Annotated in this window: 50 protein-coding genes and 1 tRNA gene (1 of these 51 cut by a window edge); 22 read left to right on the forward strand and 29 right to left on the reverse strand. The window is 39.4% G+C overall.

The genetic code is table 11. The features are described from left to right. Window positions 1-29: 29 nt before the first annotated feature. Window positions 30-971 (reverse strand): putative porin, encoded by a 942-nt coding sequence (locus ASU03_RS14545; RefSeq protein ID WP_057832518.1) that lies wholly within the window; start codon window positions 969-971, stop codon window positions 30-32. A 269-nt stretch (window positions 972-1,240) separates the two neighbouring features. On the opposite strand from ASU03_RS14545, the gene ASU03_RS14550 reads away from it, so the two are divergent. Then, the gene (locus ASU03_RS14550) at window positions 1,241-1,498 is read left to right on the forward strand and encodes a DUF2164 domain-containing protein (RefSeq protein ID WP_057832519.1); all 258 of its coding nucleotides are present in this window, start codon (window positions 1,241-1,243) and stop codon (window positions 1,496-1,498) included. Window positions 1,499-1,657: 159 nt separating this feature from the next. Here the strand turns inward: ASU03_RS14550 and ASU03_RS14555 are convergent, their stop codons facing one another. Beyond that, window positions 1,658-3,847 carry a M3 family metallopeptidase gene (locus tag ASU03_RS14555; protein WP_057832520.1) on the reverse strand — a complete coding sequence of 730 codons (2,190 nt, stop codon included), beginning with the start codon at window positions 3,845-3,847 and terminating at the stop codon, window positions 1,658-1,660. 360 nt (window positions 3,848-4,207) lie between these two features. After that, on the reverse strand, window positions 4,208-4,882 hold the full coding sequence (locus tag ASU03_RS14560) for an alpha/beta hydrolase (RefSeq protein WP_057832521.1): 675 nt from the start codon (window positions 4,880-4,882) through the stop codon (window positions 4,208-4,210). Window positions 4,883-5,422: 540 nt separating this feature from the next. Here ASU03_RS14560 and ASU03_RS14565 point away from each other — a divergent pair. The 3 genes from ASU03_RS14565 (at window position 5,423) to ASU03_RS14575 (ending at window position 8,402) form a co-directional block, all read left to right on the forward strand. Then, window positions 5,423-6,625, forward strand: a complete 1,203-nt coding sequence (locus tag ASU03_RS14565) for an NnrS family protein (RefSeq protein ID WP_057832522.1) — start codon at window positions 5,423-5,425, stop codon at window positions 6,623-6,625. A 99-nt stretch (window positions 6,626-6,724) separates the two neighbouring features. Beyond that, window positions 6,725-7,678 (forward strand): D-2-hydroxyacid dehydrogenase, encoded by a 954-nt coding sequence (locus ASU03_RS14570; protein ID WP_057832523.1) that lies wholly within the window; start codon window positions 6,725-6,727, stop codon window positions 7,676-7,678. 133 nt (window positions 7,679-7,811) lie between these two features. Continuing rightward, the gene (locus ASU03_RS14575) at window positions 7,812-8,402 is read left to right on the forward strand and encodes a GNAT family N-acetyltransferase (protein WP_082627298.1); all 591 of its coding nucleotides are present in this window, start codon (window positions 7,812-7,814) and stop codon (window positions 8,400-8,402) included. 68 nt (window positions 8,403-8,470) lie between these two features. Here the strand turns inward: ASU03_RS14575 and ASU03_RS14580 are convergent, their stop codons facing one another. The 10 genes from ASU03_RS14580 to ASU03_RS14625 all read right to left on the reverse strand — a co-directional run bounded on the left by ASU03_RS14580 (window position 8,471) and on the right by ASU03_RS14625 (window position 18,982). Continuing rightward, window positions 8,471-8,773 carry a hypothetical protein gene (locus ASU03_RS14580; RefSeq protein ID WP_057832524.1) on the reverse strand — a complete coding sequence of 101 codons (303 nt, stop codon included), beginning with the start codon at window positions 8,771-8,773 and terminating at the stop codon, window positions 8,471-8,473. Between the two features lie 119 nt (window positions 8,774-8,892). Continuing rightward, on the reverse strand, window positions 8,893-9,588 hold the full coding sequence (gene ung, locus ASU03_RS14585) for a uracil-DNA glycosylase (RefSeq protein WP_057832525.1): 696 nt from the start codon (window positions 9,586-9,588) through the stop codon (window positions 8,893-8,895). Window positions 9,589-9,741: 153 nt separating this feature from the next. Next, on the reverse strand, window positions 9,742-11,067 hold the full coding sequence (gene thrC / locus ASU03_RS14590; protein WP_157465922.1) for a threonine synthase: 1,326 nt from the start codon (window positions 11,065-11,067) through the stop codon (window positions 9,742-9,744). A gap of 84 nt (window positions 11,068-11,151) precedes the next feature. Then, the gene (gene thrB / locus ASU03_RS14595) at window positions 11,152-12,123 is read right to left on the reverse strand and encodes a homoserine kinase (protein ID WP_057832527.1); all 972 of its coding nucleotides are present in this window, start codon (window positions 12,121-12,123) and stop codon (window positions 11,152-11,154) included. After that, window positions 12,123-14,600 (reverse strand): bifunctional aspartate kinase/homoserine dehydrogenase I, encoded by a 2,478-nt coding sequence (gene thrA / locus ASU03_RS14600; RefSeq protein ID WP_057832528.1) that lies wholly within the window; start codon window positions 14,598-14,600, stop codon window positions 12,123-12,125. Before thrA ends, thrB begins: the two co-directional genes overlap by 1 nt. A 400-nt stretch (window positions 14,601-15,000) precedes the next feature. Then, a complete protein-coding gene (locus ASU03_RS14605; protein WP_057832529.1) occupies window positions 15,001-15,975 on the reverse strand; it encodes a GGDEF domain-containing protein in 975 nt (324 codons plus the stop codon). A gap of 48 nt (window positions 15,976-16,023) precedes the next feature. Then, window positions 16,024-16,632: a hypothetical protein gene (locus ASU03_RS14610; protein WP_057832530.1), complete on the reverse strand. Its 609-nt coding sequence runs from the start codon at window positions 16,630-16,632 to the stop codon at window positions 16,024-16,026. Next, window positions 16,629-16,994, reverse strand: a complete 366-nt coding sequence (locus ASU03_RS14615; protein WP_057832531.1) for a response regulator — start codon at window positions 16,992-16,994, stop codon at window positions 16,629-16,631. Before ASU03_RS14615 ends, ASU03_RS14610 begins: the two co-directional genes overlap by 4 nt. 824 nt (window positions 16,995-17,818) lie before the next feature. After that, window positions 17,819-18,574, reverse strand: a complete 756-nt coding sequence (locus ASU03_RS14620; RefSeq protein WP_057832532.1) for a M48 family metallopeptidase — start codon at window positions 18,572-18,574, stop codon at window positions 17,819-17,821. A gap of 45 nt (window positions 18,575-18,619) precedes the next feature. Then, a complete protein-coding gene (locus ASU03_RS14625; protein WP_057832533.1) occupies window positions 18,620-18,982 on the reverse strand; it encodes a YebG family protein in 363 nt (120 codons plus the stop codon). Between the two features lie 466 nt (window positions 18,983-19,448). Here ASU03_RS14625 and ASU03_RS14630 point away from each other — a divergent pair, with 466 nt between their 5' ends. After that, complete coding sequence (locus ASU03_RS14630) at window positions 19,449-19,793, forward strand: DUF3718 domain-containing protein (RefSeq protein WP_057832534.1); 345 nt, start codon at window positions 19,449-19,451, stop codon at window positions 19,791-19,793. Window positions 19,794-19,861: 68 nt separating this feature from the next. On the opposite strand, the gene mrcB is transcribed toward ASU03_RS14630, so the two are convergent. Together mrcB and hrpB are read right to left on the reverse strand one after the other, a co-directional pair. Continuing rightward, window positions 19,862-22,171, reverse strand: a complete 2,310-nt coding sequence (mrcB, locus tag ASU03_RS14635; protein WP_057832535.1) for a penicillin-binding protein 1B — start codon at window positions 22,169-22,171, stop codon at window positions 19,862-19,864. 44 nt (window positions 22,172-22,215) lie between these two features. Further along, window positions 22,216-24,744: an ATP-dependent helicase HrpB gene (gene hrpB / locus ASU03_RS14640; RefSeq protein ID WP_057832536.1), complete on the reverse strand. Its 2,529-nt coding sequence runs from the start codon at window positions 24,742-24,744 to the stop codon at window positions 22,216-22,218. A 527-nt stretch (window positions 24,745-25,271) separates the two neighbouring features. Between hrpB and ASU03_RS14645 the strand changes: the two genes are divergently transcribed. The 9 genes from ASU03_RS14645 to panC all read left to right on the forward strand — a co-directional run bounded on the left by ASU03_RS14645 (window position 25,272) and on the right by panC (window position 32,983). After that, complete coding sequence (locus ASU03_RS14645; protein WP_057832537.1) at window positions 25,272-25,715, forward strand: hypothetical protein; 444 nt, start codon at window positions 25,272-25,274, stop codon at window positions 25,713-25,715. Window positions 25,716-25,778: 63 nt separating this feature from the next. Further along, the gene (gene sfsA / locus ASU03_RS14650; protein ID WP_057832538.1) at window positions 25,779-26,492 is read left to right on the forward strand and encodes a DNA/RNA nuclease SfsA; all 714 of its coding nucleotides are present in this window, start codon (window positions 25,779-25,781) and stop codon (window positions 26,490-26,492) included. A 274-nt stretch (window positions 26,493-26,766) separates the two neighbouring features. Beyond that, window positions 26,767-27,213: an RNA polymerase-binding protein DksA gene (gene dksA / locus ASU03_RS14655; RefSeq protein WP_057832539.1), complete on the forward strand. Its 447-nt coding sequence runs from the start codon at window positions 26,767-26,769 to the stop codon at window positions 27,211-27,213. Between the two features lie 31 nt (window positions 27,214-27,244). Further along, window positions 27,245-28,192 carry a tRNA glutamyl-Q(34) synthetase GluQRS gene (gene gluQRS, locus ASU03_RS14660; protein WP_082627299.1) on the forward strand — a complete coding sequence of 316 codons (948 nt, stop codon included), beginning with the start codon at window positions 27,245-27,247 and terminating at the stop codon, window positions 28,190-28,192. Window positions 28,193-28,253: 61 nt separating this feature from the next. Next, on the forward strand, window positions 28,254-28,946 hold the full coding sequence (locus ASU03_RS14665) for an SDR family oxidoreductase (RefSeq protein ID WP_057832540.1): 693 nt from the start codon (window positions 28,254-28,256) through the stop codon (window positions 28,944-28,946). A gap of 208 nt (window positions 28,947-29,154) precedes the next feature. Then, the gene (gene pcnB, locus ASU03_RS14670; protein WP_082627300.1) at window positions 29,155-30,576 is read left to right on the forward strand and encodes a polynucleotide adenylyltransferase PcnB; all 1,422 of its coding nucleotides are present in this window, start codon (window positions 29,155-29,157) and stop codon (window positions 30,574-30,576) included. Window positions 30,577-30,589: 13 nt separating this feature from the next. Beyond that, on the forward strand, window positions 30,590-31,078 hold the full coding sequence (folK, locus tag ASU03_RS14675) for a 2-amino-4-hydroxy-6-hydroxymethyldihydropteridine diphosphokinase (RefSeq protein ID WP_057832959.1): 489 nt from the start codon (window positions 30,590-30,592) through the stop codon (window positions 31,076-31,078). 122 nt (window positions 31,079-31,200) lie between these two features. After that, the gene (gene panB, locus ASU03_RS14680; RefSeq protein WP_057832541.1) at window positions 31,201-31,995 is read left to right on the forward strand and encodes a 3-methyl-2-oxobutanoate hydroxymethyltransferase; all 795 of its coding nucleotides are present in this window, start codon (window positions 31,201-31,203) and stop codon (window positions 31,993-31,995) included. A gap of 121 nt (window positions 31,996-32,116) precedes the next feature. After that, entirely contained in the window at window positions 32,117-32,983 is an 867-nt protein-coding gene (panC, locus tag ASU03_RS14685; RefSeq protein ID WP_057832542.1) for a pantoate--beta-alanine ligase, read from the forward strand. Between the two features lie 148 nt (window positions 32,984-33,131). On the opposite strand, the gene ASU03_RS14690 is transcribed toward panC, so the two are convergent. From ASU03_RS14690 to rpsU, 9 genes are all read right to left on the reverse strand, one after another. Beyond that, window positions 33,132-34,061: an urea transporter gene (locus ASU03_RS14690; RefSeq protein ID WP_197411259.1), complete on the reverse strand. Its 930-nt coding sequence runs from the start codon at window positions 34,059-34,061 to the stop codon at window positions 33,132-33,134. 136 nt (window positions 34,062-34,197) lie between these two features. Then, window positions 34,198-34,638 (reverse strand): YtoQ family protein, encoded by a 441-nt coding sequence (locus tag ASU03_RS14695; RefSeq protein ID WP_057832544.1) that lies wholly within the window; start codon window positions 34,636-34,638, stop codon window positions 34,198-34,200. Window positions 34,639-34,899: 261 nt separating this feature from the next. Then, window positions 34,900-37,236: a methyl-accepting chemotaxis protein gene (locus tag ASU03_RS14700; protein ID WP_057832545.1), complete on the reverse strand. Its 2,337-nt coding sequence runs from the start codon at window positions 37,234-37,236 to the stop codon at window positions 34,900-34,902. A gap of 1,396 nt (window positions 37,237-38,632) precedes the next feature. Then, window positions 38,633-38,709: transfer RNA gene (locus ASU03_RS14710), tRNA-Ile, on the reverse strand. A 172-nt stretch (window positions 38,710-38,881) separates the two neighbouring features. Then, window positions 38,882-39,499 carry an outer membrane protein gene (locus ASU03_RS14715; protein ID WP_057832547.1) on the reverse strand — a complete coding sequence of 206 codons (618 nt, stop codon included), beginning with the start codon at window positions 39,497-39,499 and terminating at the stop codon, window positions 38,882-38,884. 109 nt (window positions 39,500-39,608) lie between these two features. After that, the gene (rpoD, locus tag ASU03_RS14720; protein ID WP_057832548.1) at window positions 39,609-41,450 is read right to left on the reverse strand and encodes an RNA polymerase sigma factor RpoD; all 1,842 of its coding nucleotides are present in this window, start codon (window positions 41,448-41,450) and stop codon (window positions 39,609-39,611) included. 206 nt (window positions 41,451-41,656) lie between these two features. After that, window positions 41,657-43,414 carry a DNA primase gene (gene dnaG, locus ASU03_RS14725; RefSeq protein WP_057832549.1) on the reverse strand — a complete coding sequence of 586 codons (1,758 nt, stop codon included), beginning with the start codon at window positions 43,412-43,414 and terminating at the stop codon, window positions 41,657-41,659. Between the two features lie 167 nt (window positions 43,415-43,581). Further along, window positions 43,582-44,031 (reverse strand): GatB/YqeY domain-containing protein, encoded by a 450-nt coding sequence (locus ASU03_RS14730; protein WP_057832550.1) that lies wholly within the window; start codon window positions 44,029-44,031, stop codon window positions 43,582-43,584. 57 nt (window positions 44,032-44,088) lie between these two features. After that, complete coding sequence (gene rpsU / locus ASU03_RS14735) at window positions 44,089-44,304, reverse strand: 30S ribosomal protein S21 (protein WP_057182314.1); 216 nt, start codon at window positions 44,302-44,304, stop codon at window positions 44,089-44,091. 281 nt (window positions 44,305-44,585) lie between these two features. Here rpsU and tsaD point away from each other — a divergent pair, with 281 nt between their 5' ends. Beyond that, window positions 44,586-45,647 (forward strand): tRNA (adenosine(37)-N6)-threonylcarbamoyltransferase complex transferase subunit TsaD, encoded by a 1,062-nt coding sequence (tsaD, locus tag ASU03_RS14740; protein ID WP_057832551.1) that lies wholly within the window; start codon window positions 44,586-44,588, stop codon window positions 45,645-45,647. A gap of 186 nt (window positions 45,648-45,833) precedes the next feature. Here tsaD and plsY read toward each other — a convergent pair whose 3' ends face one another. After that, a complete protein-coding gene (plsY, locus tag ASU03_RS14745; RefSeq protein ID WP_057832960.1) occupies window positions 45,834-46,424 on the reverse strand; it encodes a glycerol-3-phosphate 1-O-acyltransferase PlsY in 591 nt (196 codons plus the stop codon). Between the two features lie 158 nt (window positions 46,425-46,582). Between plsY and folB the strand changes: the two genes are divergently transcribed. From folB to ASU03_RS14765, 4 genes are all read left to right on the forward strand, one after another. Next, window positions 46,583-46,954, forward strand: coding sequence for a dihydroneopterin aldolase (gene folB, locus ASU03_RS14750; protein WP_057832552.1), 372 nt, complete (start codon window positions 46,583-46,585; stop codon window positions 46,952-46,954). Beyond that, window positions 46,954-47,451, forward strand: a complete 498-nt coding sequence (gene folK, locus ASU03_RS14755) for a 2-amino-4-hydroxy-6-hydroxymethyldihydropteridine diphosphokinase (RefSeq protein WP_057832553.1) — start codon at window positions 46,954-46,956, stop codon at window positions 47,449-47,451. The genes folB and folK (ASU03_RS14755) overlap by 1 nt, the downstream gene beginning before the upstream one ends. 47 nt (window positions 47,452-47,498) lie before the next feature. Further along, entirely contained in the window at window positions 47,499-48,320 is an 822-nt protein-coding gene (locus ASU03_RS14760) for an undecaprenyl-diphosphate phosphatase (protein WP_057832554.1), read from the forward strand. Between the two features lie 151 nt (window positions 48,321-48,471). Next, entirely contained in the window at window positions 48,472-49,314 is an 843-nt protein-coding gene (locus ASU03_RS14765) for a tetratricopeptide repeat protein (RefSeq protein ID WP_057832555.1), read from the forward strand. 458 nt (window positions 49,315-49,772) lie between these two features. Here ASU03_RS14765 and zapE read toward each other — a convergent pair whose 3' ends face one another. Beyond that, complete coding sequence (gene zapE / locus ASU03_RS14770) at window positions 49,773-50,888, reverse strand: cell division protein ZapE (protein WP_057832556.1); 1,116 nt, start codon at window positions 50,886-50,888, stop codon at window positions 49,773-49,775. A 183-nt stretch (window positions 50,889-51,071) separates the two neighbouring features. On the opposite strand from zapE, the gene ASU03_RS14775 reads away from it, so the two are divergent. From ASU03_RS14775 to ASU03_RS14785, 3 genes are all read left to right on the forward strand, one after another. Then, complete coding sequence (locus ASU03_RS14775; RefSeq protein WP_057832557.1) at window positions 51,072-51,527, forward strand: YhcB family protein; 456 nt, start codon at window positions 51,072-51,074, stop codon at window positions 51,525-51,527. A gap of 127 nt (window positions 51,528-51,654) precedes the next feature. After that, complete coding sequence (locus ASU03_RS14780; protein WP_057832558.1) at window positions 51,655-53,028, forward strand: Do family serine endopeptidase; 1,374 nt, start codon at window positions 51,655-51,657, stop codon at window positions 53,026-53,028. 398 nt (window positions 53,029-53,426) lie between these two features. Then, complete coding sequence (locus ASU03_RS14785; protein WP_057832559.1) at window positions 53,427-54,497, forward strand: trypsin-like peptidase domain-containing protein; 1,071 nt, start codon at window positions 53,427-53,429, stop codon at window positions 54,495-54,497. Window positions 54,498-54,591: 94 nt separating this feature from the next. Here the strand turns inward: ASU03_RS14785 and ASU03_RS14790 are convergent, their stop codons facing one another. The 3 genes in view from ASU03_RS14790 to ccoG are tightly spaced (at most 44 nt apart) and all read right to left on the reverse strand, a layout consistent with a single transcriptional unit that may run on beyond the window. Next, a complete protein-coding gene (locus ASU03_RS14790) occupies window positions 54,592-55,236 on the reverse strand; it encodes a thiol:disulfide interchange protein DsbA/DsbL (RefSeq protein ID WP_057832560.1) in 645 nt (214 codons plus the stop codon). A gap of 44 nt (window positions 55,237-55,280) precedes the next feature. Continuing rightward, on the reverse strand, window positions 55,281-56,267 hold the full coding sequence (locus ASU03_RS14795) for a serine/threonine protein kinase (protein WP_057832561.1): 987 nt from the start codon (window positions 56,265-56,267) through the stop codon (window positions 55,281-55,283). Then, window positions 56,267-57,671 carry the 3' portion of a cytochrome c oxidase accessory protein CcoG gene (ccoG, locus tag ASU03_RS14800; RefSeq protein ID WP_157465923.1) on the reverse strand. The gene runs 59 nt beyond the window's last position, so the window shows 1,405 of its 1,464 coding nt (coding positions 60-1,464); its start codon lies off the right edge, out of view; its stop codon occupies window positions 56,267-56,269. The genes ASU03_RS14795 and ccoG overlap by 1 nt, the downstream gene beginning before the upstream one ends.

Here is a 57,671-nt window from a genome sequence, read left to right on the forward strand (position 1 = left end):
TTTTACTTTTACTTTTACTTTTTAGTTGATTAAAATTGCGCTCCAAAGCTCAGGTAGTAGCCATCCAATTTAAAATCATCTTTGCTATCAACTACTGAATTATAACCCGCTTGTACTGAGTAGTTTGAGTTAATGAAATAACTCGCACTTACGCCATAATAATCACCCTCGCCAAAAGAATATTCATCTGAGTACACTACTGATATTGATGTTTTAGCGTCATAATAATAACTGGCATTAACACTCCAGTAATCATCAACGAATACAACATCTCTATTATCAAGGGTATATGCACCACCGAGCACTAAGTAGCTTTCCTCTCCTACCCCAAAGAAATAGCGAGATGACAGCTGATGAATATCAAAATTTTCATCAACATTATAGCTAAAGCCAATATAGTCGCTACCCGCTAATTGCCAGTTATAACTGGCGCTATAATTAAAAAAATCATCGCCATCACCACCATCGTTATAATGGGCGCTAATAACTAAATCGTCTGAAATTAAGTAGCCTAACTCGGTCGAATAATAACTAAGGCTGTTATCATAGGTATGACTTCCAACTGTATTCTCAGACTTGATGTAGGTATAACCTGCACCAATGATAAAGTTATTGGTTATCCACTGGCCGCCAATATCTACAGTATTATTACTATTTTTCCAGTTAACGCCATCAATACGTGAAGTGAAAGTCTCAATATTACTGTTACTTAAAGAAGCATAGATATTACTGCTGGTATTAATATAATCAAACTCATTTAAAGGACCAAGTGTTTGTTGCTCTTCAAAATAATACTGGCTAGATAAGACAATACTTGCTGAGTCCCATTTACTATAATAATCAAACACAGGTTCATTTACTGTCTGATTTTTTTGTGAATAATTTAATGTCGAAAATGACTGGTAACTTTCGGCAAGTACCGCATTTGAGAGCAGAAAAGCTGCTAGAGCTGAGAGTTTTGAGACTTTCATAAAATTTAACATCCTTATTATATTGCTTATTAAAAAGTAAAATTAATATGTCACTCTAATAGTAAACTGTCTACTAATAGATAATAAACCTACACTTTTTAGACAAATAGCTCACAGATAATATACGATTACTAAGGTGAATTAACGTAGTGTTTCACCCTGAAATGGCTTTATTAAACGATAAATACCACTAACAACTTCACTGTTGGACTAGCTATACTATTGAGATACAACGAAGCATTCAAATCGTCTCCTCTTACAGGTTTATTATGAGCACCATTAAGTTTTCCAGCACTGAAACAGAGCAACTAGTGAGTAAAATACAAGGCTATTTTAGCAAAGAACTCGACCAAGATTTGGGTCAGTTTGATGCCGAATTTTTATTAGATTTTTTCTCCAAAGAAGTTGGCGCTTATTTTTATAACCGTGGCTTGTTTGATGCACAAACGGTTATTGCCACTAAGCTAGAATATGTTAGTGAAATGATGCAAGAAGGTATTAGTGAAATAGAAAAGCCTGTTAGCTAGTTTCTAAAAAATGAGCGAGGTAATGCACTATGCCACTAACATAGGCATAAAAAGATACCCATAAAAAAACTCGCCGAAGCGAGTTTTTTAATAACAGTAACAGCTAAATGCTATTACTGTTTATTTAAAATATTTACTTTGAACATTTACGTTAAAGGACTATTTTTTGCTTTTTATCGGAAAACCGCGATCACGCATTAACGCCTCAACTCTCGCATTACGCCCTCTAAAGGCGCGGTACGCTTCGCTTGGAGCAACCGCGTTACGAACACTAAATAAATGCTCAACGAGTTTAGCGGCAACTTCTTTATCGTAAAAACCACCTGGCGCTTGGGCAAAGGCTTCAGCCGCATCAGAGGTTAATACTTCTGCCCACATGTAACCATAATAGCTAGCCGCATAACCTTCGCTGCTAAAGATATGACCAAACTGAGGACTACGATGACGCATCACAATTTGCTTCGGCATATTAAGGGCAGCTAACGTTTCACGCTCAAACTTATCGACATCAATACCAGTTGGGTCTACCGTATGGAATTTCATATCCACTAGAGCTGAAGCTAGATATTCCGTGGTTTTAAAGCCTTGATTAAAGGTAGCTGCTTGTTTAATTTTAGCCACTAACGATTTTGGCATTGGCTTGCCGGTTTTATAATGCACAAGGTAATTATCAATGACTTCATCGGTAGATAACCAACGCTCTAATAGCTGTGATTGAAATTCAGTGTAATCACGTACCCCTGAGTTCAACGTTGGGTACTCAACTTTAGAGGCTAAAAAGTGCAATGCATGGCCAAATTCATGGAAGTAAGTTTCCGCATCAGACCAAGAAATCAAGGTAGGCTGTCCAGCGATACCTTTAGAGAAATTGGAGTTGTTAGCAGACAAGACATTTTTCTTACCGTCAAAGGTGGTATGCGACCGATAAGTAGTTGCCCATGCACCTGAGCGTTTACCCTTGCGCGCAAATGGGTCTAAATACCATAAGCCAATATGCTCACCAGAGGTTTTATCTTTAACTTCCCAAACACGCACATCTTGATGGAATACCGGCACAGAGCCATCGGTTACTTCGGTAAAGTTAAAGTTAAATAAACGCCCTGCCACATAAAACATAGCTTCACGCAGGTTATTCAATTGCAGGTACTGTTTTACTTCATCTGAGTCTAAGTTGTATTTATCTTGACGCACTTTCTCAGCATAAAAACGATAATCCCATGCTTGGATTTGCTCGATACCATCTTGTCTCTTGCCTATGGCAAGCATATCAGCAACTTCTTCTTCGACACGGGCAATCGCGGCCGGCCAAACTGATTCCATCAAGGCAATGGCATTTTCAGGTGATTTAGCCATACGGTCTTCTAAGCGCCATGACGCATAATTTTTATAACCTAATAAACCAACACGCTCATGACGTAACTGTAAAATTTCAGCAATAATGGCATTGTTATCATACTGGTCGCCGTTATCACCACGACTATAGTAGCTGTGCCATACATTTTTGCGTAATTCACGCTCGGTTGAGTAAGTTAAAAAGGGATCCATTGAGGAGCGAGTATTGGTTATGGCATATTGACCTTGATGATCACGTTCATTCGCGGCGGCGGCGGCCACGTTAATAATGGATTCAGGTAATCCACCTAATTGTGACTTGTCTAAATACAGTACATAGCCTTCTTCATCCGCTAAGATATTATTACCGAACGTGGTTTGCAGCTGGGCTAAACGCAAATTTATATCTGCATAACGTTTTTTATCTGCCACATTTAAGGTCGCACCATTACGGGCAAAGCTATTATAAGTTAATAACACTAAACGCAGATTTGCTGGGCTCATCGCCTTAGTTTCATCACTGTTATACACCGCAGAAATACGTTTAAACAACTTTTCATTTTGATTTATTTTTGAATAAAACGTCGACAGTTTTGGTGCTATCTCACCTTGTAGTGCCCTAAATTCTGGGCTAGATTTGTTGGCACTCCAAATACCGTAATAGCTGAACAGACGGCTTAACTCTGCGCCCGTTTTTTCCATCGCTACTATGGTATTTTCAAAAGTAGGTGCTGAGGTGTTATTGGCAATGAATTCTACTTCCACCAATTTATCAGCCATGGCTTTATCCATCGCTGGCACTAGCCCAGTTAAGGTCACTTGATCAAAGGCAGGGACGCCCTGAAAAGGTCCTTGCCACTTAGCCAAAAGTAGATCTTGTGACTCTTGTACGGTTTGCACACTAGTCGCGTTATTTAATGTCTTAGCAGCAGGCTGAACATCCGTAGTATTAATTGCTGTTGAGCAACCCATCAAAATACTAGAAACTAAAAATGCCTTGATAAATAGGGGGTTCATTGAATATTCTCTTTTATAGTAATTAGTTCTAGTTTACCAAGCATCAAGTGGCGGGGATATATCAGTGATTACCGTCTATCGCAGTATCTATACGATTAAACTTATTTTTATACAGTAGACATAAAAAAGGCCGACTACTCATTGTAGCTGGCCTAAAGGGGAGTGGAGTATAACAAGTCCTTTCTCTGTCTCTTAAGAATGATAATGAAACCAATTAATATGGGTTGGCTGCATCCCTAAAAATGTGCTGAACTCGTTATTTACTCGCCGTAGTTTTAGCGTTATTATCAAAAGCAATAACGCAGCAGGTAAGCATTTTTAAACTCGCCTATTACCATGCTAACGTCGACATATTAACTATCAAGCAAGTAGCCGCTCTTGTAACCAAGCCGAAATATCTGTCAGCTGCTCGGGTAATACCGAATGCTCCATGGGGTAAGTTTGCCAAGTCACCTTATATTGAGCTGCGTTTAGCAATGCATTTGCCATTTTACCAGCACTCAAAGGGACAACATCATCTCGCTCGCCATGATTTTGCAAAATAGGGGTCGCTAGATTGGCGGGATGACATTGCTCGGGAAGTTTATCCGCGGTCGGTAAATAACAAGATAATGCCAAGATACCGGCTAAACTTTGCTCAAAACGTAAACCGGTAAATAAACTCAACACACCACCTTGGCTAAAACCAGCTAAGACAATATTTTTCGAGGCTATGCCCAAGTCAATTTGTTCTTGGATTAAGGTCTGTACTCGTTTTTCGGACTCAAGTACACCGGCCATATCAGCGCGATTATGTAAATCCATGCTTTTAATATCATACCAAGAGCGCATAACACAGCCTTGGTTAATCGTTACGGGCTGCTCTGGTGCATGAGGAAAAATAAAGCGAATACCGTGATTTTCTGGTAAAGCTAATACCGGCACAATAGGAGCAAAGCCTGCTCCTGAGTCGCCCAGTCCATGTAACCAGATGACACAGGAGGTTGCTGGTGATTTCGGTTCGATGGTAATTCGTTCAAGTGGCGGTGTTGACATAAAATTCAATGTTTTATTCGTTAATAAAAAGTTGTCACATCATAGCAACCGTTAGTCCTTGTGGCAAAAAGCAGCGTAGAATTACACTATTTTTACAATAACCTACCGACATTACTTTGAAAACAATTTAAAATGTGCGCGTTTTACTGGCAATATGACGACTCTGACAAAAAACACTTAAACGCTGGGCGACACTCTCGTGGCTCAATGATAATCGTTGTAAGGTCTGCCCTTGGCCATTATTCTTTAGCAAGTCAGTATTGAAGGCATTATTTCTTAGTACGTCATTTTTTAAATCATCATTGCTAAGTACATAATCAGGTGGTTTGCACAGCTATCAACACTCGCTAGCTTAAGCTAAAAGTTTTAGAGCCACCATTCAACTTATCCATTTCCCGGTATTTATTTAGCCCCCTACAAATTAACCTAAGTAATGCACTTTTCATTGATCTATTCCGAGCATCCGCTTTTACTCTTCATTACAATCATTCATTACCATACTGTCGTAATCATCTTAGCTGTATATAAGGCACACATCTGATGCAAATCACCGACTTAAAAACCGAACAACAAATACCGCCACTATTGCGCTTAGGCTTTCGACCATTTTTTCTGAGCGGTGCTCTCTTTAGCGTTTTTGCCGTTACTCTTTGGCTATTAATGTATAAGGGTACCATCAGCCTATCCCCATTAGGTGGCGGCTATTGGTGGCATATCCATGAAATGATTTTTGGCTTTGGTGGTGCCATCATTGCCGGATTTTTATTAACAGCAGTGCAAAACTGGACCGGCGCACGAGGCGCTCAAGGAAATACCCTATTAGCCCTATGGCTACTTTGGTTAGCTGGACGTATCTTGCTCATAGTACCTGAGTTGCTGGGCGAAAACTTGAGCAGTTTAATTGACCTAGCCTTTCTGCCCACCGTTGCTTTTGTCTTGGCAAAAGCTATTATTGCCATCAAACAGTACCGTAATTTGTTTTTCGTGCCGCTATTAGCATTATTCACCTTGGCTAATGCACAGATGCACTTAGCCCTACATTATCCAACCAGCTTCAGTATTACTTTTTCTGGTTATGCTGGGGTAATGTTAGTGACATTTTTAATGTCGGTAATGGCGGGGCGTGTTGCTCCTATGTTCACCGCAAACGGTACAAAAACACCCAAAGCAACACCACTACCTTGGTTAGATAAAGCGGCCAATGGTAGTTTATCGATTGCCATGTTCAGTTTGCTATTACAACCAGTCTTTGGTTTTTCAGCACGATTTTTTGGTGTTTTACTCATTATTTCCGGCATATTGCAAACCATACGTTGGTTAAGATGGCGACCTTGGCTCACCTTAAACGTGCCCCTGTTATGGTCTCTACATACCGCGATGAAATTCATTTGTTTTGGTTTACTGCTCTTAGGCTTGAGTTATTTACTGCCTGAGATACCAAGCAAGCATATTTGGCATTTACTTACTATTGGCGGCATGGGTGGTTTGATTTTAGCGATGATTGCCCGAGTTTCTTTAGGCCATACCGGCCGTCCACTAACGCCACCAAAATCGATGGCCATTGCTTTTATTTTAATTAGCTTAGCGGCCTTAGTGCGTACTTTTGGCCCTTGGGGGTTACCCGACAAAACGTTACTCTTTATTGATATCAGTGGCGGTTTATGGATTGGCGCCTTTGCTATTTTTATTTTCGGCTATGCGCCGATGTTAATAAGCGCAAGAAAAGATGGTCGCCCAGGGTAATGTTCGTTGTCTGCAGTTAACATGCTAGTATTAAATGTACTTTTTGGCGTTAATTATTTATAGCCAAATAATTAACGCCCTAAACCTTTGAGTACAATCATGCGCGCGGTATTTTTAGATAAACAAACCTTTAGTTCAACCCTTGATTTTTCTATCATTGAGCAACAATTAACTGAATTAAGCTGTTATGCCAAAACCTCAGCGACTGAGGTCATCAGCCGTTGCCATGATGCAGAGATTATTATTACTAATAAAGTCCCCTTAAGCGCAGAAATCTTAGCCGACTTACCGAAATTGCAGCTAATTTGTATCAGTGCAACGGGTTATAACAATGTTGATATTGTTGCAGCCAAGCGTTTAAATATTGCCGTGACCAATGTCAGTGGTTACGCTGGACCATCCGTTGCTCAATATGTTTTTGCTCAGTTACTCGAGTGTTATCAGCAAACCAACCATCACAATAACAATACTGCACAAGGTTTATGGTCAACAAGCGATGCTTTTTGCTATCACGGCAATAGTTTTAATGAATTGGCCGGTAAAACACTCGGTATTATTGGTTACGGCAATTTAGGTAAAGCCGTTGCCGCGATTGCGCAAGCATTTAATATGCAAGTGCTTATTAGTGAACGACCCAAGACAACGGCTATTCGAGCAGGTCGAGTTGCTTTTGAGCAGGTAATAGCTCAAGCGGATATTATTAGTTTACATTGCCCACAAACTCCTGAAACAGAAAACCTTATTGATGCTAGCGTTTTATCACGGATGAAAAACACCGCAGTACTAGTCAATACGGCCCGCGGCGCATTGGTTGATGAGGTAGCGTTACTAAACGCCTTAAAAAATAAAGAGATAGCTTATGCTATTTTAGATGTTTTAACACAAGAGCCTCCGCCAGCAGACCACCCCTTGCTCAATAGCAAATTAGCGAATTTGAAAATAACTGCCCATATTGCTTGGGCAAGTAATGAAGCCCAACAGCGTCTGATTAATTTATTAGCTGACAATATCATGGCATTTAAACTAGGTAGGCGCTTAAACCGCTTAGACTAATCTAACTCAGCTTAGTCTTTTAATGTCACCCTCAAATTCTCTATTAGAATTCACATGGAAACATAGCTGCAACGTGCTCGCAACTTTGCTATCTTAGGTCTGATGTAAGCAATTAAATGCCTTAAGAAATTCCATGACTAATCAAAAAAATACTATTCGCTATGTGCCGTTAACCTCAGCATATTTTTCACAAGTTATCACCCTAGCTAATCAAGTGCACGGTGAGGGTTATTTGGATAATGACAAACTAGGTCAATGGACTAATAAAGGCATAGTTAAGACAATTAACTGTAGTTTTGTTGCCTTGCTCGATAATAAGCTTATTGGCTTTCGTAGTACTTATTCAGCCAATCAGTGGCCAATAGATCATTGGTGTAGCCCAACGTTATGGCAAGTAGACCGGCAAAAGTGTTGTTACTTTAAATGCAATACCGTCGATGAAAAACACCGCGGCTTAGGCATTGGCAAACAACTACTGCAACTTGCCATTGAAGCTGCAAAACAGCAAGGCGCGCTAGCGGGTATAAGTCATTTATGGCAACAAAGTCCCAATAATAGTGCCGTGTCCTATTTCACTAAATGCGGTGGAAAACTGATAAAGTCTCATCCTGATAGATGGCATGAAGAAAGTAAACAAGGCTATCAGTGCATTTTATGTGGTCATGATTGTCATTGTGACGCCGCAGAGATGATCATTCACTTTGACAATGATTTACTTGAATAATGATTTACTTTGATAACCATTCTCTTTGAGAATAAATGCTCACTTAGTGATTAATTTTATTGATGCCACTAAATAGTATTTTCATCATCATTAAGCTGCTCTTTTAAATGCTTAAAAATATCTTCATTAAATAGCGCTAAACCTTTTCGAGTAAGAATAAAAGATGAGGCGCTACCTACGTCATGGGCAATAAGGTCCTCATGTCGTAAAAAAGCTAGCGTGCCTATATGAGCTGAGCGTTTATCGACATCACTCTCGATGTCGGGAAAAATATCATTAAAGCCAATTTCTGTCGGTGTAGGAAAGTGTTGCGCTAATACGTTCAGTATAACGACAGCTGACTCATCAAATTGGATAAAACTTACATTCATTATTATTCCTGCTGGTGCGATTAAATAACGGCTACTTAAAATATAGCAGACTCACTTCAATTAGAAAGTTGTTAGCGCTCCGCGATAACTTAAGCAATGATTAATAATATTGTTAGCCGTCATTCGTTGTCATCCGGTGAAGTATTCATAGGTAGCTGCCAATTAATCGCGCTAACCTTGCGATGAGTTAACCATACATTTGTTTTAGAGAAATGCTGACAACCATAAAAACCTCGATAGGCCGACAGTGGTGAAGGGTGTGGACCCGCTAACACTAAATGTTTTTCCTGGTTGATGTTTTTTCCTTTTTTGTGGGCATGTGCGCCCCAAAGAATAAAAACACAGCCCTTATTATGGTTATTTAATTCCTCAATAACTTGCTGCGTAAAGCTTTCCCAGCCTAGTTTTGCATGTGAATGAGCATTAGCCTGCTGTACGGTTAACACGGTATTAAGTAATAATACTCCTTGCTTAGCCCAATGCGTTAAACAACCATGTGTTGGCGTAGTAAAACCCTTGATATCCGTAGACAATTCTTTATATATGTTAACCAGTGATGGCGGCACTTTAATCCCTACTGGTACGGAAAAGGCTAAACCATGGGCTTGATCTTTGCCGTGATAAGGATCCTGACCAAGAATAACCACTTTAACATCCGCTAAATCAACGTACTTAAAGGCGTTAAAAACATCCTTTTCTGCTGGGTAAATGGCCATTTCAGCGGTTCTTTGTTTGGCTATTTCTGTCACTAAGTTTTGAAAGTACTCTTGCTTCGCTTCACGGTTAACTAACTGCTGCCATTGGGGTTTGATCATGATTTTTCCTAGAAAGTTAACCTTCACTTTAACAGCTAAAGTTTTACAATTGATACATTAAAAGTAAAAAAGCCATCACCGAGGCGATAGCTTTTATATTTTCCCTTAGTCTTATACCTTAAGTAATGCGACTAGGAATTTTCAAGTAAGTTACTAAGCAACTGTACGGGTTGACCTACTTAACAGGTAGCTGCGTAAATCACTAAAATTCGCCGAGAGATCTTCTGATAAAATAGGCTCGCCGACACAAGCAGCCAACTCTTTTGGTAAACTTATAGGTTGCCCAAGAATACTTTCAACAACTTCTTTAAATTTCGCCGGATGAGCTGTGCCTAAAAATATGCCAAACTCGCCTTCCTCCGCACTGTATTGTAGTGCTTTATAGGCAATAGCTGCATGGGGCTCAGTAATATAACCCAGTTTACTTAACTGAATGATCGCAGACTGGGTTTGCTCTTCATCGATAGATACCGAGCTGACACAACCCTGATCAACAATACCGCTTTTCAGCATATGTTCAACTCGTGGCCAGTTATTCGGGTTACTGACATCCATCGCATTGGAAATAGTTGCCACCGTCTTGTTCACCGTCCATTGCCCTGTTTCAAGGTAACGTGGCACAGTATCATTCATATTAGTTGCGGCAATAAAGCGCTTTATCGGTAAGCCCATAGCTTTGGCAAATAAGCCAGCCGTTAGATTACCAAAGTTACCACTTGGAATAGAGAAAACGATATTGCTTAAATCACTTTTTACCCGTGATAATTGCGCTACTGCTTCAAAGTAATAACACACTTGCGCTATCAGTCGACTAATATTAATGGAGTTGGCGGAGTTTAAACCAATGATATTAGCCAACTCTTTATCATCAAAGGATTGCTTAACTAACGTCTGACAATCATCAAAATCACCATCAATCGCTAATGTTTCAATATTACCGCCTAGGGTAGTAAACATCTTCTCTTGTAGTAAGCTGATTTTCCCCTTGGGGTACATAATAACCACACGAATGTTATCAATGCCGTGAAAAGCATGAGCAACGGCTGCCCCGGTATCTCCTGAGGTCGCCGTTAAAATGGTTAAAGGCTTAGTTTTACCACTTGCTTTCGTATCCTTGGCAATAAATACTTGTAAACATTTCGCCATAAAGCGCGCGCCAAAGTCTTTAAACGCTAATGTTGGACCATGGAATAACTCTAAAACTGCCCGTTCCGGACTAATAGGTTGTAATAGAGCCGGAAAATTAAAAGCATCCGTAATAATGTCAGTTAATTGACTTGTGTTTAAGTCTTCGCCAACAAAAGGTTGCATGATTTTAACACTACGCTCAACTAAAGGTAGTGCCAGCAGCTCTTCAATATTATCAAATTTAGGTATAGCAGTTGGGAAAAATAAGCCCTGATTTTTACCTAATCCTTGTTTTACCGCTTGTGCGAAACTTACCTGTTCGTCATTTTCTTTTAAATTATAATATTTCACTGTCATTCCTAATAATCTGTTTACTAAATTGTTTAGCTTTACTATTTAGATATGATTAATGCCAATCGTTTTTTAATACCTAAGCTAAAGCTCAGTTGCACCAACATTATCTACTTTACATACGTGGACAAAGCCTAGTGCGGTTTGTAAATAATTATCTTGTAACCATAGAGCAAATTTCTGCGCTTGTTGTTCGCTATCACAAACACAAAATAGTGTTGGCCCTGAGCCTGAAATGCCAACAGCTAAGGCGCCTTGTGCGGTCAAATAGTCGCGAGATGCTTGATACCTTGGTAACAAATCTGTGCGATATGGCTCAGCAACGACATCGGTTAGTACCGCAAAGGCTTGGCTCTTATCTTGACGATGACAGGCATCGACAAAGGTTGCTAAATTTTGACCAAAACTGATCAAGTCACTACGACTATATTCAGTCGGTAAGACCTCCCTGGCCGCTTTAGTTGATACTTCAATGCCTGGATAGGCCATAACATAGAAGCAATCATCAAAGCTTGGTAAAAGGCGCGAAATGACGTTTTCATCGGGAACCATTAATTGCAAGCCACCTAAATAACAAGGTGCAACATTGTCGTAATGTACGCTGCCACTAATTTTCGCTTCCATTTGCCCAGTCATTTTTAATAAAACATTTTTAGCAAAGCTAAAACCCTGATATTTTGCATAAAAAGTATTTAATGCTACCAGTGCGGCAACAACAGAACAGGCACTTGAGCCTAAACCACTGCCAACTGGCATTTTTTTATCTAAGGTTAGCGCAACAAAAACAGGGCTTTGCTCAGCCTTGAGTAATTGCTCATTAAAAATTAATAAACATGACCAAACAATATTATCTTCTTTCTTACTAGGCAGCTTAGCGGCAAATTCACCCATAACCGTTAAGCTGTTGGCTGCTGTTGTCGCCGATACGGTAACCACATCGCCTAATAAGGTGCCATCTATTGGTTTGACTGCTAGCCCTAAGACATCAAAACCGACACTAAGATTACCTATAGAGGCCGGTGCAAATACCGAAATACTGGTGTTATGAATAGACATTAGTGTTGTTGTTCCCAAGTTAAAGTTCTTAATAAATCACCAAAAATACCGGCGGCAGTTACTGCTGCGCCTGCGCCGTAACCACGTAAAACAAACGGTAACGGTTGGTAATAGCGACTATGTATAGCTAAAGCATTTTCCCCGTCTTTAATGCCATATAAGGGGTGTTCAATACCAACGGCTTCGATTGATACTTGGCATTTTCCAGCCACTATATTGCCGATGTAACGTAGTACTTTACCTGACGCTTTAGCACTGGCTACACGCTCGGAAAAGCCACTATCCAGTTTGCTTAAGTTAGCCATAAACTCACTGACATTACCACTATCATCAAAATCACTAGGTAATACTGATTCTATGGTGATATCAGATAACTCTAATGGCATACCTGCTTCACGGGCCATGATTAATAGTTTACGTGCGACATCCAGTCCACTTAAATCATCACGCGGATCTGGCTCGGTAAAACCATTTTTCTTGGCAATAGCGGTAGCCTCTGATAACGACATTCCCTCTTCAAGCTTACCAAATATATAAGATAATGAACCTGATAATATCCCTTCAAAGCGTTGTAGTTCATCACCTGCTTTGATTAAATTTTGTAAGGTATCAATAACAGGTAAACCAGCACCTACCGTGGTTTCATATAAGAAACGGCGGTTCGTTCTCTGTGCAGTAGTGCGCAGCTTTTGGTAATACTCCCATGAATCAGTATTAGCCTTTTTATTAGGGGTAACCACATGAAAGCCTTCCGATAAATAATCTACATAACTCATGGCTAATGCTTCATTAGACGTTGAATCAATAAAGACCGGATTTATCAAATGATTATCACGAACAAACGCTTTCAGGTTCTCAACATTAACGGCTAGTGGTGCCACGGCTTGGGCAACTGCTGCTTGCCAATTATTTAAATCAATACCGTCTTGGTCAAATACCATGCCTTTAGAATTGGCTATACCGTAGATTTTCAAGACGATATTTTGCTTTTTCAAACTCGCTTGTTGACGAGATATTTGCGCGATAAGTTCACTACCAACAACACCACAGCCGACGAGAAAGACATCAATGGTGCGCTGGTGGGAAAAGAAATTCTGATGGCTTACTTTCATGGCATCCATGCATTTTCGCTGTTCCACCACAACAGAAATACTACGCTCAGAAGAGTCTTGCGCTATAGCAATCACATTGACTCGCGCTTGTGCTAATGAACTAAAGAATTTAGCGGCAACGCCGCGTTGGTGATGCATTCCATCGCCCACAAGTGAGACGATTGATAGTTCACCTTTTAACGATAACGGTTCAAGTAAACCATTTAAAAGCTCTAATTCAAATTCATCTTGTAAGCTATGTTTGGCAAGTTCGGCATCACTAGAATAAATACAAAAGCTAATACAATATTCACTAGACGACTGACTTATCATAACCAAAGAGATATTTTCTCTACTCATGGTAGCAAATACACGGCTCGCCATGCCGACCATGCCTTTCATGCCAGGGCCTGAGACATTGACCATGGTTAAGTTATCAAGGTTAGAAATTGCTTTTACCCGTTTTTTCTGGTCATTTTTATTAGAAATTAACGTCCCTGCTGCACTTGGATTACTGGTGTTCTTAATTAAACAAGGAATATGGTATTGCGCGATAGGGCCTATTGTTTTTGGATGTAACACACTAGCACCAAAATAAGACAGCTCCATGGCTTCTTGATAAGACAAATTATCCAGTAATTTAGCTTCTTTTATATAGCGAGGATCGGCATTATAGATACCATCAACATCCGTCCAAATCTCACAACACTCAGCTTGAGCACAAACGGCTAACACCGCGGCAGAATAATCTGAGCCATTACGCCCTAATGTCGTTATTTGTGGTATACCACTATTAATGTCAGCATATACGCCGATAAAGCCAGGCATTAAAGCTACTTGGCTCAATTCAGGGTATTCACTGGAAAATTTCTCTTTTGATAAAACCAAATCGGCCACGGCATTCAGTGATGAGTTATTGGTATATAGGAATTTTTCAGGTGCTAATAGCGAAACTTGTAAGCCATAAGCTTGTAATACGGCATCAAGAATTGCCACGCTTAATCGCTCCCCCGTACTAATAATACGAGCACGGATATGATCAGGGCAATAGGTTAGTAAGGTCGCCCCTCGCATATAGCGTTCCAGTTGCTGTTCATAGTTGGTTAATGCTTGCTGACAATGTTGGTTATTGAAATTAGTAATACTTGCGGATAAGTCATCAATAATGGTGGTTATTGCGCGTTTAAAGTGACCTAAGTCAGTTACCATTTTTGCTTCATCGCTAATATTTTCAGCCATGGCAACTAAGTGATTGGTAACACCTTGTGGTGCAGAGACTACTATCGCAAGTTTGGAAGATTTACTTTGCTCTTTGATAATATCGGCAACTTGGCGAAAGCGCTCAGCCGAAGCTAATGATGAGCCACCAAATTTAAGTACACGCATGTTTTGTCCTTTGTAAAGAAATAATGAAGTGGTTAGCTCTGTTGTCAGCTTGGCTATAAACAGTCAATTGATATTAGAGTTAAAGCTCTTCATCGTAAACATAAAAAAAGCCCGTAACCTTTTCAGGTCACGGGCTTCGATAAAATTTAACTTTTTTACACCTTAGCCAGCGACCGCCATCCCAGAGAGGGTGGTGGTGGTAATAATAGTAAGCATAATAATAATGTGGCTGTTGTTTATTTTCATAACCTTAAAGTGCCTTAAGTTACGATATCTGTCAATCTTTAATAACAAAAAATATTAAATAAAAAATTATAAATTATGCATAAAGATTATATTTTATGCATAAAGATTTATTTTTAGCTTAATATTTGCATAAAATATCTAGCTGCGGCCTAAATTAAGCTTTAGTCCGAGAAAAACTAGTGACAAAATCGGCACTACATACTTTATTTCGCCCCTCAGCTTTCGCTTGATATAAAGCTAAATCGGCTTGCGTGATCAACTCTTCATAACGAGAGGCATCGTCACTAAGCTCGGCAACGCCCAAACTCACCGTGACCTTGATAACCTCACCATTATAATTTAAAGATGCGGCAGCGATACTAGTGCAAATACGTTGACCAAGCTCCATCGCGCCAGTTAAATGTGTTTCTGGTAAAATAATGGCAAACTCTTCACCACCATAACGACCAAAAGTGTCTTCAACCCTTAATAAAGAGGTGACTAAGGCACTGATTTCGATTAACACCATATCGCCACATTGATGACCATAATTATCATTGAGCAATTTGAAGTGATCTAAATCCAGCATAATCAGCGATAATTTTTTATTATGTCGGCGTGATTTTGCATACTCTTGTGCCAGTGATTCTTGCCAATGTCTACGATTATATATTTGAGTTAAACCATCAATGCGGCTCATTTGAGCCAGCTCTTCTAAGGTCTTTTGTAACTGACCTTGATAATGACAAACATCGGTTACATCTTCGATTAAGATACAGATATACTTTTGTGCACAATCCGTTTCTATCGGTAGAAAAGTACAATTTTGTGCCATAAACTCACTATCTGTGGTGATTGGGCGAGTATGAGGCAATTCGAATAAGTGATGTCTTTGTTGCCAAGAACAAAAACTGGGGGTATTTAATTGTAAAACGGAGGTCAACTTTCGGGTTAACCAGCGTTCAGGCAACTCGGGGAAAATAGTGAATATCGATTGACCAATTATACGCGCAGTATCTTTATCGGTATGTACTTGCAGAAAACGATTCCACATCACAATATTAAATTCATCATCTACCACCAAAAACCCGGTATTTAACTGGTTGGCAATTTGGCTATTTATTTGTTTAAGCATTGACTCAGTTAACATAGGTTCCCCCTACGCTCTTTAGATGAGTTAAGGCATTAGGGTCTAACATCATAAGTCTGCCAAGATCCGGTCAAGTACATTTTTGATATTCAATATTGCCGTTTCAGGGATCAATAAGATCATATCGCAATTAAAAGAATAATCAGTGACTTGATAATTTATATTTATTTTTAACGCTACGTCCCAATTAAAGGTCATTTGCTGTAAATGATCTAATAAACTATTTTGCACCATGGGCAATAATTTAGGGGCATTATAAGACATTTGGTTATCTATTTGCCGAGCAAACACATTCAAAAATGTCGTTGTTAAAATAGAACTGATATCCATTAATTGTTCATCTTGTGATAACTCATCAGGCTCATAACCAAGTAAATCAGCAATACGACCTGAATCTTCTTCTTGATAAGAAAGCAGAGCCTCACCACGTATGCCTTCATAGCCAAAGAAACCTTGGCTCACTACGGCCATGGTATTTTGCTGCTGACTTAGAGTTTGTATTAAACCTTTTGCATCAACGCTTTCAATGCTTGGCACTTTCAAATAAACAAAGGTGTCCAGATAGCGAGCAAGTTGGTCACTTGCTTGACCCATAGCAATATTAATGAGCTCTTGCAGACAGTCTTGCTGATCTTCAGTTAGGTGAAATTCACTCATAAAAGACCATGCTGTTGCAAATGATTGAGTAAAATGTCTGCATTGACTGGCTTACGCATAAACTCCTTTGCCCCCAAGGCTTTCACCTTAGCTTGCATTGCGGGTTGGATATCAGCAGAAATAACAAAAACACTGCAGTTTAGCTTTAATTTTTGAATACCTTGCAAGACACCAATGCCATCAATACCCGGCATAGTGAGATCAAGAAAGAGTACTTCAATATTGTTATCACGCAAAATAGTTAGGGCTTCAGCGCCATTGCTTGCCGTTTGAACTGAAGTTTTCCATTGTTCGGGTAATATTCTAAGCACTTGCTTTCTAGCCATATTAGAATCATCACAAATTAGTACAGACGGACTCATATAGGAAAGGACCTTAATTATATTATATTATATTATTTATTTTGTTAGCGATAATTTACCCTAAAAATAAGCAATTGTTAATCAACAATTGCTTTTATTTAGGCTACTGAGTCAATAAGGGTAAAATTAGCAGGATAACGTAAGGGTATAAATACCCATGTTACTGCAAAATACAGGATTAAGCTGGAATTTGAAACGACTTTAGGCAAGGCATTGATTGAAGAGAATAGTTATTCTATTGTCGAAGTCAATAACGCTGCATAAAGCGTTTATAAACCAGCCCTACGGGGATGCCTGAACAAATAATGCATCTTCATTGCCTAGTTTCATTAAGAACGCTGCATATGCAGCTTAATAGAGAATGCAGGAGCATATTCTCCTGAACGACCCTTAATAAAAGAGGCGCCTTGATCATGGATCGCTCTGGTATCCTGAAACAAGCATTTTGAGGTAGCATGGCTATAGCCATGCCACGACAAATAGCATGAGCAGCTAATGAAATTAAGCGCTATTAAGCTCTATTAAGCTCTACTTTAAAATGTATAGATCTTAGCGTCAGTTTTAGACTAACCGCCAACAAGAAATGATGCACAAGCAAGAGAAAACATTGCTGAGCTGCTATAAACCGTAATAATTGTAATACTATGTTTAATGCTAAATAAATTAATTTTCATCACAATGCCTTTTCAAATTTAAATAAAAAGAGTAAAGATAGTTAGTGAAACTAATTGTAATGTATGGCGGTGTAAAAGAGTGTAGTTAAAGGTTGGTTATTTGTCTAAGTTTGTTGTTGACATCATGTGACTTTTCCCGTTTTGTCTCATTTACCCCGGGTTTTGCCAGTATAGTTGTGATTGATGATGACTAAGCCATTGCTTTGATTGCTGATAACTAGGACAGTGTTGCTCAACCAATTGCCAAAAGCCTTTAGAGTGATCAAGGAATGTTAAGTGGCATAATTCATGGACAATAACATAATCAATGACAAATACCGGTGTCATCATTAACAAGTAATTAAAGCTGACTTCATCTCGATTATTACAACTGCCCCACCGGGCACGATATTGGCGAATATTAACTTTTTTTGGAATTAAAGCCGTTTGCTCACTTATAACGTCAAGGCGCTGAATGATAAGTCTTTCAGCTTGCTGCTTAAAATAACCTTCCAGTTGTTTTTTAACCTGTTTAGTTATGGCTCGAGTCCCTGTTAGTTTGGCGTTGACTCTATGGCTAATAACAACATTAAGTTGTCTGGGCGCTAAGGGCTGCCCGCTTAATACGGTGACGTCAGTTGCTAAGTTATCATTAAAAAAAACCTGAGCTTGTTTTGCTTGATATATATTTAGGCTTACTAACTCACCTAAAAAAAGTAAATTTGAGCCTTGGCTAAAGTCACAAAAATTTACTAGCTTTTGTTGCTCAATTAACTTTGCTTGCAACCAAGCGGACTTGTCTTGGATAAAAGTGTCAATAAAAGCTAATTTAACATAATAAGGCGCACGTACAGTCACCCGACCATACTTAACTTGTAAGCTAAGTGTCTTTCTACGCTTACTGCGGATAAGTTGATATTCAAGCATAGAAAACTAACCACAACACCTTATCATTGATTACCTGACTTCATTTTACTCGCTAGTACTTACTTTAGTTTTACTTTTTTTAGCTTTAACGGTATTTTTTTTATCTGCCTTGGCATCAATCACTTCGTCAATGGGCGCAGCCGCTACTTTTTCACTGGACTTGCTAACGGCTTTAGTCGGTTTTTTAGCCAATAAGGCGACAAGGACCTCCTCTCTATGTTGCGCTAAATAAATGCTTAATTCTTCATTGACACTATCACTTAACTCTACTGGTGATTGAGAGAACATTTGGCTTAAGTTATCAGCCATGTCCAACATTTTATCATATTCATCTGCTGATTTTTTATCCATAAATGTTTTCGCCTCTACCCCGTTTCTAATCACTACAAACCGACTTTCAACTGCCATTAGTTTTCCCCATTCCTAAATTTGAGCTCAATAAAGGCTCGCTACATCGTTACTAAATTAATGCCAAGTACATTAAATTAACGTCTATCCAGATTATTTTATTTAACCACAATAACACAGTAGCAATAACAACTGTATATAAAAACAGTCGACAGTCTTTTTAACAAGACAATTGTAGCTAGCCTAGGTCAATTACCGTGAGTTCAATCACACCTACAGCAAGTTTCGTATGTCAAAACATCACAAAATGTAAAGATTAATGTCAGTACTATACAAGGAATATTGTTGAATAAACAAGCAATCAATCACTTAGCAAATTTCCATCATTAAACCCTTGGTTTTTGCTTACATTATCTGGACGAATGGTTACAACTTTTAACTAAAAACAGTCCACTATTATGTTGTGCCTTGCATAGCTAGGCATATAAAACACTAACGAATTATAAAAACACTTTGGAGAATTATTATGACTACGATTAAAAAAACCCTAGTAGCTCTTGCTGCCGCTTTACCCCTGTTAGCTATCAGTTTGCCTAGCCAAGCGGCAATGTCACCTTATATGGAAAAAGCCCTTATTGATGTTTGTAAAGCAGCGAAAAGTAACAGCATTATGAAACTGAAAGGCACCACTAAGTCATATCGCTTACAAACTAAAACCGTCGCATTAAAATTAATGTGTAATGGTCAAGACGTGATAAGTTTTGCTGAAAGTTATGGCGCTGATAAAACAGCAACTAGACTGCAAAGAAGTATTGGTAATGTCAGTATTACCGATGTTGCTGCATTATCAAAAGTTAAAGTAACCTTTTAAGGTGACGGCTAAATAAGAACGCTCAACAGGATATTCTTGAGCGTTCATATTTACTGTTAATATCCTACCTAGTCACCAAATACCTTCTCAAACCAAGATCGCGTATCTACTTTTTCTTGTAAACATTGCTTGGACGTTATGATTCCTGCACGAACAGCAGGATAAATCACGGTATTGGCACAGTCATCGGTAACGGCATTACCCGTTTGTTGTTCAAATAACGTGATGACTATGCCTGCCGGTTTTTCTGAAATTCTATTGACTACGCCTTGTTTTTTCATAAAATCTGCGAATAACGTTAGCGCACCGCTACTTCCTGTTAATCCTGTTGGTGCGTTATTATCTTTTCCTAACCAGGTAGTGACTAAGAGGCGGTTATCATAGCCAACAAACCAACTATCTCGTAAGGCGTTACTGGTACCCGTTTTCCCCGCGACCTTGTTATTATTCAAACGCCAAGTCAGTGACTTAGCAGTGCCTATTTGAGTAACTTGTGTTAAGGCATAATCAAGTAAATAAGCGGTATTACTCGATAAACGCTGCTCACTTAATTGCTGCTGTTGCCATAAAATTTCATTGTTGGCAGACAGGATTTTGGTGATGGTATGGCTCTTTTGAGCATAACCTTTAGCCGCAATCGTTAAATATAATTGGTTAACGTCCAATGGTGACATATTAATTGCGCCTAATAAGACCGATGGGCGCATTTGCAGTTTATGTTGAAAACCTAAGGCTTTAATAGCATCCGCAACGTTATCTAAACCCAAGCTCATACCAAGATTAATCGTTGGTATATTCAGGGAGTATACCAAGCCCTCAATTAATGAAACTTGCCCTCGATATTTGCCATCATAATTTTTTGGCTGCCACTTGTTACCTGAGCCACTTTTTAAGGTTATCGCCTTATCATCAAGAATAGTGGCAAAATTATATTGGTGGAAACGCTCTAATGCCGCGGCATAAATTACCGGTTTAATTAAAGAGCCAATATGTCGCTTCGCGTTAAGTGCACGATTAAAGCCCGCATAGCCACTTTCCCTACCGCCAACCAATGCTCTAATTTCGCCACTAGCAATATCAGTGACTACCATTGCTACCTCTAAACCACTTTGTTTATATTGTCGTTCTAAGCGTGGTAACTGCTGGGCAACACTTTGTTCTAATAACTGCTGACTGCGATGTGAGAAGCCAGTAAAAACTTTAATGCCTGATTTTTGGGTAAAGCTTGACAGATGCTGGTTTAGCTCAGCATTAACAAGTTGTAAATAAGCGGGATAATTTTTTTTAGCTAAACGCCTATTAGGCCTAATAGACAAAGAAGACTCCGCCGCTTGTTCAAAATCAACCAGTGATAATAAATGCTGTTCAAACATTAACCTTAAGACCAGATCACGGCGTTCTATCGCACGTTCAGGGTGACGCCAAGGATCGTAGTAACTTGGCCCTTTAACTTGGGCTACCAATAAGGCCATTTGAGCATTCGTTAATTCATTAATGGCTTTGCCAAAATAGAACTTTGCGGCCAAACCAAAACCATAAACACCATTGGCATAATTCTGCCCTAAATAGACTTCATTAATGTAGGCTTCTAATAATTGGTCTTTGCTGTACCTAAATTCTAAAATTAACGCCATCAGTGCTTCTTTAATTTTTCGAGAAATTGTGCGTTCTCGATTAAGAAACATATTTTTCGCCAACTGCTGGGTTAAGGTACTACCACCTTGTACGGTACGCCCGGCTCGAATATTGTTAATAAGAGCACGAATAATACCTAGCGGTGAAACCCCATGATGGTGATAAAAACCTCGGTCTTCAATTAATAATAAGGTATCGATTAGCTGACTGGGCACCTCTTCAAGGGCAACCAGGACACGATCTTCCTTATTGTCAGGTACTAAACGCGCCAATAACTGAGGCTCAAGTGTTAACTCTGCCACGGCTTGTTGATCGACACTTAAGGCCACCACAATATCACTGACAACTTCCACCATTAATTGCTGGCCATGATTTACGCTATCAACAAAATCAAATGGACGCTGAAAAATTACCAACTGCTTGGTAGATAAGGAAAACTGCCCAACTCTAGTGACATAATTGACTTTGTTATAGCCATTAATGATGAGTGACTCGGCTAGCTCGGCAAGGTTGGCGCGTTCCCCCAGTTGTAACTGTTGTAGTTGGCCATAAACTTGTACTGGCACATGCCAGCGCTGTCCTTCGAAGGTTTTTCTTATCTTAGCATCAAGGTAAATTGAAAAAATCCCTAGGGTAAAAATGAGGGCAATCATTAATTTACCTAAGGTGATGCCTACTCGCGCTAATATTGAGCTTTTTTTCCCTGATGAGGTGCTACGTTTTTTGACTTTATTTTTTGACATTATGTTCGATATGCTTAGTTATTTAACCTAGTGATGTAATCGGGTTATTCTTTTATATGGCGTTTAGTTTTATTGGTGGCCTTAGCATTGGCAGGATCGTCCGGCCAATAATGCCTAGGATAACGGCTTTTCATATCTTTTTGCACTGCTTGATAACTGCCAGACCAAAATTTAACTAAATCTTGTGTTACTTGAATAGGGCGTTGCGCAGGAGAAAGCAATTCTAATAACAGCGGAATGCCTTGTTTTTGTTCATTTACCCCCACTAACACACCTATATTCGGCGTTTGTGTTAAGCCATAGAGCTCCTGCATAGGCAGTGAAACTTTTGGCGAACGCTCCAAATCATAGCTAATGGGACAGTGACGCCCAGTGGGGCCAATATAAACAGGTGGCGCCGCTTGTTTTAATATTTTTTGCCCTTGATAGTTAAGTAAAGATAATAACATTGCTGATAAGTCTAGCTTAGCTAGTTGTGCTTTCGTTTTTATATCACCAACAAAAGGAGCAAACCAAATTGCTAGCTCAGCTAATAAGTTATGGTCATCGATAGGGGCTAAATTATATTCTGGAAAGTACTTATTTAACCATTGCCAACGTGATTTTAGTGCTAAATCTTTACCCTGCCAAGGTAAAAAACCCAGGCCTTTTTTTCTGATTAGATCACACCACATGTCACTAATGCTTTCCGACGTTACTGCTTGTTTTAAAGGCAGATCTGATAACACAATGGCGCCTAATAATATTTGCTGTCGCGTTATTATCCTACCGCTCTTACCATCAAATTTGGCTATATTTTGCTGTTTAATTTGCTTGGAAAAAACCTCAGTAATCTCTACCAAGCTAATATGGCTAGCTAAGCGTACATTGAGCTGACTATCACGCTGCATGGCTTGAGCAATCACAATAAAGTCTTCATTTGCTAACGCGTCTTGCTCATGAACTGAAACCCCTTTACCGTTAACACAGATATAATCGCCATGGTTACCACGAGCCTTGGCCACTCTTTCTGGGTAAGCATAAGCAAGCAGTAGACCTGCTTTTGCTAAATCTAATGAGTGTATGCTAAAGCGTAATTGCACCTGTTGAGCAAGTCGATGGGCTTGTTGTAAAATCCGTGTTAATAATGGGTTTTTATTACTGCCGCCTTTAATAAGTAATTGCAATCGATGGCTTAAATCACAATCGTATTGCGCCTGCGGCCCTAATACATCACGTTCTTCAAGTAATGCCGCGATTAAACAAGCTAAGTGTGTTGCTTGCTGGCCGTGATTTTTTGCCATTAATATCATGTGTGCAAAACGTGGATGACAAGGTAACTTTGATACTTTATCGCCATGTTTGGTCAGTAGATTTTTGCCATCGACAATAGCTAAACTTTGTAATTCTTGCCAAGCTTGCTGCTCCTTAGTGCTACTGGGCAGCTCCAGTAAGGGTAATGCTTTTAAAGCAGAAACGCCCCAACGTGCCGCTTCAATAAGCGTCGGTAAGAGGTCTGCTTGTTGAATATCATTGACACTATGTTGCGGCCTACGCTCAAAATCATCTTTACCATATAAGCGGATACACTGCCCTGGCATTAATCGCCCGGCACGCCCTGCTCTTTGCACCGCTGAAGCTTTTGCTATTTGCTTTTGCATCAACTTATTCATCAAACTACTACTATCGTAAATAGCGACTTTTTCAAGGCCACAATCAATAACCAGATCAATGCCATCAATGGTTAGGGACGTTTCCGCGATATTGGTTGCTAAAACAATTTTCCGCTGGCCATCTTCGCACGGTGCTATTGCTTGTTGTTGTTCCTTTAAGCTCTGCTCACCAAATAAAGGACAAACCTTTACCCCTTCGGCTTGTTCCGCACTTAAACGCTCAACTAAAAAACGAATATCGGCGATGCCAGGTAAAAAAACCAATATTGAACCAATATGGTTGAACATTTTATCTTTAATAACCGCCAAGGCATGCTCACGCCAGCGTAAATGACTCTTAGGTGCTTGATAACTTACTTCAACAGGAAAGCTTCGCCCTTCGCTGCTAAGTAGGTGTGCATCAGGTAACGCTTTACTTAAATACTCAATGTCTAGCGTCGCCGACATCAGCAGTATTTTTAAATCCTCTCGTAACGCTGTTTGTACTTCACGGGTGAGGGCAAAAGCTAAATCTCCTTGCAAACTTCGCTCATGAAATTCATCAAAAATGACTAATGCTGTTCCTGACAGCTCAGCATCATTTTGAATGATTTGGGTTAATATTCCTTCAGTGATCACTTCAAGGCGAGTATTTTTAGATGTTTTACTATCATTGCGTAATCGATAACCAACGGTTTCACCTACTTTTTCATCTAATTGCTTTGCTAAAAAAATGGCTATATTTTTAACGGCTAAACGTCTGGGTTGCAGTAAATAAATTTTTTTATTGGCTAAGCTTGGCAAAGTTAATAACCATAAAGGTAAACACGTTGACTTACCGGCTCCTGGTGGCGCCGATAATATAAGCGTATTTTGCTGCTCAAGAGTTTGGCAAAATTGTTGTTTAATTTCTTCTATGGGTAAAGCAGTAGATACGGCCATTGGTAAAATAAATGATTAAGAAAATGGTCATCATCATAGCAATTATTACTTGCTGGGCATAATAACAATAGAACTAAGTCAATAAGCACATTTATGTGCTGGTTAGAGCTTGTGCCCCCTAAAGTGAGGAAAAAAAATTAGCACAAGTGACAATACCCGAAAAAAAATTGTCCTGGAATGAGAGTAATATTTTAAGCAACACCTTGGCTGGAAATAAGAAATCACCTCAACTGAACACAGTGCCTTTATCTGCCGACTTTATTTAAGTTTTTTAAATGAATAAGCAATACCGGCCAAAGGGTTCTGCTAACAAGCTTTTACTCTTAATTGAGTCGTTTTCTTAGCTAACCGCCCCTTGCTGCAATTTAAATATTTTTATCTCAAATAAAATAAGGTCAAAAAACCTCAATAATTCCTCATTAAAACTTGCAAATAAAATTATATATGCTTACTTGGCAAGGTATTTAAAGGCTGTTATTACTAAACGTCCGCCTTTAATTAATTAGAGATCATCAGAGATGAATAACATGGAATATTCAGCACATGGACGTTATGTTATTGAACAGCAAGATAATATTATGTTGGTAGATGCACAAGGTCCCTTTAATGAAGTGACCGCGGCACAATATCACCAAGATATAAAACTGCTCACCGAAAAAATGACTGGTGAGCCCTGGGGTTCATTAATAACTTTTCGTGGTAACAGTATTTTTACTCCTGAGGCTGAGCAGCAATTATGGGAAACCACACAATATCGACAAAAAAAAGGCATGATTGCTATTGCGGTCGTCATATTAAATAGCACCTATGCCGACACGCAACAAATGCAATTACAACGTATCTACCACAACTGCCAAATAGAGTTTCATGTCTTTAGCGAGAGCGAAAGTGCCGCAACTTGGCTTAATGATTTTATTGAACAAGCTAAGGTATTAAAAAACCGACAAAAAAAAAGAACGCGAGTGAATTAAAAATACTCTGCCAACAATAAACTACGTTATGATGAGCGAAACAACCCGTTAGCTCATTTTAATATGTTACTTCAATTACAACCAGCCAAATTAATTAAGCGTTATAAACGATTTTTAGCCGATATTGAACTTACCAATGGTGAGCAAACAACCATACACTGTGCCAATACCGGTGCGATGAAAGGTTGTGCAGAACCTGGTGATACTGTCTGGTATAGCACTTCAACGAATACTAAACGAAAATACCCTTTTAGCTGGGAGATTACGGTAAGCCAAGATGAGCATTTTATTTGTGTAAACACCTTACGCGCCAACCAATTGGTAGAAGAGGCTTTGCACAAAGGTTTGATTCCTGAGCTAAGCGGCTTTAATTTATTACAGCGAGAAGTTAAATACGGTAATGAAAATAGTCGTATAGATTTTTTAGCCCGCTATAATGATGCCCCAGATACCTACATTGAAGTGAAATCAGTCACCTTATTAGAAAGTGGCCATGGCTACTTCCCCGATGCAGTTACCACTCGCGGTCAAAAACATTTGCGTGAATTAATGGATATGGTCAGCCAAGGACATAAGGCGGTATTACTTTTTGCGGTTTTACATAGTGGCATCAATGACATTGCTGCGGCCGATCATGTTGACCCCAGTTATGCAAAATTACTCCATGAAGCCCAGCAAGCTGGTGTTGAAATAATAGCCTATAAAGCAGAATTTTCCCTCAAAAAAGGAGAGCTAAATATTAGCTTAGATGAAAAGATTCCTTTTATTTCACGATAATGATTGACTGATCCTAGTAAAACTTGCTAAAAAAGCTTGCTCAAAATTTTTAAATAACAGAATAACAATTATCATCGCTATTAACTAGTTGATAAAAATAGACAAATTAATTTATTTTAGCTGGTTTGTTGATTTTTATCATCAGCGACACAATATAGTCCTGATTCATCGGGTCATATATAACATATTCGCACTTACAACAAAGGCGTTCTACCATATAAAACGTGGTATATTAATAAATCGCCTTGGTCTATGTAGCATTGGGAGAATAAGCATGCCAACAAAAAAACACAAGCCATTAGGTATTCTTGCATTAGCGGGCGTTGCTCCATATCAAGAAAAATCTGGCGAAGAGTACATGGATAAGTCTCAACAAGAGCATTTTAAGAAAATTCTAGATGCTTGGCGCGTACAATTACGTGAAGAAGTTGATCGTACCTTAGCGCATATGCAAGACGAAGCAGCAAACTTTCCAGATCCTGTGGATAGAGCGGCGCAAGAAGAAGAGTTCAGTCTTGAATTACGTACACGAGACCGTGAGCGTAAACTTATCAAGAAAATTGAGAAAACCTTACAGTTCATTGAAGATGACGATTTTGGTTTTTGCAATTCTTGTGGTATTGAGATAGGCATTCGTCGTTTAGAAGCCCGTCCTACTGCCAATCTTTGTATTGAATGTAAAACATTAGCTGAAATTAAAGAGCGCCAAATGGCTGGCTAATTTTTAGTTAACACTCTTTCATAGACAAAACTTGCTTAACTTGCATAATAAGCGACCACTGGAGCCGAATAAGGCTCCTCAATACCGTGGTCGCTTTGCTCCATCCCCTTCTGGTTTACTTCATTTTGGTTCCCTTATCGCTGCTCTAGCGAGTTTTCTTGATGCAAAGTCAACTATTAACGATCGTGGCGAGCAAGGTAAATGGCTAATACGCATTGAAGATATTGATCCTCCTCGTGAACAACAAGGTGCCAGCTCAGCAATATTAACAACTCTTGAGGCTTTTGGCCTGCATTGGGATGAAACTGAGCTTTACCAGAGCACACAGAGTCAATATTATCGTGAGATATTATCTAACCTAGCACAACAACAATTAAGCTATTATTGTCAATGTAGCCGGGCGCAAATCAAGGCAATTGGTGGTATATACCAAAGGCATTGCCGTACCGCCAATCATCAAGCTCTAGGCAGCGCTTTAAGACTTGTTAACCAACACGGTTTGCATCGGTTTAATGATATATTTCAAGGTAATGTTGTTGGTGATAACGCCCTAGCCAGTGAAGATTTTATTATTCACCGTAAAGACGGTTTATTTGCCTATCAGCTTGCTGTGGTCGCCGATGATATCGCCCAAAAAATTACTCATGTGGTCAGAGGCTGTGATTTACTCGAACCCACGGCCAGGCAACTAACGCTTTATCAAACCTTAAACGATAGTTTTTTGCCCTGCACCACGCCACAATACGGCCATATCCCGTTAGCAATAAGCCGTGAGGGTTTTAAGCTGAGCAAGCAAAATAAAGCAACGGCAATTGATAATGCCAAACCACAACCTGCACTTATTGCCGCACTAGCATTTTTAGGACAAGCACCTGAGCTTGGTTTGACTGGTGCTAGTGTTGAAGAAATAATTAAATGGGCCATTATCAACTGGCAACGAAGCCGTGTACCCAATAAGGTTGAGATAAACATTGAGTAGCCTGAACACAGAGAATTTTACCCCTACATTAATTCTAAAAATAAAGTAATAAGGAAATATTATGTCGAACAACACAGCAAAGACTATTGTCATTACCGGCGCTAATCGCGGTATCGGATATGCCATGGCTAAAATTTGCCAACAGCGTGGCGATAACGTTTATGCACTGTGCCGACAAAGCTCAGCGCAATTAGATGCGCTTGGAGTTAATGTGGTAGAGCAAGTTGATATTGCCACACAAGCTGGCATCGATAAAGCCGTGTCAGCACTTAGCGGTATTACTATCGATTTATTGATTAACAACGCCGGTATCTTGCGTAACGAACAACTGAGCGAGTTAAATCAACAGACCATTATAGAGCAATTTAAGGTCAACGCTCTAGCACCACTATGCTTGAGCCACGCGTTACTGGGCAACTTATCTTCAGGCAGCAAAATTGCTTTAATCACCTCTAGAATGGGCTCCATCACTGATAATACTTCCGGTGGTCGATATGGTTATCGCATGTCAAAAGCGGCACTCAATATTGCCGCCGTATCATTAGCACGAGACCTTAGTGAAGAAAATATCGCGGTTGGCATCTATCACCCTGGGTATGTACAAACTGAAATGGTTAATAGCGATGGTATATTAAACAATGGCGATATCAGCGCCGATGTCGCAGCACAACGCTTAATCGCCTTGATGGATAACTTAACCATGGCTGATTCTGGTGTATTTAAGCACTCTAATGGTGAAACATTACCTTGGTAGGTTGCGTTTAGAGAAAGAAAAGCGTGCAGTCATTGTCGTGTTTCTTTCTTCACCAAAATTTAGCTGTTTTTTCATGCTATTTACCCCGTCGGTTATTCTCTTTTGCCCTGCACTGTTATATCATTGCGACACTATTTTATGTCTGTATTAAAGGCCTGTGACTATCAAAAGCGTTATAAATTTATGCAAAAGAGTTTTCTCCAGAAAAGTGAGTAAAGCTATCGCGAAAACGACCCCTAAAAAGAACGCAAAAAAAAGCGCCAGTAACAAAAAAAATGTTGTCACTGCATCCTTTGATAATCCCTTGGTTTTCTCTCGAGACCAGCACCCCGTTTCACGTAAATTACTGAGTCCAAATGCACTAAAAGTATTATATCGCTTAAATAAAAGTGGTTTTGATGCTTATCTTGTGGGTGGTGGCGTTCGTGACATCTTATTAGGTTTAAAACCGAAAGATTTTGATATAGCCACTAACGCAACCCCTGATGAAATTAAAGAATTATTTAGGAATTGTCGCTTAATTGGACGACGCTTTCGCTTAGCTCATATTGTTTTTGGCCGCGAAATCATTGAGGTGGCAACCTTTAGAGGCCATCATGACACGGCTTCTGAACAAGAAAAAAATTGCAAAAAAACCTCTAAGCAAAGTGAAGATGGCATGTTATTACGTGACAATATCTACGGCAGCATAGAAGAAGATGCCGAACGTAGAGACTTCACTATAAATGCGCTTTATTACTCCACAAAAGATTTTAAAGTCTATGACTTTGCCAATGGTGTACAAGATGTAAATGATAAAATTATCCGCTTAATTGGCGACCCTGAAACACGTTACCGTGAAGATCCCGTCCGTATGTTGCGAGCGATCCGCTTCGCCACCAAGCTTGATATGACCATGTGTGATGCGACTAAAGCGCCGATTAGAGAGCTGTCTTCATTAATGGCCAATATTCCAGCGGCCCGTTTGTTTGAAGAATTCTTAAAAATGTTTATGTCAGGTAAAGCGGTCGCTAACTTTGAGCAGCTGCGTAGTTATAACTTGTTTGGTTATTTCTTCCCGGCCGTTGAGCAAGCACTTAATCTGGAATCAGAAGAGCAAGCTTTGTTACTCGCCTTTATTCGCTTGGCAATGGAAAATACCGACAAACGTATCAATAACGAGCAACGAGTAACACCAGCTTTTTTATTTGCTGCTATGCTTTGGTACCCCTTACAAAAACATATTCAGCAATTTAAAGTCACCACGCAACTTCCTCCACAAGATATATTCTTTGCCGCCTTAAGTGAAATAATGCCAGAGCAGCAACGCAGTATTGCCATTCCTAAACGTTTTCAAGCGGTCATTAAAGATATTTGGCTCTTGCAAGAAAAATTAAGTCGCCGCGAAGGCAAGCGAGCCTTTAAAACATTTGAACACCCTAAATTTAGAGCTGGTTACGATTTCTTATTATTACGCGCACAAATCGAAGCGACAGCTGAGCTTGTTGAGTTAGCACAGTGGTGGACAGACTTTCAAGAAGTGTCAAATGATGCCCGCATTCAAATGATCAAAGGCGTAAAACTGCCACAAGGCACTAAGCGTAAAAGCCCTAGAAAACGTCGTAAGCCCAGTGCAAAACCGACTGAATGATATTGACCAGCTAATGCAAAAAAAAATAATTGCTTATATTGGTTTAGGCAGCAACTTATCAAATCCAAGGTTACAGGTAAGTAATGCCGCTAACGAAATAGCGGATATGCCCAATACTAAGGTCATGGCATTATCGTCGCTGTATTTGAGTAAACCTATGGGCCCTCAGGATCAAGATGACTATATCAACGCGGTAATTTCTTTAGAAACCTGTTTATCTGCACTTGAATTGTTAGATGCCTTACAAACAATAGAAAATGCGGCTGGTCGGGTACGAAAATATAATCGCTGGGGCGCACGAATTCTCGATTGTGATATATTATTATATGGTAATGAAGCCATAGAAAGTCCCCGTTTAACCGTGCCTCACTACGGTATGAAGGTGCGTGAATTTGTTTTATGGCCACTCGCAGAGATTGCGCCTAATTTAAATTTCCCCGATGGCCGTTCAATTAGCTCACTTGTCAATGAAATCAGCAGCAATGGCATAGTAAAGTTATAATATTGCCATAATAAATATTGAAATCTTAAATATTAGCAATACAATCCTTAGCGCTATAATAATTAGCACTAACAGCTTATAGCAAACTGATACATAAGCTCATTAACCTATTCGGAAATATCATGGCTAAAATAACCACCGCAAGCTTGCTTAACATGAAGCAACAAGGCGAAAAAATATCGACAATCACCGCCTATGATGCGAGCTTTGCCAAACTATTTGATCAAGCTGGCATACATGCCATACTCATTGGTGATTCTCTCGGTATGGTCTTACAAGGGGAAGACAGCACACTACCGGTCTCCATTGAAGATATGGCCTACCATACCCGTTGTGTAAAACGTGGCGTTGAAGAAACTCTGATTATTGCCGATATGCCTTTTATGAGCTATGCCACGCAAGAGCAAGCGCTAAGCAATGCGGCATTGTTAATGCAAGCAGGTGCTAGCATGGTTAAAATGGAAGGTGGTGCTTGGCTTAATGACACCATTGCAGCACTGGTCGAACGTGGAATTCCGGTCTGTGCTCATTTAGGTTTAACACCACAATCCGTTAATATCTTTGGTGGCTTTAAAGTACAGGGCCGAGATGAGGATAAAGCGCAAAAAATGATCGCCGATGCCAAGTCACTCGAAGCAGCAGGCGCGCAATTGCTGGTACTAGAATGTATTCCAGCAAGTTTAGGCGCAGCCATCACTAAAGTACTTACCATACCAACGATTGGCATAGGCGCAGGTAAAGACACTGATGGCCAGATTTTAGTGATGCACGATGCCTTAGGTATTGCCTGTAATTATATGCCTAAATTTTCGCGCAACTTTTTAAAAGACACCGGGGACATTAAAAAGGCCATTGAACTTTATATTAGCGAAGTAAGTCAGGGTAATTTCCCGGCTGATGAGCATATTTTCAAATAATCACGATAAAAAGTGATTCAAGCAGTGTCAGTAAAAATACACATACCGCGCTATAAATAAACGACTAACAATAAATAACCAATAATCTCTTATTAGTTATTAATAACGGCAAGATAAATTTATGAAAACAGTCAGTAAAATAAGTGAATTACGTGCGCAAGTTAAAACATGGCGTCAGCAAGGTTTAACCATTGCCTTTGTACCTACTATGGGTAACTTACATGCGGGTCATATTTCGTTAGTAGCTGAAGCCCATAAACACGCGGATAAAATTGTTGCCAGCATTTTTGTTAACCCAATGCAGTTCGGCCTCAATGAAGATATTGATAATTATCCGCGTACTATGAATGATGATCAGCAAAAATTAACGGCTGCTGGTACCGATTTATTATTTACCCCCACACCCGACATTATTTACCCCAAAGGCATTACTAAACAAAGCTTTGTCGAAGTGCCTAATGTTTCTGAGGGATATTGTGGCGAAAGCCGCCCTGGCCATTTTCGCGGTGTTGCCACCGTAGTTTGTAAACTATTTAACCTAGTTCAGCCCGATGTCGCTTGTTTTGGTTTAAAAGATTACCAGCAAGTACAAGTGATTCAAACCATGGTTGAAGATTTGTCGATGCCAATTACCATAATACCTGTGGCGACCAGCAGAGAAGAAAGTGGCTTAGCCCTGAGTTCTCGCAATGGTTATTTAAGCAGTGAAGAAAAAGCAATAGCCCCTGCCCTACAGAAAAATTTACAATGGCTCGCCGAGCAAATTACCACAGGTTTTGCTCAGCAAGAAAGTATCGATTTTATCGGTTTGGCCAAACAAGCAGCTAAGGCTATAAATCATGCCGGTTTGCATACTGATTACTTGCATATTTGCCACGCAAAAACATTACAACCAGCCAGTGAAGATGACACTCAACTAGTTATCTTAGCGGCCGCACATTGCGGCAAAGCACGTTTAATTGATAACATACAGATAAGCTTAACTTAACGTAGCTCAGCTTAATAAATGTTGATAATGCCGGTTTTAAGTCGATTTTTGCTCTATTCACCGTAAATGATATAAAAAGCTCTAGCGCGGTAAGGTGATTAACCTTACCGCGATTTACTGACCTTAAAATGTTTGGCTAAGACAAGCTCTACTGCACATTACGTAGAGCATTTCTTTTATCAGCATAATTCGTCTGTATGTTAACCAAAGCAATAATAAGTAAAGTTGTGATAACAAAAGGAGCGGTTAATACCGGTATGCTTAGCCATTCAAACGCCCTAGTGAGGACCACAGTAAGTAAAATAGCCAACATGATAAGCCATGGCTTATTTTCATAGCGACCGACCAGCGCGATAGCTACTAAGCAACTATTAAAGCCATAGAGTCCCATCATGACTTTCTCATGAGGAAAATTAAAGCCTGTGGCTAACAGCATACCCACTGCCGAGCCAATAAATGCCGCAATGGCTGCTGTTCGACAGTGAATAAATATGGCACAGAGAAAAAACACACCGGTGAGCCAATAGTCTTGCAACATCACCTGACTAATACCGCGCATACTTGCTTGAAAATAGTCGACCAGCGCAGCACTATTCATACCAGAAAAACGATACCCAGCTAAGTCACTGCTAAATACAGTACTAGGTACAGTGCTCAATTTAGCATAATCAATAAATGACAATAGCCCCCACGTTGACAGAATAAATGGCGTAGTAAAAGCAGGAACACTTGTCACCCTAACCAGCATAAAATGCGTTAACGCCGTAGAGAAAGCACCGCCAAAAATAACAATAAGCAGCGAGGTGAAACTAACAGGTAAAAAGTAAAAAACAGCAACACCAACCAGTACCGCATTAAAACCATACAAACCGTTTTCCATCGTGGTTAAATCAAAGCGGCATAATTTAGCGACCGCTAAGCCTGATATTGTTGCCAGAATGCTGCCCAGCAGCATAATAGGCGAACTTAAACCAATACCGAGTAAGAATAACAAACCAGTGATAGCGTTGCCTTGCAACATAACTTGGCCAAAGCTACGTAGAAAACTTTTATAAAATTGTTTAAAAGGGAGTGTCATGAAAATTATTTTGTGTAATACGCTACTTAAAATTAAGTAACGCATAGAAAAATTATCTAAAGAGTAAAGCCAGAGCACCTACATATACCGCTTGTTTATTAGCCACTAAATAAAATTAGTGGCCAACACGGTTTAACTACTTAGTACTAATATACTTTAACGTAGCTATCACTTGTTCAACACTGCTTGCCCAAGCTTGAGCCGAAGCATCAACCTCTTTGAGCGGATGAATAATATCTTCACTGTGTAAGGTGATATAAGGCTTATTGAGTGCTGCACAATAACCGGCATCAAAGGCAGCATTCCACTGCTTATACTTATCACCAAAACGAATAACAGCAATATCACAACGCTCAATCAGTGTTTTCGTTTTCATGGCATTCACTTTAGCTGATTTATGATCTCGCCAAAACTGCTTTTCTTCAGCGCCAAGGTGATCACCGGCACCGTCACTGCTTTCATGATGGGTAACCGCAGAAGTAAAACTGATATCTAAATCACTCTCTTGGCAAGCTTGAATAATTTTGTCGCGCCAATCGGTATGAATTTCACCTGAAAGATAAACTTCTAATTTCATAACAATGCTCTCTATTTCATTTTACCATTTTATATAGACAACAATGGTACACCAATAATCTGCAGCTCAATAAATAAATTAAATGAAATCCAGTTTCACTAGGTGAAAAATTAACAAGGAATAAGAATTTTAACTTTAGCTGACACATCAGCTCAATCTACGCTCAGTTACTGAATTCCACTTGAACAGTGACTAACACGGACGACATAAAAAACCCGCGCTGGTATATTGATTTAAAGCGTTGCCGATTTTTTATTTTATTTACTTGTACTCCTGTTGCTCATATCGCTCCGATCTCCTAATGTTGCTTTGATAAAGGGGCATTGAACGTGATGAATGACCTCTAGATGGCGATTTCACTTCTTCCTCATTATCAAAAAAAGCGACTTGGTTTAATAATATTTGTGCTTGTTCTTCCATTGATTTACTCGATGTGGCGGCTTCTTCAACCAACGCAGCATTTTTCTGTGTCATATCATCCATTTGACTTATCGCCGCACTAACCTCACCAATACCTGCGGCTTGCTCTTTACATGCACCATCGATATCAATGACCATTTTACTAACTTCTTCGATTGAACTTACTAAATCTGTAAAAATTTGACCTGTTTCATCGACTAACTTAGTACCTTGTCCCACCGCTTCAACACTATCATTAATTAAGCCTTTTATTTCTTTGGCAGCTGCTGCTGATCGTTGTGCTAAATTTCGGACTTCAGCGGCTACCACTGCAAAACCTCGACCTTGTTCACCAGCTCGTGCCGCTTCAACCGCGGCATTTAAGGCTAGCAAATTGGTCTGAAAAGCAATAACATCTATAACACTGATAATATCCGCTATTTTTTTACTTGATTTATTAATATCACTCATAGCTGTGACGGCATTTTTTACTACCTCGCCACCGGCACTGGCTTTGTTCATTACCGAAGATGATAAATTGCTCGCTTGAGTCGCATTTTCAGCATTTTGCTCCACGGTACTAGTTAATTCTTCCATTGCTGCAGCTGTTTCTTCTAGGCTAGATGCCTGAGATTCAGTGCGATGACTTAATTCATTATTGCCTTCAGCAATTTCTCTTGAAGTATCAAAAACATTCGTCGAAGCAGAACGAATTTCATCAACCATATTTTTTAAATTTTTAATTGATGTATTCATTGCGTTGGCTAATTCGAGAAATTCACCATCGTATCCATTACTCATTTCCTGAGTAAGATCACCCTCAGCGAGCGCTTGAGATACATTAATTGCATCATTAATCGGTTCAACCACTGCATCCATCAGATTGTTAATACTGTTTCCTAACGAAGCTACAAATCCTTGCGATCCTTCGGTATTAATTCTATCTGTCAATTGTCCTCTTACCGCACCTTGAACTAATACATCTATCTGATTCAAAGCCATGACTTGTGCCGTGACATCAGTGGCATACTTGACCACTTTATAAGGTTTGCCATTTAAGTCTAAGATTGGGTTGTAAGAAGCTTGTATCCACACTTCCTTACCGCCTTTACCTAAGCGTTTATATTCCTTCGCTTCATATTCACCGCGATTCAGCTTTTCCCAAAACTCACGGTATTCATCACTGGCTTTAAAGGCCGGCTCAACAAACATGCTGTGATGTTTTCCTTGCACTTCTGCCAAGGTGTAACCTAAGGTGTTAAGAAAATTGTCATTGGCGCTAATAATAGTGCCATCCATATTAAACTCGATAACAGCTTGTGCTTTACTGATAGCATCAATTTGACCGGAGGTATTGGCATTTTCCAATTTTTGTGCCGTGACATCAGTGGCATACTTGACCACTTTATAAGGTTTACCATTTAAGTCTAAGATTGGATTGTAAGAAGCTTGTATCCACACTTCCTTACCGCCTTTACCTAAGCGTTTATATTCCTTCGCTTCATATTCGCCGCGATTCAGCTTTTCCCAAAACTCACGGTATTCATCACTGGCTTTAAAGGCCGGCTCAACAAACATGCTGTGATGTTTTCCTTGCACTTCTGCCAAGGTGTAACCTAAGGTGTTAAGAAAATTGTCATTGGCGCTAATAATAGTGCCATCCATATTAAACTCGATAACAGCTTGTGCTTTACTGATAGCATCAATTTGACCGGAGGTATTGGCATTTTCCAATTTTTGTGCCGTGACATCAGTGGCATACTTGACCACTTTATAAGGTTTACCATTTAAGTCTAAGATTGGATTGTAAGAAGCTTGTATCCACACTTCCTTACCGCCTTTACCTAAGCGTTTATATTCCTTCGCTTCATATTCGCCGCGATTCAGCTTTTCCCAAAACTCACGGTATTCATCACTGGCTTTAAAGGCCGGCTCAACAAACATGCTGTGATGTTTTCCTTGCACTTCTGCCAAGGTGTAACCTAAGGTGTTAAGAAAATTGTCATTGGCGCTAATAATAGTGCCATCCATATTAAACTCGATAACAGCTTGTGCTTTACTGATAGCGTTTATCTGGCTCTTAAATTCATCATTTATTTTTGTTAATCGTTCAATTTCAAGCAGTACGTTATCATTTTCTAGTCGGTTACCTTTAACAATGCTTGCACTCGATTTAGCTTTAGTCTCTGAGCTCACCATAATAAGATCCTGTTCAGCATTAACTGTTCATAAACAAAAACATTAGCTATTTATAGAAAACAATTCTATAAATAGCTAATTAACTCTAGAACAACTGATTATTATTGAGATGAAATAATATATATACCATGATGAAAGTAGGTCATTAAAAGCTTATTAGTGCCAAAATTCATACCTGTTGGGATATTCTGTTTATGATCACTGCTACCACCAAGAACTAAACCGCTCGCGCGATAATGGTGCTTGTTTTTAGCACCTGTACTCACCTGAGCGTTAACTATTTTCCTACGCTTTGTATTGAGGGCATGTCGCCTTATCATTGTGAGGAAAATATCCCATGAACATCAGCCCGTATTTTTCAGCACCACTACGCCAACGAGTCAATGAAGATATGACTATGCGCAAGCTGGCAACAAAAACACAAATTGCCTACACCAAATGAGGGCTTCACTTCTGTATCAAATCTGGAAAACTTAGAGAGGGTACTTAAATCGATGACAGTAGTTAAACTCAAAAACGCAGAGAAAAAGACTAGATCTTAATCATCCGGTTTAAAATTGGATTATTACTTTAATTGAAGGTTTATTTAGTTTAGTTAATAAGAGTGAATTGAAAATCACGGTGGTTTTATGAGCTTTAGATATTAGACTTAGTTCTGAAATGTAGCACATACGTAGCACCAAATGACTTGATGAGTAACTACTAACTAGTAGAGGCAATGAAAAATGTTGGGCCTTCGCAATTCAAGTCACTGAGGGCCAGCACTTTCTCATATGTTAATTCCCACTGCCGTCTAAAACTCCATATTATTAAGCCTTGATATTGCTTTGATGCTTATTTTTTCTCTCCTGAGTTACGGCAAAGTCAATGATAAGTAGCTAGCCGAATTGTCATGTTAATGTCGTAGTATGCTTATATGAAAATGGTCTAATATTGTTAAAGGTGAAGTTCAGTAAAATATAGCCACCTTAATAACACATGGAGATAGTTATGATAATTCTCAGGATGATTATGCTTTTGCTCTTGTTAAGTTTCCCTATCACGTCATATGCCCTTGGTGGCTGGAAACAGGTAGGTAAAGTAAGTGGAAAATCGACATTAGAAGCTTTAAGACATGGCGCTTGTCTTTGGGTTAACACCTCAAAGAACGGCAAAGTCACTCGACGATACCAGGTTATCAGCAAAAAAAAAGGCGAACGGATAATCGTTTATCAAAATCAAACAGTTTCTAAATGCTAGGTAATTAACAAATTATTTTTTCAAGTTCTTTGTCGCCGTCGTCGAGATTAGGGCAGCAATCAGAAAAATTTGATACCAGCCATGGACAGGAAGTTTGAAATAGGGGAATTAAGCTTTGTCTAAATTGGCCTAAAAAGGTTGTACTACAAGGTGAAAATGGTGGGCCTTCCCAGACTTGAACTGGGGACCTGACGATTATGAGTCGTATGCTCTAACCAACTGAGCTAAAGGCCCATTTTCACATAGATGGGGCATGCGTTAATAACGCGACTTAGTTTATTGAGAAACAGCTTAACTAAGCGCGTGCAGTATAAGCATTTTTACTTTTGTTGTCACCTAATGAACTTTAAATAATGGCATTTTTTTACTGACCGCTTATTTATTAAACTAAATAGCCTGCTTTTCGCTAAAAATGATAGGTAAGCCCGGCACTCACTTCACTTTGGAACCAGATATCACTCGAGATATAAATGGCGCAGGTATCTTGTTCACAAAAAATTGCGCTAGCCGAGTTAAAAAAGGTGCCATAAATACGACTGTCTAGTCGTAGGCTAATATGCTCACTTAGCTCAAACTTTGTTGCTAAACCAATATTGATAGAAAAACGTGTTTCATTACTAAGCTGCTCATCTTTTGGTGCAAAGTGAGTTAAACCTAAACCACCGGTAATATAAAAAGGCATAAAACCGTCAGAGATGGGGACATTACCCCCTATATGAGCATAGGTAATAGTAAGTTCAGTATTACTGGCAGAAAAGCCATCTGATTGGGAGAAGCTGGTATTATAATGACTTATTAAGAACTCACCTTGACGCTCACGATCAAAAGACCAAGCCGTTAAAAGGCCGTAGCTGGTTTCTTCGCTTAATTCAATGCGATGATGTTCCTTCTCTTTACTGGTATCAAAACTCCCACCAAAGCGATAACCAATCAAGGGAGTTATTTCAAAATCTAACGCTTGTTTTGCCATGGAAGGCATAGAGATTAGGGCAAGTACACCCGCGAGAGCGATGACAACACGCATAAAATTTCCTTATCTTAGAAAGTAAAAAGAGTAAGCTAGTATTACTAACTTACTCTTTTTTATGTCTATTTAAAATAGAATTTAAAATACTAAATTAATTATTTAGTATTTATTCACCATCAAGGAAGCTTTTCAGCTGCTCTGAGCGAGAAGGATGACGTAACTTACGTAAAGCTTTCGCTTCAATTTGACGAATACGTTCACGTGTTACATCAAATTGCTTACCAACTTCTTCCAATGTATGGTCTGTATTCATATCGATACCAAAACGCATTCTAAGTACTTTTGCTTCACGGGCAGTTAAGCCAGCGAGAACTTCATGCGTAGCACCTCTAAGGTTTTCTGATGTCGCTGAGTCAACGGGAAGTTCACCCTTACCATCTTCAATAAAGTCACCTAAGTGTGAATCTTCATCATCACCAATAGGAGTTTCCATTGAAATTGGCTCTTTAGCTATTTTCAATACTTTACGAATTTTATCTTCTGGCATTACCATACGTTCAGCTAATTCTTCTGGCGTAGGCTCACGTCCCATTTCTTGTAGCATTTGACGAGAAACACGGTTTAGTTTGTTAATCGTTTCAATCATATGCACAGGAATACGAATGGTACGTGCTTGGTCAGCAATAGAACGGGTAATGGCTTGACGGATCCACCACGTTGCATAAGTTGAGAATTTATAACCACGACGGTATTCAAACTTATCAACCGCTTTCATCAAGCCTATGTTACCTTCTTGAATTAAATCAAGGAACTGTAAACCACGGTTGGTGTATTTTTTAGCAATTGAAATTACAAGACGTAAATTGGCCTCAACCATTTCTTTCTTAGCACGACGCGCTTTTGCTTCACCAATTGACATACGACGGTTAATGTCTTTAATGCCATGAATATTTAGGTGCGTTTCTTCTTGAATTTGGTTTAGTTTGTAGATACAACGTTCTACATCACGTTCAACTTCACTAAGTTTAGCTGAGTATGGTTTACCTGCTGCTTGCTCTGCTGTAAACCAGTCTTTTGAGGTTTCATTACCTGGGAACATTTTGATAAAGGTAGTTTTTGGCATACCCGCACCAACCACACAATGTTTCATGATCAAACGCTCTTGCACACGTAATCGGTCCATCATGCTACGCATGTTTTTAACTAATTTATCAAATAATTTAGGGATCAAACGGAATTCTTTAAAGACTTCAGCTACTGCATCGATAGCTTCTTGAGCATCTTTATGGCCACGACCATGTTTTTCAATAATTTTATTGGCATGTTCATAAGCTTCACGTAAAGCGGTAAACTTCTCACGTGCTAATTCAGGGCAAGGACCCGTATCTTCTTCTTCCTCATCCTCTTCATCTTCCTTTTTTGACTTATCTTCATCAGCAAGGTCTGCTTTTGACAGTTCACTACCCACGTGTGTAGCTGCGGGCGCAACTTCTTCTTCCGCATCTGGGTCTAAAAACCCCGTGATAATATCCGTTAAGCGTAGCTCTTCCGCTTCAAAGTTATCCCACATATCTAATAAGAAATTTATCGCTGGTGGGTATTCTGAAACACTACGCTGAACTTCTCTGATACCTTCTTCTATACGTTTGGCAATAACGATTTCGCCTTTACGGGTAAGAAGTTCAACGGTACCCATTTCACGCATATACATACGTACTGGGTCGGTTGTACGACCAATTTCACTTTCTACGGTTGCCAGTGCTTGCGCTGCTGCTTCGGCGGCATCTTCATCAGTATTGCCTTCGCTCATCATCAAGGTATCTTGATCAGGTGCATTTTCAAATACTTGAATGCCCATATCATTGATCATACTAACGATATCTTCAACTTGGTCAGAATCAATAATATCTTGTGGAAGATGATCATTAACTTGAGCAAATGTTAAATAACCTTGTTCTTTACCTTTGGTTATTAACTCTTTAAGTCTAGATTTAGGGGCTTGTTCCATTGACGAGTGTCCACCTGTATTATATAAATATGGGATGTAAAATATGCGCTAAAAACATTAGTAAAAGCTAATAAATGGCGCAATAAAGCCGAGAATTATAACGAATTCCACAAACATTTACCAGCCTAATTGTTTGTGGGTATTTCAAGGCTAAATAATTGTGTAAATCTTACTCATGCCATGCTAAGTATAGCCAAAACTAGCCGTTAAGCATTGAGTATTGCTTGTAACTCTTGCTTTTCCGCACTAGTCATTTGTCCAGCTCGTGCTTTTTGCAATAACACTTCAGCACGTTGTTCAACAAAGTTATTGAGTAGCTTTTCAATACTATCAAGAAAAACATCGGTTGCGGCTTCAGCTTCCACATGATGCTGCCAACACATCAATTTTGCTAATTGCCGGCCTTGCTCGGTATCACGAAAATATTCAAGTAATTGCGCTGATTTAATATCAGGGTTTTGCTGGCATACACCTAAAACCTCTATTAACAAAGGTATTCCTGGTGTAGTTAATGGCTGCAATACATTTTTATCACCTAAGCTATTGGCTATATGGGGATGTTCTAACAATAAAGCAAGTGCTAACCTCACGGGAGTGACTTTTGTACTGACTTTAACCGCAGGCTTTATCGAACCACCTTTTATATTTTTAGTGAACTTTACCAAAAACTGCTCACTACCCGTACCAAAATTATTCCCTATTTCATTAATCATGGCATCTTTTAAAATGCTATCTGGAAGCTTGGCTAAAAAAGGCTGGAAAGATTCAACTAAAGCCGCTCTTCCTTCGAGAGAGCCCATATCGACTTGTTGCATTAATTGTTCAAATAAAAATTTTGATAATGGCATGGCATTATCAAGAATAGTCTCAAATGCTTGTTGCCCTTGTGCCCGAATCAATGAGTCTGGGTCTTCACCATCGGGGAGAAAAACAAATTTTAACGAAAAGCCATCACGAATAAGTGGCAAGGCATTGTCCATGGCACGCCATGCAGCATCTCGTCCAGCTCTATCACCATCGTAGCAACAAATCACATTAGGCACAGTACGAAATAGCGTTTGTAACTGCTCAAAGGTTGTTGCAGTTCCTAATGAGGCAACAGCATAATCAACACCATGCTGGGCTAACACCACAACATCCATATAACCTTCAACCACAACAAGTCGCTTAAGTTGTTTATTGGCTTGTTTCGCTTCATGTAAACCATAAAGCTCTTGGCCTTTATGATAGATACGCGTTTCAGGAGAGTTTAAGTATTTAGGTTTTGCATCACCTAACACTCGGCCGCCAAAGCCGATAACTCGGCCACGCTTATCGCTAATAGGAAACATGATACGACCACGAAATCGATCATAGGGTCGCTTTTTATCGCCCGCAATAGCCATACCTAAATCAATCAATTGCTGGTTGGCTTGGCCATTGCGTGAGAATGAATTCATCATACCGTCCCAAGCATCACTTATGTAGCCTATACCAAAACGCTTAACAACTTCACCACTTAAACCACGACCTTTTAAGTACTTAATAGCCGTTTCTTTATCGGTAGATACTTTCAATTGTTGCTGAAAAAAGCGACTTATTTGCGCCATCAACTCATAATCATCTTGCTTTTGCTGATAAATTTGTTGCTGCCGGCGCTGCTCTGCTGGGCTGGCGGTATTTTCCTCACGGATAACTTCCATACCACAATGTGAAGCAAGCTCTTCTACCGCATCAACAAAATCGAGACGATCGAATTCCATTAAAAAGGAAATGGCATTGCCGTGTTCGCCGCAGCCAAAACAATGATAAAACTGTTTATCTTGGCTTACGGTAAAAGAAGGTGATTTTTCATTATGAAAGGGACAGCACGCTTGGTGATTTTTCCCTGCTTTTTTTAACGGCACTCGACTATCTACCAGCTCAACAATATCTGCTCGGCTAAGTAAATCATCAATAAATTGTCGGGAAATGCGTCCAGCCATAATATTTAAAAATCATCATCTAAGAAAAAAGTACCACTTAAGTATTCTACACAATACCGGTGAAAAAGTAGCAGAAAAAATCAAGTTAAAGCTAAAAAAAACGGATAAAAAAACCGTAATAGCCAGAGCCATTACGGTTTAATTTAATGTATTAAATAGGGTGTTAACTATGATGCATTGAGTGCGGCTCTGACTTGACCGCTAACCGCGCCCATGTCTGCCTTACCTTGCATTAAGGGTTTTAACACCGCCATCACTTTACCCATGTCAGCCATAGAAGCCGCACCAGATTCAGTCATTGCTTTATTTATTAATTCATTAATTTCTTCTGCACTAAGCGGCTCTGGCATGAAAAATTCTATCGCAGTTACTTCTGCGGCTTCTTTTTCAGCCAAATCATCACGACCACCTTCGCTAAACATTTTAATTGACTCTTTACGCTGCTTAACCATTTTGGTTAATATGGCAATAATATTGTCATCTGTTGCTTCGGTTTTGTGATCAATCTCTGCTAGTTTTATTGCAGAAAGCGCCATGCGAATAACACCAAGACGTAACTTGTCTTTAGCTCGCATAGCAATTTTCATTTCATCTTTGAGTTGTATTAGAAGTGACATCTAAATCAAGCTCACTCTTTCTAAAGGGAAAGACTACTAAGGATTCTGGTAAGAATCTTAGTACATGCGAACGCGACGAGCGCTTTCACGAGAAACTTTTTTCGCAGCACGTTTAACAGCAGCTGCTTTTTTACGTTTACGTTCCCAAGTCGGTTTTTCGTAAGATTCGCGACGACGAACTTCAGAAAGGATTCCTGCTTTTTCACATGAACGTTTAAAACGACGTAATGCAACGTCAAATGGTTCGTTTTCTCTAACTTTAATTACTGGCATGTACTTTTTACCTTAGTATAAATCTATATAAATCGGTGACTGATTTCGGTCTGACATTGTATTAACTCACAATATGCACCTCATCTGCACCCGCTCTATCAAAAATGGGTGCCATATTCTACTGCTAAGCACCTAGCAATGTAAAGACTAATTTAATGACAATGTAGTAAATCCACTGGTGACTTACTGACAAACACGGTAAAATTACTGCGCTTGTATTTACTGTGCTTAAAGTGAGTAAATGCGGGGTAATATTTCTATTTTTTGAGACTCTATATATTATGCGTATTTTAGGTATTGAAACTTCTTGTGATGAAACTGGCATTGCCATTTATGATGATGGTCAGGGTGATCGTCCACAAGGTATACTCGCTCATCGCTTATATAGTCAAATAGCCGTTCATGCCGATTACGGTGGTGTGGTACCAGAGCTGGCATCAAGAGATCATGTCCGTAAAACTATTCCATTGATTAAGCAAGTTTTAGCAGATGCCAATCTTACGCCTCAAGATTTAGATGGCGTTGCTTATACTGCTGGCCCAGGTTTAGTCGGTGCACTTTTAGTCGGTTGCTCTATTGGTCGAAGTTTAGCTTATGGCTGGGATTTACCTGCTGTACCAGTACATCATATGGAAGGTCACTTATTAGCGCCAATGCTTGAAAATGATGTACCTGAATTCCCTTTTGTCGCTTTATTAGTATCTGGTGGCCATACCATGCTAGTACGTGTCGATGCTATAGGTGAATATAAATTACTCGGTGAATCGGTTGATGATGCCGCTGGTGAAGCTTTTGATAAAACCGCTAAGTTGCTCGGTTTAGATTACCCAGGCGGCCCTGCCCTCTCTAAAATGGCAGAAAGCGGTCAAGCCGGACGTTTTAAATTACCTCGTCCTATGACAGATAGACCCGGTTTGGACTTTAGTTTTAGTGGTTTAAAAACAGCCGCGGCTGTTTTAATACGTAAAGAATGCCTTAATATCGAGCCAGCTTTATCACCAAGCCAATTAAAGCAAACCCACGCAGATATCGCCCATGCCTTTCAACAAGCCGTGATAGATACCTTAGCAATCAAATGTAAACGCGCCTTGCAACAAGAGCAATTAAAGCGATTAGTCATTGCTGGTGGTGTTAGTGCAAATACTGCTTTACGTGAAAAACTGGCAATAACGACCAAGAAGCTTGGTGGCAGTGTCTTCTATCCTCGCCCGGAATATTGTACCGATAACGGCGCCATGATTGCTTACGCGGGTTTACAGCGGCTAAAAGCGGGTACAGATGCTGACTTAACGTTTAAAGCTCACCCGAGATGGCCTTTGGATTCATTACCACCGCTAAAATAGTAGCTGAGGTAGAACTTGCTATGATTTTTTATAAGAACTTCGGCGATTAAAAGCAGGCACAGATGCCGAGCTAACAAGCAAAGCGTTTAAAACTCACCCTAGATGGCCTTTGGATTCATTACCACCGGTAAGATAACAGTATGAACAAAGCCCCCAGTAACACTCATGATGTTATCGGGGGCTTTATTATATTTTATGAGTAATCTTACTCTCTGTACCTTTAAGTAAACGTTTAATATTTTCGCGATGCCGAAAGAGTATCAAAGCGCAGAGCATTAACGTTGGATAAACATATAAAGGCTTTAAAAAGTAGACATAAAGTGGCGCAATAGCAACGGTAACTATAGCCGCTAGACTAGAATACTTACTTAATTTCACCACTAACACCCAAGTAATGATGAGCATCACTCCCAAAGTAAAACCAATAGGCAGTAAGGTACCCAAGGCCGTAGCGACGGCTTTTCCACCTTTAAAATTGAAAAATATCGGATACATATGCCCTAAACAAGCGGCAACACTAATCACACCTAGATATAGCGGTTCTATTTTTAAAAAATACGCGCCCCATACTGGGATAGTGCCTTTGAGTATATCTAAAAATAATACCGTGACGGCAGTAAGCTTATTACTCATGCGTAAGACATTGGTTGCGCCCGGATTTTTTGAGCCCGTTGTTCTTGGATCTGGCAAGCCTAAAAATTTACACACTAATATGGCACTGGAAATAGAGCCTATTAAATACGCGGCAATGATCATAGTAAGCGTGAGTAATAACATTAAAATGATAAAATCCATTATTGGCACAAAAGATAGAATTATTATTCTATCTTCATCTCTGCTAGTTTTTCTAGCACTTCGCAGGTAAAATCGCCCTTTATTTTGTAACAATTGCATAATAACTGCAATAGTTCTTCTAACAACATATTAGGTAAGTCATGGATAAGGTGTTCATTAAAGGTTTAAGTATTCAAACCACTATTGGTTTTTTTCAGTGGGAAAAAGAAATAAAGCAAACCTTGGTCATTGATCTTGCCATGGGCTGGAATACGGCGAATGCGGCACTCAATGATGAGCTGGCTAAAACTTTAGATTATGCCGATATTTCTGTCGCTATAGAGCGCTTTGCTAATGACAACCCGGTAGACTTAATTGAAACACTGGCTGAGCGTTTGGCGAGCTACTTAATGACTCAATACCATATTCCCTGGTTAAAACTCAGTATTGGCAAACCAGGGGCGGTACATAATGCACAAACCGTTGGTGTAGAAATCGAACGTGGTCAACAAACCATAGAGACCCTAGTTTAATGGCTCAAATTTACATCTCACTAGGTAGTAATGTCGAACGTGAGCATAATGTTAAACAAGGCTTAATCTCGTTAGCTAAAGCATTTGAACTGCCTTTTGCCCAGTTAACTTTATCTTCGTTATTTGAATGTGAGGCGATAGGTTTTAATGGCCCCGCTTTTTATAACATGGTAATCGCTATCAAATGCCGACAGAGTATCGAACAAGTGGCGAGTATGTTACGCGAAATAGAGTTTTCTCATGGTCGCGACCATAAGGCCAAGAAATTTAGCCCTCGTACCTTAGACCTAGATTTATTATTATATGATAATTTAGTTATTGAGCAACCGGTACAGATCCCTCGTGATGAAATAACGAAGAATGCTTTTGTCTTATGGCCTCTGAGTCAGGTTGCCCCTGAGTTGGCACACCCCGTTTTACAACAAAACTATCGCGATTTATGGCAAGGTTATAATAAAACCAGTCAACAACTCAGTATAGTGGCTAACTGCTGGTAGACTAGCCTCTTATTATTACTCCCAAAGTAAAGGACAACTAACGACACATGAGTACTTTAGAAATAATCATCCTGGCCTTATTACAAGGCTTAACCGAATTTTTACCTATTTCCAGTTCCGCTCATCTCATCTTACCCTCACAAATTTTCGGCTGGCAAGATCAGGGCTTAGCCTTTGATGTTGCCGTACATGTTGGCACTTTATTAGCAGTAATCATGTATTTTCGTAAAGAAGTGGGTGCTATGGCTGTCGCTTGGTTAGGCACTGTCGGTGTTGGCCCAGAAAAAGGCAAGCAAAGCTTTGATGGCAAACTTGCCTGGTGGATTTTATTTGCCACCATTCCCGCCGGTTTATTTGGTTTATTAGGTAAGGACTTTATCGAAGAACATTTACGTTCTGCCTTAGTCATTGCCGCGACAACATTACTGTTTGGCTTTCTTTTAGGCTTTGCTGATATCAAAGCGGGTAAACGTGCAACACATAAGCCGATGGAAAAATTGGGTATTAAAGGTGCGATGTTAATTGGCTTAGCACAAGCAATTGCCTTAATTCCAGGCACCTCGCGTTCAGGCATTACCATGACCATTGGTTTAATGCTGGGCTTAAGCCGTGCTAGCGCTGCTCGTTTTTCGTTTTTACTGTCTATTCCTGCCATCACCATGGCCGGTAGTTATTTAACGTTAAAATTGGTGTTATCCGCTGAGGGTGTTGATTGGTTGGCCATGGGTTTAGGCAGCTTAATAGCTTTTGTCAGTGCTTATGCTTGTATTCATTACTTTCTAATATTGTTAGAAAAACTGGGCATGATGCCGTTTGTTATCTACCGATTAATATTAGGTGTTGGCTTATTTTGGTATATTTTAGCTTAGCATTTTCTTTACGTTTGCTTGTTATGAACCTAGGTTCAATAAGTAAATCTATAACAAGCATGCCCCCATTTCATGTTAAAATATTTACCAGTTAAAACTTCACTAGTGAACACTTTACCGTTCAGAAAATCATTACACTCGAGAAATAAATATGATTGCCATTACCCTAGATAATTTTCAAGAAGTCGTTGTTGAACAGTCAAAAAGCAAATTAGTCCTGGTTACCTTTTGGGCTGAACAAGTCCCTGAAAGTGTTGAATTACGAGATAAATTAGCCGCCAAGTTATCCGACTTAAGTGACCATATAACGTTGGCGACAGTGGATTGTCAAAAACAAGAGAAAATTGCTGAGCAGTTTGGCATTAAGGGTTTACCTACCGCTATTTTACTAAAAGATGGCCAACCCCTTGATGGTATTTCAGGACCACAAGATGACGCTAGCATCGCGACATTTTTAGAGAAATACTTACCTAAGCCAGAAGATATATTATTAGGGCAAGCGAAAAATGCTCTTGATGAAGAGCAGTTAATCGAGGCTCAAACGGCCATCAAGCAAGCCTATCAAATTGATAATAGTCGTGCCGATATTAAATTAGTATTAATTGATGTTAACTTGCAAACCGGCAATACAACTGAAGCAAAGGCGTTATTAGATAGCATAATGATGGTTGATCAAGATAGTGACTATCAAGCATTGCTGGCTAAAGTAGAATTAGCACAGCAGGCAGAAAACTCTCCTGAAATTCAGTCCTTAGAAGCACAATTAGCAACAACACCTGATGATATCAACCTCAGTCAGCAACTTGCTACTCAATACAGCCAAGTTAATCGTCAAGAAGAAGCACTAACGATATTATTTCGTTTGGTACAAGCGGGTGATGAAAGCACTAAAGGCAAAAGCAAGGAACTGTTTTTAGATGTGTTAAAAGCGTTACCTGATGGCGACTCTCTTGCAGCTAAGTTTCGTCGCAAGCTTTACACGCTAATGTACTAATGATCTAGTGCACTAATACCTAGCCGAGTGTATTAGCCTTGATTAATAATATTCAACGGTGTTAGTCCATAAGATAGCGCGAACAAGTATTTAAGCTACTGTCTCGACCTATACCCGTTACCATTCAAGATGTATGTTTCAGAGTGGTTGAGCAATTTCAATTCAAGGCGCTGTGATGAAATAATGGTTGTTCCATTATGAGTTACAGCAACGATGAAGTGATGTTGCTCAAACGCTTCTTCGATGGGTTTAACATGACTTTATACCGCGTTAAATAATTAAACCATATAATGACTATGCTTCAATTATTTCCCTTGCCTAAAGCCATGTTAATTCCCACTGAAATCGAGCACTTTGAATGGTGACGGGTATATATAGCAAATAAAAAGCCCGACTCACTTTAACCGTGAGCCGGGCTTTTTTTAATATTTAGTTAACGGCTAAAGCTGAGCTAATGTTTATGGTATGTGCTCACTAGCTAGATAATCATGTGATTGCATTTCTTGTAAACGGCTTAAGCAACGTTTAAATTGAAAGGCGAGGCGACCTCCGCTATACAAGTCTTCTAAAGCCAATTCTGCCGACATAATTAACTTCACATTACGTTCATAAAACTCATCAACCAAGGCAATAAAACGGCGCGTGGTATCATCACTGTCTGGCCCCATTGCTTTGACATTGGCCATTAATACCGTGTGATATACTTGACTGATTTCCATGTAATCACCCTGGCTACGAGCACTTTCACACAGTACGGCGAAGTCAAAATAGACCACACCATCACTGACTAAAACAGTCTCTAATTGACGATTATGAATCTCAATAGATTGACCTGCTTTACCTTCATCACTCGATAGTTGCTTAAAGTAATGTATTAAGTTCTCTTCCGCTTGAGCATCAAGAGGATAATGATATATTTCCGCCTGCTCTAAGGTTCTTAAGCGATAATCGATACCACTATCAACATTAACGACTAGGGTATGCTCGTTGATGAGCTTTATTGCTGGTAAAAATCGTTCTCTTTGTAAACCATTAGGATACAGTTCATCGGGAATAATATTTGAGGTCGCGACTAGGATGACATTATGAGCAAATAACTCTTCGAATAGTGTCCCTAAAATCATGGCATCGGTGATATCTGAGACAAAAAATTCATCAAAGCAAATGATCTGTGTTTCATCCGCGAACTTTTTAGCAATGATTTTTAGCGGGTCTGCTTGACCAGATAAACCTTTCAGCTCTAGGTGAACTCTGTGCATAAAACGATGAAAGTGCACACGAATTTTATTGTCAAAAGGTAAGCTATCATAAAAAGTATCAACCAAATAGGTTTTACCTCGACCAACACCGCCCCATAAGTACAAACCTTTAATGGGTTTTTGTTCTTGTTTTTTATATATTTTTTTCCAACGATTCAGTACTTTTTTAAAGCCTGAAACTGCTAAGGGCTTATTTTGTAAATCGTCATATAAACGTTGTAGATGAATAACAGCATTTTCCTGTGCTGCATCAAATAGAAAATCATCTCTGGTTAAATCTTGTTTATACTTATCTATAGGAGAGAGCTTTATCATGGAGAGCCTACGTTATTTAAAATCAATTCTTAAGGTATTCTGAGGTACTTGAAAAAGAGCAATTTGCTAAGATATATAACTAAGCATTAGCTAAGCAAATTGTTTTGATGCTAGTATAATCTATCTCGGTATCATATTTATACCCAACGAATCAATTTCTCTTTACAATGAAAGGTACACCCTATGGATGTAGTAATAGCTCTAGTCATTTTTATCATCGGCGGCATTGGTGGTTTTTTCGCAACTCGTCTTCTTTCCAATACTAGCCAAGAGCAACGTAAATTAGCGGAGCAAGTTAATAAAAGTGAAGCGGCTTTGGAACAATACCAACTTGATGTTGCCGAGCATTTATCAAGCTCAGCCAAGTTACTGGACCAAATGAATAATACTTGCCAAACGGCGATGAAACAAATGCAAGAAAGCACCCATCTGCTACAAAAAGCAACCTCTATTGAAGTTGACAGCATGCCGTTTTTTTCAGCCGAGACTCAGCAACAACTAGCGCAAACAGCAACTTTACGTCATCAAAAACGAAGCAGTGATACCGCTGAGAGCATCACAGAAGCACCTCTTGATTACTCGGATAATCCAAGTGGCCTATTTACCGATCAGAAACAAAAAGTTACAACTGCGGAGTGATTTGATACACAATTGTCTGAACTAAAACCTTTTATTTCAGTCTATTTGAGCATATTTATAAAAGTTAACAGCACACTCGTTAGCTTTTTTTATTGGTGTATTAATATATCTCGGAGAACTCTTAAATATGAAAAAGTCATCTAAACTGTCTAAATTATCACTTGTAGTCAGTGCTGCATTATTCTCATCTACCCTAGCACTCACTAGCGCGCCAGTTTTAGCAAATTGGCCCGCGCAAGTCGATGGTCAAGTTATGCCTAGTTTGGCACCCATGCTTGAACATACCACGCCAGCCGTAGTCAGTATTTCTGTAATAGGCACCCATAAAGTTCCGCAGCAAAATGTCCCGGAGGCTTTTAAATTTTTCTTTGGTAACAAGAGGCAAAGTCAGCCTCAACCACAGCCTTTTCGTGGCCTGGGTTCAGGTGTCATTATCGATAGCGAAAAAGGTTATATAGTTACCAATTATCATGTGATAGAAAACGCTGATGAAATAATGGTCACCTTAAAAGATGGTCGTCAATTAGAAGCAATAAAAATAGGTAGCGATGCAAAAAGTGATATCGCCTTATTACAAATCAAGTCGGACAATTTAACTGAAATAAAGTTGGCAGACTCTGATGAGCTGCGCGTAGGCGATTTCGCTATCGCTATTGGTAGTCCTTTTGGCTTAGGGCAGACAGTAACGTCCGGCATTGTTAGTGCCCTTGGTCGCAGCAACTTAAATATTGAACATTATGAAGACTTTATTCAAACCGATGCGGCAATAAATAGTGGAAATTCCGGCGGCGCTTTAGTTAATTTACGCGGTGAATTAATTGGCATTAATACGGCTATAATAGGCCCTAGTGGTGGTAATGTCGGTATTGGTTTTGCTATCCCAAGTAATATGATGCATAACCTTATCAAACAAATTATAGAGTTTGGTGAGGTCCATCGAGGCATTCTTGGTGTATCAGGGCGCAGTGTTAATAGCGAAATAGCCAAAGCTATGGAGCTAGATATCAGCCAAGGCGGTTTTATTGAACAAGTGATGCCAGACTCAGCGGCTGATGAAGCAGGTATTAAAGCCGGTGATGTTATCGTTGGCATGAATGGTAAAGCAATTAAAAGTTTCCTTGAATTACGCGCTAAAATAGGCTCAATTGGCGCCAATACCACGGTTAATTTAACGATAATAAGAGATGGTGACAAAAAAGTATTTACCGTAAAATTAAAACAAGATCAAAGTGCGGAGATTAGTCCAGCAAGTATTCACCGTATGTTAGCGGGTGCTCAACTAGAAAATAGCACTAAAAAGCAGGCGATAATTATAGAGCAAGTTGCTCAAGGCTCTCCGGCTGAAATGGCAGGATTAAAAGCGGGTGATCTCATCACTGGTGTTAATCGTAGTCGTATCAAAGATATTGCGCAACTACGTGATTACCTTAAAGATAAAACCGGTGTCTTAGCACTCAATATTGTTCGTGATAATCATGTCCAGTATATAATGATCCGCTAATTATACCCAAGCCCCCTCAAGATGCAGGATTCAGCTGGAATTAGCAACGTATTTAGGCAAGGCATTGATTGAAGAGAATAGTTATTCTATTGTCGAAGTCAAAAACGTAGCGTAAATCGTTTATAAACCAGCCATTCTGGGACGTCTGAGAAAATCACGTTCGTCGTTGCGTAGTTCATTAAGGGAATAACCCTTAATGAAATACACGCCTTGAACATGAATCGCTCAGGCGTCCTGAAACGAGCATCTTGAAGTCGCTTGGGTATATCTATTTGGCATAGCTAAATTTACATCTTAAGCTGATCATATTGACCCTGCTATTCAATAGCTGGGTCAATATGATCAGCTTTTTTTATGTTACACTGAAAATCTTGGCACAACATAAAATAAGATAGCCTTTGAAACTCTTCTCTTCAATAAAATATACATTCACAGCAATCAGTTACGGCATCTTCTTAGCTGTGGTGCTATTACTACTGATGCCTGGCTTAGTGCCTGGCTTAAATGGTACTAGTTTGGTAACAAGCCTTTTTAAAGGCAGTCAAGCGCAGCAGGCGCCACTGTCCTTTGCTAAGGCAGTTAGCATCGCCAGCCCCGCTGTGGTAAACATTTACTCAGAACAAATTGAAGTGAATCCGCAATACGGCCGTAAAGCGCGTAAAAGTACCCGCTTAGGCTCAGGGGTAATTATGGACAGCCATGGTTATATTTTGACTAACTTACATGTTATTAGCCAAGCCGACCTTATTCAGGTATTACTGCAAAATGGTCAAATCTATCCCGCTGAACTAATAGGTTTTGATCATTATACTGATTTAGCCGTGTTGAAAGTAAATGCTAGCAATCTGCCAGTCATTCCACAAAAAGAGCAACAAATATCATTAGTGGGCGATATAGTTCTAGCCATAGGTAATCCGCTCAATTTAGGCCAAACCGTAACCCAAGGCATCATTAGTGCGACGGGGCGAAATGGCTTGAGCAATACCAGCTATTTAGAGTTTTTACAAATGGATGCCGCCATCAATGAAGGCAACTCAGGCGGAGCACTCATCAATAGCAATGGTATTTTAGTGGGCATCAATTCAAGAAAATTCACCCAGTCTAATCCTCAACTAACGATTCAAGGAATTTTCTTCGCCGTGCCTTATCAACTTGCCTATAAGGTGATGCGTCAGATCATTGAAAATGGCAAAGTTGTCCGTGGCTGGTTAGGTATTTCCACGACCAAGTACCATAGAGAGTTAAAAGGCTTTGTTGTTGATGAAGTAATGGCACATAGCCCAGCAGAAATTGCCGGTATACAAGTAAACGATGTGGTTTATCAAATCGATAACGAGTCAATTGATAGCGTCACCGACGCCTTAGATATCATTGCTGAAACACCGCCAAATACCGAGTTAACCTTTAAGGTTTATCGACAAGGTAATGCCATAACCATCAAAGTTAAAATTATTGAGCTCTCTAACTAGGCTTTCCTAGGTGATAAACAATTAGCTTGAATGATTAATAAAAAAAAGGCAGACGGTATAAATACCGCCTGCCTTTTTTAACGAGAAAAAGTATTTACGAATCTAATTCAAGTAAATATTTAACTAGGTTTTGGTAATCTTGCTCAAAATTCTTTCTATCTAATTTAGTTGCGTCAATTTTATATTTACCATTAACAATAATTGTTGGCACACCCGTTAACACTCGTTTTTCACTCATGTTGTCTTGGTGTTTTTTCATTGATTTAGCTTGTGAATTAACACTAAAGCTTTTCATCAGTTTATCGAATTTATCACCATCTGCGCCATTTAGCACAAAGATATTGCGTATATCTTTTTCAGAAGTAATCACCGATTTTTGCACATGAATATAATTAAAGACCGCACCAATTAATTTGTCGGCATCACCTAGTTGCTCAGCGACTACAATTGCTTTGGTGATCATTTGTTGGATTTTAGTACTGGCTGTACGAAGAAAGTCAACATGGTTACGCTTAAATGAAGCATCCGCAGGTAAAGTCTTTTTAAGGCTATGCATGATAGGCTCATACTTAAAACAGTGACCACAATATACTGAGAAATATTCTCGCACTTCTTTTTTCTTAGTGACCGTCTCATTCACTTTAGTATATTGCTCCCCTTCAGTGTATTGTGCAGCTGCAGCACCTACAGATAAGACCAATAGCGGCATTAACAGAAGAGATTTTAGTAATTTGTTCATTATTTTTTCCTAAAGTAAAATGGCCCTATTTATCATAACTAGAGCTAAAAATTATTCAAACTTAACGGCGGTTGTTGTAAGGCAGACATTTGCTCTTTCAACATGAGTATTTGCTGTTCCCAATATTTCTCAGTATTAAACCAAGGGAAATTTAGGGGGAAAGCAGGATCCTGCCAGCGTTTACACAACCATGCCATATAATTAACCAGTCGCATAGTTCTTAATGATTCTATCAAGAGCAACTGCTCACTTTCAAAGGTAAAAAACTCCTCATAACCCATCAATAAAGTATCAAGCTGTAATAACTGCTGTTGTCTGTCTCCTGATAACATCATCCATAGATCTTGAATGGCGGGACCGGTTCGACAATCATCGAAGTCAACAAAGTGAGGTCCTTCATCACGCCATAATATATTACCGGCATGACAATCACCATGTAAGCGAATTTGCTTAGTATGTTGTGCGGGCAAATACTGCTCGGCTGCAACCGCAATGACATGATCTAAAATGGTAAAAAATGCTGTTGATAAACTTTTTGGCACATAGTTCGAGGCTATGATACCTTCACGTGCTTGTAACAGTAGCTCATCAGTATTAAAATTTGGCCTATGTTGAAAGTCATTTTGCGATGAAACGGCATGAATACGAGCAATAAATCGTCCCATCCACTCTAGCTGGTTAAGATTGTCAACCTCAAAAATACGTCCACCTCGACAAGGAAATACGGCAAAATGATAACCTTTATATTCAAATAAACTTTCGCCATTGACTTTCAGTGGCGCAACTATCGGTAATTCTTGCTCAGCAAGTTCAAAGGAAAAATCATGCTCTTCGTGAATCTGCTTAAGCTGCCATCGCTGCGGACGGTAGAACTTAGTCACATATTTAACTAAGTTATCATCATGAAATTGATAGACACGATTCTCATAACTATTGAGCGCCAGTAAACCGCTATCAACACTAAATCCTGCACTTTCTAAACCATCAATAATTAAGTCTGGTGACAAGGCACTAAAATCAAAGGAGGCCATTAATATTTATTAAAAAATCGGCTTTCTTGCTCGATTTTCGCCTCACCTATCGGTGCAACTTGTTCTACGGTAAAAGTAATAGTAGTCATATAATGTTCCAATTCATAAGGGTCAACAGAAATACTTATCGGTAAGGTATAGACAGTAGCGGCCTTAACGGTCACTTCTTGTTTACCATGCCATTGGGTATTAGCAATACCCTGCATTGAAAGTTTATAGGTATTATCTGTTTGCGACATATTGAGAATTTTTAAGGTAAAGACATTTTCAATATCGCCATTAAAATTCTCTTTTGCCAGTTCAGTACGGTCGCGAATAATTTCTAAGGATAACGGCACACGATTAACTATTTCAAGAACTAACAACGTGCTCATAATAACGAGTAACACCGCATAACCGATAAGTTTAGAGCGTACTATAGTTACTTTTTTTCCTTGCAATTCATGCTCTGTGGTATAACGAATAAGGCCGGGCTCATAATTCATTTTATCCATAACCCCATCACAAGCATCCGCACAGGCACCACAGTTAATACATTCATATTGTAAGCCATTGCGAATATCTATGCCGGTAGGGCAAACATCAACACATAGATTACAATCAATGCAATCGCCGAGCCCCATGGCTTTATGGTCTTGTTTACGACCACGAGCACCTCTACTTTCGCCGCGTTTACTATCATAAGCAACTGTTATGGTATCTTTATCAAACATGGCTGATTGAAAGCGCGCATAAGGACACATATGTAAACATACGGTTTCTCGCATCCAACCCGCGTTACCATAGGTAGCCAAAGTAAAAAAAACCAGAATACCAGCCATCATCACACTAGTATTTAGGGTAAAAACATCAATAAACAAGTCCTGCATCGGCGAAAAATAACCCGCAAAAGTCATCGCGGTATAAAGCGAGAATAATAACCAAGCGCTGTGTTTTAAGGTTTTTCGTATGACTTTCTTACGATTTAATTTTTGCTGATCTAATTTTCGTCGCTGATTGGCAGTACCTTCAATTTTCTCTTCAAACCAAATAAAGATGAACGTCCATACGGTTTGTGGGCACATATAACCACACCAGACTCGACCAAGAAAGGTAGTAACAAAGAACAGTAAAAAAGCCCCCAGTATGCAAATCCACGCCAGCAAGGTTAAATCTTGTGGCCATAAAGTAAGGCTCCACAAGGTAAATCGTTGCTCACTGATATCAAACAATACCGCTTGATGACCATTAAACTGCAACCAAGGCAGCATTAGAAAAAATGCAAAATAGACTAGGTTCATTCGTTGCCTGAGTTTTTGAAAAAAACCAGACACTTTACGGACATATATTTGGTCACCTGGCTTATAACGCTCTTTACCGGTGTTTTTACTGCCATGAATTTTTACATTTTTAATAGGTATATAC

This window comes from Colwellia sp. TT2012 (assembly GCF_001440345.1).
Classification (GTDB): domain Bacteria; phylum Pseudomonadota; class Gammaproteobacteria; order Enterobacterales; family Alteromonadaceae; genus Colwellia.

Excerpts from the sequence above, each read along its gene's own strand:
- ASU03_RS14545 (WP_057832518.1), bottom strand. The coding sequence starts at position 971 with ATGAAAGTCTCAAAACTCTCAGCTCTAGCAGCTTTTCTGCTCTCAAAT.
- ASU03_RS14550 (WP_057832519.1), top strand. The coding sequence starts at position 1,241 with ATGAGCACCATTAAGTTTTCCAGCACTGAAACAGAGCAACTAGTGAGT.
- ASU03_RS14555 (WP_057832520.1), bottom strand. The coding sequence starts at position 3,847 with ATGAACCCCCTATTTATCAAGGCATTTTTAGTTTCTAGTATTTTGATG.
- ASU03_RS14560 (WP_057832521.1), bottom strand. The coding sequence starts at position 4,882 with ATGTCAACACCGCCACTTGAACGAATTACCATCGAACCGAAATCACCA.
- ASU03_RS14565 (WP_057832522.1), top strand. The coding sequence starts at position 5,423 with ATGCAAATCACCGACTTAAAAACCGAACAACAAATACCGCCACTATTG.
- ASU03_RS14570 (WP_057832523.1), top strand. The coding sequence starts at position 6,725 with ATGCGCGCGGTATTTTTAGATAAACAAACCTTTAGTTCAACCCTTGAT.
- ASU03_RS14575 (WP_082627298.1), top strand. The coding sequence starts at position 7,812 with ATGACTAATCAAAAAAATACTATTCGCTATGTGCCGTTAACCTCAGCA.
- ASU03_RS14580 (WP_057832524.1), bottom strand. The coding sequence starts at position 8,773 with ATGAATGTAAGTTTTATCCAATTTGATGAGTCAGCTGTCGTTATACTG.
- ung (WP_057832525.1), bottom strand. The coding sequence starts at position 9,588 with ATGATCAAACCCCAATGGCAGCAGTTAGTTAACCGTGAAGCGAAGCAA.
- thrB (WP_057832527.1), bottom strand. The coding sequence starts at position 12,123 with ATGTCTATTCATAACACCAGTATTTCGGTATTTGCACCGGCCTCTATA.
- thrA (WP_057832528.1), bottom strand. The coding sequence starts at position 14,600 with ATGCGTGTACTTAAATTTGGTGGCTCATCATTAGCTTCGGCTGAGCGC.
- ASU03_RS14605 (WP_057832529.1), bottom strand. The coding sequence starts at position 15,975 with ATGTTAACTGAGTCAATGCTTAAACAAATAAATAGCCAAATTGCCAAC.
- ASU03_RS14610 (WP_057832530.1), bottom strand. The coding sequence starts at position 16,632 with ATGAGTGAATTTCACCTAACTGAAGATCAGCAAGACTGTCTGCAAGAG.
- ASU03_RS14615 (WP_057832531.1), bottom strand. The coding sequence starts at position 16,994 with ATGAGTCCGTCTGTACTAATTTGTGATGATTCTAATATGGCTAGAAAG.
- ASU03_RS14620 (WP_057832532.1), bottom strand. The coding sequence starts at position 18,574 with ATGCTTGAATATCAACTTATCCGCAGTAAGCGTAGAAAGACACTTAGC.
- ASU03_RS14625 (WP_057832533.1), bottom strand. The coding sequence starts at position 18,982 with ATGGCAGTTGAAAGTCGGTTTGTAGTGATTAGAAACGGGGTAGAGGCG.
- ASU03_RS14630 (WP_057832534.1), top strand. The coding sequence starts at position 19,449 with ATGACTACGATTAAAAAAACCCTAGTAGCTCTTGCTGCCGCTTTACCC.
- mrcB (WP_057832535.1), bottom strand. The coding sequence starts at position 22,171 with ATGTCAAAAAATAAAGTCAAAAAACGTAGCACCTCATCAGGGAAAAAA.
- hrpB (WP_057832536.1), bottom strand. The coding sequence starts at position 24,744 with ATGGCCGTATCTACTGCTTTACCCATAGAAGAAATTAAACAACAATTT.
- ASU03_RS14645 (WP_057832537.1), top strand. The coding sequence starts at position 25,272 with ATGGAATATTCAGCACATGGACGTTATGTTATTGAACAGCAAGATAAT.
- sfsA (WP_057832538.1), top strand. The coding sequence starts at position 25,779 with ATGTTACTTCAATTACAACCAGCCAAATTAATTAAGCGTTATAAACGA.
- dksA (WP_057832539.1), top strand. The coding sequence starts at position 26,767 with ATGCCAACAAAAAAACACAAGCCATTAGGTATTCTTGCATTAGCGGGC.
- ASU03_RS14665 (WP_057832540.1), top strand. The coding sequence starts at position 28,254 with ATGTCGAACAACACAGCAAAGACTATTGTCATTACCGGCGCTAATCGC.
- folK (WP_057832959.1), top strand. The coding sequence starts at position 30,590 with ATGCAAAAAAAAATAATTGCTTATATTGGTTTAGGCAGCAACTTATCA.
- panB (WP_057832541.1), top strand. The coding sequence starts at position 31,201 with ATGGCTAAAATAACCACCGCAAGCTTGCTTAACATGAAGCAACAAGGC.
- panC (WP_057832542.1), top strand. The coding sequence starts at position 32,117 with ATGAAAACAGTCAGTAAAATAAGTGAATTACGTGCGCAAGTTAAAACA.
- ASU03_RS14690 (WP_197411259.1), bottom strand. The coding sequence starts at position 34,061 with ATGACACTCCCTTTTAAACAATTTTATAAAAGTTTTCTACGTAGCTTT.
- ASU03_RS14695 (WP_057832544.1), bottom strand. The coding sequence starts at position 34,638 with ATGAAATTAGAAGTTTATCTTTCAGGTGAAATTCATACCGATTGGCGC.
- ASU03_RS14700 (WP_057832545.1), bottom strand. The coding sequence starts at position 37,236 with ATGGTGAGCTCAGAGACTAAAGCTAAATCGAGTGCAAGCATTGTTAAA.
- ASU03_RS14715 (WP_057832547.1), bottom strand. The coding sequence starts at position 39,499 with ATGCGTGTTGTCATCGCTCTCGCGGGTGTACTTGCCCTAATCTCTATG.
- rpoD (WP_057832548.1), bottom strand. The coding sequence starts at position 41,450 with ATGGAACAAGCCCCTAAATCTAGACTTAAAGAGTTAATAACCAAAGGT.
- dnaG (WP_057832549.1), bottom strand. The coding sequence starts at position 43,414 with ATGGCTGGACGCATTTCCCGACAATTTATTGATGATTTACTTAGCCGA.
- ASU03_RS14730 (WP_057832550.1), bottom strand. The coding sequence starts at position 44,031 with ATGTCACTTCTAATACAACTCAAAGATGAAATGAAAATTGCTATGCGA.
- rpsU (WP_057182314.1), bottom strand. The coding sequence starts at position 44,304 with ATGCCAGTAATTAAAGTTAGAGAAAACGAACCATTTGACGTTGCATTA.
- tsaD (WP_057832551.1), top strand. The coding sequence starts at position 44,586 with ATGCGTATTTTAGGTATTGAAACTTCTTGTGATGAAACTGGCATTGCC.
- plsY (WP_057832960.1), bottom strand. The coding sequence starts at position 46,424 with ATGTTATTACTCACGCTTACTATGATCATTGCCGCGTATTTAATAGGC.
- folB (WP_057832552.1), top strand. The coding sequence starts at position 46,583 with ATGGATAAGGTGTTCATTAAAGGTTTAAGTATTCAAACCACTATTGGT.
- folK (WP_057832553.1), top strand. The coding sequence starts at position 46,954 with ATGGCTCAAATTTACATCTCACTAGGTAGTAATGTCGAACGTGAGCAT.
- ASU03_RS14760 (WP_057832554.1), top strand. The coding sequence starts at position 47,499 with ATGAGTACTTTAGAAATAATCATCCTGGCCTTATTACAAGGCTTAACC.
- ASU03_RS14765 (WP_057832555.1), top strand. The coding sequence starts at position 48,472 with ATGATTGCCATTACCCTAGATAATTTTCAAGAAGTCGTTGTTGAACAG.
- zapE (WP_057832556.1), bottom strand. The coding sequence starts at position 50,888 with ATGATAAAGCTCTCTCCTATAGATAAGTATAAACAAGATTTAACCAGA.
- ASU03_RS14775 (WP_057832557.1), top strand. The coding sequence starts at position 51,072 with ATGGATGTAGTAATAGCTCTAGTCATTTTTATCATCGGCGGCATTGGT.
- ASU03_RS14780 (WP_057832558.1), top strand. The coding sequence starts at position 51,655 with ATGAAAAAGTCATCTAAACTGTCTAAATTATCACTTGTAGTCAGTGCT.
- ASU03_RS14790 (WP_057832560.1), bottom strand. The coding sequence starts at position 55,236 with ATGAACAAATTACTAAAATCTCTTCTGTTAATGCCGCTATTGGTCTTA.
- ASU03_RS14795 (WP_057832561.1), bottom strand. The coding sequence starts at position 56,267 with ATGGCCTCCTTTGATTTTAGTGCCTTGTCACCAGACTTAATTATTGAT.